This is a genomic window from Tardiphaga sp. (assembly GCF_044340795.1).
Classification (GTDB): domain Bacteria; phylum Pseudomonadota; class Alphaproteobacteria; order Rhizobiales; family Xanthobacteraceae; genus Tardiphaga.
The window spans coordinates 1-55,295 of the sequence record NZ_JBIISY010000010.1 but is presented as its reverse complement, the minus strand read 5'-3'; the positions used below and the strand labels follow the sequence as shown (position 1 = coordinate 55,295).

55 protein-coding genes, 1 tRNA gene and 1 pseudogene (1 of these 57 running past the window's edge) are annotated in these 55,295 nt (G+C 62.7%); 36 read left to right on the top strand and 21 right to left on the bottom strand.

Annotation, left to right across the window (positions count from 1 at the left end; all coding sequences use genetic code 11):
- From greA to ACIQ17_RS03200, 4 genes are all read right to left on the bottom strand, one after another.
- Window positions 1–154: the start of a transcription elongation factor GreA gene (greA, locus tag ACIQ17_RS03215; protein ID WP_398465319.1), read on the bottom strand. 323 nt of this gene lie to the left of the window's left edge; 154 of the gene's 477 nt are visible here — the first part of the coding sequence; the start codon lies at window positions 152–154; the stop codon falls past the left edge of the window.
- Between the two features lie 214 nt (window positions 155–368).
- On the bottom strand, window positions 369–3,833 hold the full coding sequence (gene carB, locus ACIQ17_RS03210; protein WP_398465317.1) for a carbamoyl-phosphate synthase large subunit: 3,465 nt from the start codon (window positions 3,831–3,833) through the stop codon (window positions 369–371).
- 241 nt (window positions 3,834–4,074) lie between these two features.
- Window positions 4,075–4,151: transfer RNA gene (locus tag ACIQ17_RS03205), tRNA-Ala, on the bottom strand.
- Between the two features lie 83 nt (window positions 4,152–4,234).
- Entirely contained in the window at window positions 4,235–4,948 is a 714-nt protein-coding gene (locus tag ACIQ17_RS03200; RefSeq protein WP_398465315.1) for a class I SAM-dependent methyltransferase, read from the bottom strand.
- Window positions 4,949–5,203: 255 nt separating this feature from the next.
- On the opposite strand from ACIQ17_RS03200, the gene ACIQ17_RS03195 reads away from it, so the two are divergent.
- Window positions 5,204–5,725, top strand: coding sequence for a Dps family protein (locus ACIQ17_RS03195; RefSeq protein WP_398465313.1), 522 nt, complete (start codon window positions 5,204–5,206; stop codon window positions 5,723–5,725).
- A gap of 60 nt (window positions 5,726–5,785) precedes the next feature.
- Here the strand turns inward: ACIQ17_RS03195 and ACIQ17_RS03190 are convergent, their stop codons facing one another.
- The 3 genes from ACIQ17_RS03190 to carA form a co-directional block, all read right to left on the bottom strand.
- On the bottom strand, window positions 5,786–6,301 hold the full coding sequence (locus ACIQ17_RS03190; RefSeq protein WP_398465311.1) for a hypothetical protein: 516 nt from the start codon (window positions 6,299–6,301) through the stop codon (window positions 5,786–5,788).
- A 62-nt stretch (window positions 6,302–6,363) separates the two neighbouring features.
- Window positions 6,364–6,846 carry a PaaI family thioesterase gene (locus tag ACIQ17_RS03185; protein ID WP_398465309.1) on the bottom strand — a complete coding sequence of 161 codons (483 nt, stop codon included), beginning with the start codon at window positions 6,844–6,846 and terminating at the stop codon, window positions 6,364–6,366.
- A 123-nt stretch (window positions 6,847–6,969) separates the two neighbouring features.
- Window positions 6,970–8,160 (bottom strand): glutamine-hydrolyzing carbamoyl-phosphate synthase small subunit, encoded by a 1,191-nt coding sequence (gene carA, locus ACIQ17_RS03180; protein ID WP_398465307.1) that lies wholly within the window; start codon window positions 8,158–8,160, stop codon window positions 6,970–6,972.
- 214 nt (window positions 8,161–8,374) lie between these two features.
- On the opposite strand from carA, the gene ACIQ17_RS03175 reads away from it, so the two are divergent.
- From ACIQ17_RS03175 to ACIQ17_RS03160, 4 genes are all read left to right on the top strand, one after another.
- Window positions 8,375–10,012 (top strand): glycosyltransferase family 39 protein, encoded by a 1,638-nt coding sequence (locus tag ACIQ17_RS03175; RefSeq protein ID WP_398465305.1) that lies wholly within the window; start codon window positions 8,375–8,377, stop codon window positions 10,010–10,012.
- A gap of 107 nt (window positions 10,013–10,119) precedes the next feature.
- Entirely contained in the window at window positions 10,120–10,575 is a 456-nt protein-coding gene (locus ACIQ17_RS03170; RefSeq protein ID WP_398465303.1) for a GatB/YqeY domain-containing protein, read from the top strand.
- A 940-nt stretch (window positions 10,576–11,515) separates the two neighbouring features.
- On the top strand, window positions 11,516–12,607 hold the full coding sequence (locus ACIQ17_RS03165) for a hypothetical protein (protein ID WP_398465301.1): 1,092 nt from the start codon (window positions 11,516–11,518) through the stop codon (window positions 12,605–12,607).
- Window positions 12,608–12,701: 94 nt separating this feature from the next.
- Entirely contained in the window at window positions 12,702–13,913 is a 1,212-nt protein-coding gene (locus ACIQ17_RS03160; protein WP_398465299.1) for a TAXI family TRAP transporter solute-binding subunit, read from the top strand.
- A 69-nt stretch (window positions 13,914–13,982) separates the two neighbouring features.
- On the opposite strand, the gene ACIQ17_RS03155 is transcribed toward ACIQ17_RS03160, so the two are convergent.
- Window positions 13,983–15,611, bottom strand: a complete 1,629-nt coding sequence (locus ACIQ17_RS03155; RefSeq protein WP_398465297.1) for a fatty-acid--CoA ligase — start codon at window positions 15,609–15,611, stop codon at window positions 13,983–13,985.
- Between the two features lie 191 nt (window positions 15,612–15,802).
- Between ACIQ17_RS03155 and ACIQ17_RS03150 the strand changes: the two genes are divergently transcribed.
- Window positions 15,803–16,801, top strand: a complete 999-nt coding sequence (locus ACIQ17_RS03150; protein WP_398465295.1) for an extensin family protein — start codon at window positions 15,803–15,805, stop codon at window positions 16,799–16,801.
- A gap of 88 nt (window positions 16,802–16,889) precedes the next feature.
- On the opposite strand, the gene ACIQ17_RS03145 is transcribed toward ACIQ17_RS03150, so the two are convergent.
- The 3 genes from ACIQ17_RS03145 to ACIQ17_RS03135 form a co-directional block, all read right to left on the bottom strand.
- Window positions 16,890–17,135, bottom strand: a complete 246-nt coding sequence (locus ACIQ17_RS03145; RefSeq protein ID WP_398465293.1) for a hypothetical protein — start codon at window positions 17,133–17,135, stop codon at window positions 16,890–16,892.
- 487 nt (window positions 17,136–17,622) lie between these two features.
- Window positions 17,623–18,306 (bottom strand): L,D-transpeptidase, encoded by a 684-nt coding sequence (locus ACIQ17_RS03140; RefSeq protein WP_398465291.1) that lies wholly within the window; start codon window positions 18,304–18,306, stop codon window positions 17,623–17,625.
- A 188-nt stretch (window positions 18,307–18,494) separates the two neighbouring features.
- Window positions 18,495–18,647: a hypothetical protein gene (locus tag ACIQ17_RS03135; protein WP_398465289.1), complete on the bottom strand. Its 153-nt coding sequence runs from the start codon at window positions 18,645–18,647 to the stop codon at window positions 18,495–18,497.
- An 80-nt stretch (window positions 18,648–18,727) separates the two neighbouring features.
- Here ACIQ17_RS03135 and ACIQ17_RS03130 point away from each other — a divergent pair, with 80 nt between their 5' ends.
- From ACIQ17_RS03130 to ACIQ17_RS03095, 8 genes are all read left to right on the top strand, one after another.
- The gene (locus ACIQ17_RS03130) at window positions 18,728–19,708 is read left to right on the top strand and encodes a magnesium transporter CorA family protein (RefSeq protein ID WP_398465287.1); all 981 of its coding nucleotides are present in this window, start codon (window positions 18,728–18,730) and stop codon (window positions 19,706–19,708) included.
- 685 nt (window positions 19,709–20,393) lie between these two features.
- A complete protein-coding gene (ruvC, locus tag ACIQ17_RS03125; RefSeq protein ID WP_398465285.1) occupies window positions 20,394–20,918 on the top strand; it encodes a crossover junction endodeoxyribonuclease RuvC in 525 nt (174 codons plus the stop codon).
- Entirely contained in the window at window positions 20,915–21,532 is a 618-nt protein-coding gene (ruvA, locus tag ACIQ17_RS03120) for a Holliday junction branch migration protein RuvA (protein WP_398465282.1), read from the top strand. The genes ruvC and ruvA overlap by 4 nt, the downstream gene beginning before the upstream one ends.
- Window positions 21,533–21,572: 40 nt before the next feature.
- Window positions 21,573–22,616, top strand: a complete 1,044-nt coding sequence (ruvB, locus tag ACIQ17_RS03115) for a Holliday junction branch migration DNA helicase RuvB (RefSeq protein WP_398465280.1) — start codon at window positions 21,573–21,575, stop codon at window positions 22,614–22,616.
- Between the two features lie 38 nt (window positions 22,617–22,654).
- Window positions 22,655–22,870, top strand: a complete 216-nt coding sequence (locus ACIQ17_RS03110; RefSeq protein ID WP_398465278.1) for a hypothetical protein — start codon at window positions 22,655–22,657, stop codon at window positions 22,868–22,870.
- 6 nt (window positions 22,871–22,876) lie between these two features.
- Window positions 22,877–23,167: a type II toxin-antitoxin system RelE/ParE family toxin gene (locus ACIQ17_RS03105; protein WP_398465276.1), complete on the top strand. Its 291-nt coding sequence runs from the start codon at window positions 22,877–22,879 to the stop codon at window positions 23,165–23,167.
- The gene (gene ybgC, locus ACIQ17_RS03100) at window positions 23,164–23,610 is read left to right on the top strand and encodes a tol-pal system-associated acyl-CoA thioesterase (RefSeq protein ID WP_398465274.1); all 447 of its coding nucleotides are present in this window, start codon (window positions 23,164–23,166) and stop codon (window positions 23,608–23,610) included. Before ACIQ17_RS03105 ends, ybgC begins: the two co-directional genes overlap by 4 nt.
- An 83-nt stretch (window positions 23,611–23,693) precedes the next feature.
- Window positions 23,694–24,161 carry a DUF1348 family protein gene (locus ACIQ17_RS03095; RefSeq protein WP_398465272.1) on the top strand — a complete coding sequence of 156 codons (468 nt, stop codon included), beginning with the start codon at window positions 23,694–23,696 and terminating at the stop codon, window positions 24,159–24,161.
- A 45-nt stretch (window positions 24,162–24,206) separates the two neighbouring features.
- Here the strand turns inward: ACIQ17_RS03095 and phnF are convergent, their stop codons facing one another.
- A complete protein-coding gene (gene phnF, locus ACIQ17_RS03090; RefSeq protein ID WP_398465270.1) occupies window positions 24,207–24,941 on the bottom strand; it encodes a phosphonate metabolism transcriptional regulator PhnF in 735 nt (244 codons plus the stop codon).
- Between the two features lie 125 nt (window positions 24,942–25,066).
- On the opposite strand from phnF, the gene phnG reads away from it, so the two are divergent.
- The 10 genes from phnG to ACIQ17_RS03040 all read left to right on the top strand — a co-directional run bounded on the left by phnG (window position 25,067) and on the right by ACIQ17_RS03040 (window position 32,551).
- Window positions 25,067–25,528 carry a phosphonate C-P lyase system protein PhnG gene (phnG, locus tag ACIQ17_RS03085; RefSeq protein WP_398465268.1) on the top strand — a complete coding sequence of 154 codons (462 nt, stop codon included), beginning with the start codon at window positions 25,067–25,069 and terminating at the stop codon, window positions 25,526–25,528.
- A gap of 2 nt (window positions 25,529–25,530) precedes the next feature.
- Entirely contained in the window at window positions 25,531–26,139 is a 609-nt protein-coding gene (gene phnH / locus ACIQ17_RS03080) for a phosphonate C-P lyase system protein PhnH (protein WP_398465266.1), read from the top strand.
- 2 nt (window positions 26,140–26,141) lie between these two features.
- The gene (locus ACIQ17_RS03075; protein WP_398465264.1) at window positions 26,142–27,251 is read left to right on the top strand and encodes a carbon-phosphorus lyase complex subunit PhnI; all 1,110 of its coding nucleotides are present in this window, start codon (window positions 26,142–26,144) and stop codon (window positions 27,249–27,251) included.
- Complete coding sequence (locus tag ACIQ17_RS03070; RefSeq protein ID WP_398465262.1) at window positions 27,248–28,132, top strand: alpha-D-ribose 1-methylphosphonate 5-phosphate C-P-lyase PhnJ; 885 nt, start codon at window positions 27,248–27,250, stop codon at window positions 28,130–28,132. Before ACIQ17_RS03075 ends, ACIQ17_RS03070 begins: the two co-directional genes overlap by 4 nt.
- Window positions 28,125–28,925 carry a phosphonate C-P lyase system protein PhnK gene (phnK, locus tag ACIQ17_RS03065; RefSeq protein ID WP_398465260.1) on the top strand — a complete coding sequence of 267 codons (801 nt, stop codon included), beginning with the start codon at window positions 28,125–28,127 and terminating at the stop codon, window positions 28,923–28,925. The genes ACIQ17_RS03070 and phnK overlap by 8 nt, the downstream gene beginning before the upstream one ends.
- 7 nt (window positions 28,926–28,932) lie before the next feature.
- Window positions 28,933–29,631, top strand: coding sequence for a phosphonate C-P lyase system protein PhnL (phnL, locus tag ACIQ17_RS03060; RefSeq protein WP_398465258.1), 699 nt, complete (start codon window positions 28,933–28,935; stop codon window positions 29,629–29,631).
- 10 nt (window positions 29,632–29,641) lie between these two features.
- Window positions 29,642–30,796: an alpha-D-ribose 1-methylphosphonate 5-triphosphate diphosphatase gene (locus ACIQ17_RS03055; protein ID WP_398465256.1), complete on the top strand. Its 1,155-nt coding sequence runs from the start codon at window positions 29,642–29,644 to the stop codon at window positions 30,794–30,796.
- Window positions 30,793–31,368, top strand: a complete 576-nt coding sequence (gene phnN, locus ACIQ17_RS03050) for a phosphonate metabolism protein/1,5-bisphosphokinase (PRPP-forming) PhnN (protein WP_398465254.1) — start codon at window positions 30,793–30,795, stop codon at window positions 31,366–31,368. The genes ACIQ17_RS03055 and phnN overlap by 4 nt, the downstream gene beginning before the upstream one ends.
- Window positions 31,369–31,385: 17 nt before the next feature.
- Complete coding sequence (locus tag ACIQ17_RS03045) at window positions 31,386–32,006, top strand: pyridoxamine 5'-phosphate oxidase family protein (RefSeq protein ID WP_398465252.1); 621 nt, start codon at window positions 31,386–31,388, stop codon at window positions 32,004–32,006.
- A gap of 245 nt (window positions 32,007–32,251) precedes the next feature.
- Window positions 32,252–32,551, top strand: a complete 300-nt coding sequence (locus ACIQ17_RS03040) for an HU family DNA-binding protein (protein ID WP_211909997.1) — start codon at window positions 32,252–32,254, stop codon at window positions 32,549–32,551.
- Between the two features lie 97 nt (window positions 32,552–32,648).
- Here the strand turns inward: ACIQ17_RS03040 and ACIQ17_RS03035 are convergent, their stop codons facing one another.
- A complete protein-coding gene (locus tag ACIQ17_RS03035; protein ID WP_398465249.1) occupies window positions 32,649–32,822 on the bottom strand; it encodes a DUF1328 domain-containing protein in 174 nt (57 codons plus the stop codon).
- Between the two features lie 353 nt (window positions 32,823–33,175).
- On the opposite strand from ACIQ17_RS03035, the gene ACIQ17_RS03030 reads away from it, so the two are divergent.
- From ACIQ17_RS03030 to ACIQ17_RS03010, 5 genes are all read left to right on the top strand, one after another.
- Window positions 33,176–35,497, top strand: coding sequence for a polysaccharide biosynthesis tyrosine autokinase (locus tag ACIQ17_RS03030; protein WP_398465247.1), 2,322 nt, complete (start codon window positions 33,176–33,178; stop codon window positions 35,495–35,497).
- A complete protein-coding gene (locus tag ACIQ17_RS03025; protein WP_398465245.1) occupies window positions 35,497–36,648 on the top strand; it encodes a glycosyltransferase in 1,152 nt (383 codons plus the stop codon). Before ACIQ17_RS03030 ends, ACIQ17_RS03025 begins: the two co-directional genes overlap by 1 nt.
- Window positions 36,649–36,679: 31 nt before the next feature.
- A complete protein-coding gene (locus ACIQ17_RS03020; RefSeq protein ID WP_398465243.1) occupies window positions 36,680–38,179 on the top strand; it encodes a lipid II flippase MurJ in 1,500 nt (499 codons plus the stop codon).
- Between the two features lie 133 nt (window positions 38,180–38,312).
- Window positions 38,313–39,242, top strand: coding sequence for a polysaccharide deacetylase family protein (locus ACIQ17_RS03015; protein ID WP_398465241.1), 930 nt, complete (start codon window positions 38,313–38,315; stop codon window positions 39,240–39,242).
- Window positions 39,235–40,386: a glycosyltransferase family 4 protein gene (locus tag ACIQ17_RS03010; RefSeq protein ID WP_398465239.1), complete on the top strand. Its 1,152-nt coding sequence runs from the start codon at window positions 39,235–39,237 to the stop codon at window positions 40,384–40,386. The genes ACIQ17_RS03015 and ACIQ17_RS03010 overlap by 8 nt, the downstream gene beginning before the upstream one ends.
- A 6-nt stretch (window positions 40,387–40,392) precedes the next feature.
- Here the strand turns inward: ACIQ17_RS03010 and ACIQ17_RS03005 are convergent, their stop codons facing one another.
- The 7 genes from ACIQ17_RS03005 to hemP all read right to left on the bottom strand — a co-directional run bounded on the left by ACIQ17_RS03005 (window position 40,393) and on the right by hemP (window position 46,905).
- Window positions 40,393–41,571, bottom strand: a complete 1,179-nt coding sequence (locus ACIQ17_RS03005) for a glycosyltransferase family 4 protein (RefSeq protein ID WP_398465237.1) — start codon at window positions 41,569–41,571, stop codon at window positions 40,393–40,395.
- Between the two features lie 262 nt (window positions 41,572–41,833).
- Complete coding sequence (locus tag ACIQ17_RS03000; RefSeq protein WP_398465235.1) at window positions 41,834–43,201, bottom strand: FAD/NAD(P)-binding protein; 1,368 nt, start codon at window positions 43,199–43,201, stop codon at window positions 41,834–41,836.
- A gap of 138 nt (window positions 43,202–43,339) precedes the next feature.
- On the bottom strand, window positions 43,340–43,705 hold the full coding sequence (locus ACIQ17_RS02995; RefSeq protein WP_398465233.1) for a response regulator: 366 nt from the start codon (window positions 43,703–43,705) through the stop codon (window positions 43,340–43,342).
- 135 nt (window positions 43,706–43,840) lie between these two features.
- The gene (locus ACIQ17_RS02990; RefSeq protein ID WP_398465231.1) at window positions 43,841–44,638 is read right to left on the bottom strand and encodes a heme ABC transporter ATP-binding protein; all 798 of its coding nucleotides are present in this window, start codon (window positions 44,636–44,638) and stop codon (window positions 43,841–43,843) included.
- Window positions 44,635–45,732 (bottom strand): FecCD family ABC transporter permease, encoded by a 1,098-nt coding sequence (locus tag ACIQ17_RS02985; RefSeq protein WP_398465229.1) that lies wholly within the window; start codon window positions 45,730–45,732, stop codon window positions 44,635–44,637. Before ACIQ17_RS02985 ends, ACIQ17_RS02990 begins: the two co-directional genes overlap by 4 nt.
- A gap of 1 nt (window position 45,733) precedes the next feature.
- Window positions 45,734–46,714 carry a hemin ABC transporter substrate-binding protein gene (locus ACIQ17_RS02980; RefSeq protein WP_398465227.1) on the bottom strand — a complete coding sequence of 327 codons (981 nt, stop codon included), beginning with the start codon at window positions 46,712–46,714 and terminating at the stop codon, window positions 45,734–45,736.
- Entirely contained in the window at window positions 46,711–46,905 is a 195-nt protein-coding gene (gene hemP, locus ACIQ17_RS02975; protein ID WP_398465225.1) for a hemin uptake protein HemP, read from the bottom strand. The genes ACIQ17_RS02980 and hemP overlap by 4 nt, the downstream gene beginning before the upstream one ends.
- Window positions 46,906–47,154: 249 nt before the next feature.
- Between hemP and ACIQ17_RS02970 the strand changes: the two genes are divergently transcribed.
- The 3 genes and pseudogenes from ACIQ17_RS02970 (at window position 47,155) to hutX (ending at window position 50,501) form a co-directional block, all read left to right on the top strand.
- Window positions 47,155–49,524: a TonB-dependent hemoglobin/transferrin/lactoferrin family receptor gene (locus ACIQ17_RS02970; RefSeq protein WP_398465223.1), complete on the top strand. Its 2,370-nt coding sequence runs from the start codon at window positions 47,155–47,157 to the stop codon at window positions 49,522–49,524.
- Window positions 49,525–49,621: 97 nt separating this feature from the next.
- Window positions 49,622–49,958: pseudogene (locus tag ACIQ17_RS02965) on the top strand (antibiotic biosynthesis monooxygenase family protein).
- 36 nt (window positions 49,959–49,994) lie between these two features.
- A complete protein-coding gene (gene hutX, locus ACIQ17_RS02960) occupies window positions 49,995–50,501 on the top strand; it encodes a heme utilization cystosolic carrier protein HutX (protein ID WP_398465221.1) in 507 nt (168 codons plus the stop codon).
- A 1-nt stretch (window position 50,502) separates the two neighbouring features.
- Here the strand turns inward: hutX and ACIQ17_RS02955 are convergent, their stop codons facing one another.
- Window positions 50,503–51,405 (bottom strand): LysR family transcriptional regulator, encoded by a 903-nt coding sequence (locus ACIQ17_RS02955; RefSeq protein ID WP_398465219.1) that lies wholly within the window; start codon window positions 51,403–51,405, stop codon window positions 50,503–50,505.
- 159 nt (window positions 51,406–51,564) lie between these two features.
- Between ACIQ17_RS02955 and ACIQ17_RS02950 the strand changes: the two genes are divergently transcribed.
- The 4 genes from ACIQ17_RS02950 to ACIQ17_RS02935 form a co-directional block, all read left to right on the top strand.
- Window positions 51,565–52,785, top strand: coding sequence for an amino acid ABC transporter substrate-binding protein (locus ACIQ17_RS02950; protein WP_398465216.1), 1,221 nt, complete (start codon window positions 51,565–51,567; stop codon window positions 52,783–52,785).
- A gap of 29 nt (window positions 52,786–52,814) precedes the next feature.
- Window positions 52,815–53,681, top strand: a complete 867-nt coding sequence (locus ACIQ17_RS02945) for a branched-chain amino acid ABC transporter permease (RefSeq protein WP_398465214.1) — start codon at window positions 52,815–52,817, stop codon at window positions 53,679–53,681.
- A complete protein-coding gene (locus ACIQ17_RS02940) occupies window positions 53,678–54,628 on the top strand; it encodes a branched-chain amino acid ABC transporter permease (RefSeq protein WP_398465212.1) in 951 nt (316 codons plus the stop codon). The genes ACIQ17_RS02945 and ACIQ17_RS02940 overlap by 4 nt, the downstream gene beginning before the upstream one ends.
- A partial coding sequence (locus ACIQ17_RS02935) for an ABC transporter ATP-binding protein (protein WP_398465210.1) occupies window positions 54,621–55,295 on the top strand: 675 nt, incomplete at its 3' end. The genes ACIQ17_RS02940 and ACIQ17_RS02935, both read left to right, overlap by 8 nt.

Below are 55,295 nucleotides of genomic sequence, written 5' to 3'. Positions count from 1 at the left end.
CCGCATGATATTCGGCGTTTTCGGACAGGTCGCCATGCGAACGCGCTTCGGCAATCGCCTCGATGATGCGCGGACGCTGCACCGTCTGGCGATCCTTCAACTCGACTTCGAGGGCGGCGAAACCGCCGGCGGTCATCGGGACCTTCTCAACCATTCTCTTCGTCCTTTAACGTCATGTCGCACGCTGACGCGTGCGACGAAACTTGTCAGTCCGTGAAATCGGCCTGCAGGGGATATGCGGGGCTGTGCGTTGCAGCCGGCGCAGATGCAGGATTCAGGCGCCGAAACAGAACCTGTTCATGACCGGCTGGTTCCGGTCATGACCTGCTCTTGACTAACCTCAATCCGGATTGCCGCGCCGGTCAAAGTCAGACTTCGGAAAAGTAACTCTGCAATGTGCGGACCTCAAGGTCGCCGTCCAGATTGGCACGGACACCCTGCGCAGCCGCCACGGCCCCCGAAAGTGTGGTGTAATATGGTACTTTATGCAAGAGGGCAGCCCGCCGCAGCGAGCGGCTGTCGGCCAGCGCCTGCGGTCCGTCGGTGGTGTTCAGTACCAGCTGGATCTCGCCATTGGTGATGGCGTCCACGATATGCGGGCGGCCTTCCAGCACCTTGTTGATCTTCTCGGCCTGAACGCCGTTGTCGACCAGGAAGCGCTGGGTGCCACCAGTGGCGACCACCTTGAAGCCGCTGGAGGCCAGCAGCTTCACCGCATCGAGGATGCGCGTCTTGTCGCTCTCGCGCACCGAGACGAACACCGTGCCCTTGCGCGGCACGCGGGTGCCGCCGCCGAGCTGGCTCTTGGCGAAGGCGATCTCGAACGACGAGTCGATGCCCATCACTTCGCCGGTGGAGCGCATCTCCGGACCGAGCACCGTATCGACGCCGGGGAAGCGCGCGAACGGGAAGACCGATTCCTTCACGCCGACATGCTGCAGCTTGCGCTTCTTCAGATTGAAGTCGGCGAGCTTCTCGCCAGCCATGATGCGGGCGGCGATCTTGGCGACCGGCATGCCCATCACCTTGGCCACGAAGGGCACCGTGCGCGAGGCGCGCGGATTGACTTCGAGCACATAGACTTCGCCATCCTTGATGGCGAACTGCACATTCATCAGACCGACGACATCGAGGCCGAGCGCCATTTCGCGTGTCTGACGTTCGAGTTCGGTGATCATCGCATCGTCGAGCGAATGCGGTGGCAGCGAGCAGGCGGAGTCGCCCGAGTGAATGCCGGCCTCTTCGATGTGCTCCATGATGCCGACGACAAAGGTGTCCTTGCCGTCCGAGAGGCAGTCCACGTCGACTTCGATGGCGTCCGACAGATAGCGATCGAACAGCAGCGGATTGGTGCCGAGCACCGTGTTGATCTGGCCGGTCTTGTCGTTCGGATAGCGTGCCTTGACGTCGGCAGGCACCAGCTCCGGCAGCGTGCCGAGCAGGTAGTCGCCGAGCTGGCTTTCCTCGCGAATGATCTGCATCGCGCGGCCGCCGAGCACATAGGACGGACGCACCACCAGCGGCAGGCCGAGATCGGCGGTGACGAGGCGAGCCTGCTCCACCGAATAGGCGATGCCGTTCTTCGGCTGCTTGAGCTTGAGCTTGTCGAGGATGCGCTTGAAGCGGTCGCGGTCCTCGGCGAGGTCGATGGCATCCGGCGAGGTGCCGAGGATCGGCACGTCGGCGGCTTCCAGCGCGCGCGCGAGCTTCAGCGGGGTCTGGCCGCCGAACTGCACGATCACGCCATGCAGCGTGCCGTTCTGACGCTCGGTGTCGATGATCTCGAGCACGTCTTCGGCGGTGAGCGGTTCGAAATAGAGGCGATCCGCGGTGTCGTAGTCGGTCGACACGGTTTCCGGATTGCAGTTGACCATGATGGTCTCATAGCCGGCATCCGCCAGCGCGAAGCAGGCGTGGCAGCAGCAATAGTCGAACTCGATGCCCTGGCCGATACGGTTCGGACCGCCGCCGAGAATGATGACCTTGTTCTTGTCCGACGGTTGGCTCTCGTCGGCGAAGGAGCCGGCGAAACACGACTCATAGGTCGAATACATGTAGGCGGTCGGCGAGGCGAATTCGGCGGCGCAGGTGTCGATGCGCTTGAACACCGGACGGACATTCAGCTCACGGCGCAGCGCCTTCACTTCGGCATCGGTTTTGCCGGCGAGCACCGCAAGGCGCGCATCCGAGAAGCCCATGGCCTTGAGCGAGCGCATGCCGAAAGCATGGGTCGGCAGGCCATTGGCCTTCACCTTGGCTTCCATCTCGACGATGCCGCGCATCTGCGCGAGGAACCACGGATCGATCTTGCAGGAGTTGAAGATCTCCTCGTCGGTCCAGCCGAGGCGCATGGCCTGGCCGACCTGCAGGATGCGGTCCGGCGTCGGAGTGCCGAGCGCGGCGCGGATGGCGTTCTTGTCGTCGCCGCGGCCGAGATCCTCGATCTCGATCTCGTCGAGGCCGGTGAGGCCGGTCTCGAGACCACGCAACGCCTTCTGCAGCGATTCCTGGAAGGTACGGCCGATGGCCATCACCTCGCCCACCGACTTCATTGAAGTGGTCAGCGTGCGCGAGGCGCCCGGGAATTTCTCGAAGGCGAAACGCGGGATCTTGGTGACGACATAGTCGATGGTCGGTTCGAACGACGCCGGGGTCGCGCCACCGGTGATGTCGTTGGCGATTTCATCCAGCGTGTAGCCGACGGCGAGCTTGGCCGCGACCTTGGCGATCGGGAAGCCGGTGGCCTTGGAGGCCAGCGCCGACGAGCGCGACACGCGCGGATTCATTTCGATCACGACCATGCGGCCGTCGGCAGGATTCACGCCGAACTGCACGTTGGAGCCGCCGGTCTCGACGCCGATCTCGCGCAGCACCGCCAGCGAGGCGTCGCGCATGATCTGGTATTCCTTGTCGGTCAGCGTCAGCGCTGGCGCGACGGTGATTGAGTCGCCGGTATGCACGCCCATCGGATCGAGATTCTCGATCGAGCAGATGATGATGCAGTTGTCCTTCTTGTCGCGGACGACTTCCATCTCGTACTCTTTCCAGCCGAGCACTGACTCTTCGATCAGCACTTCGTTGGTCGGAGACGCATCGAGGCCACGCTCGATGATGTCGAGGAATTCTTCGCGGTTATAAGCAATGCCGCCGCCGGTGCCGCCCATGGTGAAGGACGGACGGATGATGGCGGGCAGGCCGATCTCGGACAGCGCCATCAGCGCCTGGCCGAGGGCGTGTTCCTGGTAGCGCTTGCGGCGGTCGCCTTCGTGCAGCACCCACTGGCGCTCATGCTCGGCCAGCGCTTCGCCGGTCAGCTGGGCCTTCTCGGCATTGTGCTTGTCGCGATACTGCTTCTTCAGGTCCGACGCATTGGCGAGCCGCGACTTCGGCGTCTCAAGACCAATTTTCGTCATCGCCTCGCGAAACAGCTGGCGGTCTTCCGCCTTGTCGATCGCCTCGGCGGTGGCGCCGATCATCTCGACGTCGAATTTCTCCAGCGTACCCTGCTGGCGCAGCGACAGCGCGCAGTTCAGCGCGGTCTGGCCGCCCATGGTCGGCAGCAGCGCAAAACCCTTGCTGCGATCGCCACGTTCCTTCTCGATGATCTTGGCCACGATCTCGGGCGTGATCGGCTCGATATAGGTCGCGTCCGCCAACTCCGGATCCGTCATGATGGTGGCCGGATTGGAATTGACCAGAACGATCCGGTAGCCCTCTTCCTTGAGCGTCTTGACAGCTTGCGTGCCCGAATAATCGAACTCGCAGGCCTGGCCGATCACGATGGGACCGGCGCCGATGATCAGGATGGTGGATATGTCGGTGCGTTTTGGCATTGCGTCTCGCGGTGGTGACAAATCGGCACAAAAAAAGGGCGCGCAGTCGCGCGTCCCTCGGGCCCGGGCGCCTGACAAGCTCCGCTCCCTAAAGAACTTTGGCTCATCTTCGCGCGCGGCTGTCTTTAGACCAGTATAGCGGGGCAGGGAAGGCCCTTAAAGCCGTCATCAACCGCCGGTTTCTGCCGAAATGACGAGGCGGATGGCTCGCCGAGCCGAAGCTCGCAAAGCGAGCGAAGGATGGAGGCCCAGCCTGGACTTGAACCAGGATATGAGGCGATGCACTCGCCCCCGCGTAGACATTTCCGCCACCGGGCCGTTCTCACTGTGGTCGATCACAGACGGTTGATCTACCACCAGTTTCGCAAAGGTTCTCTTAACCCTAACGTTTCAAATGCCGATCAATCCATCGGCTGCACGGCATCCATGGGCTGCGCGACAAATGTCATACGGGCCTGGTTGTGGCCGATATTGATTTTGGCGCGGGATGATCGGTATCCCGCTGCCGCCAGTTTGGCAAGCATGTCGGCTTCGGCATAGTGCTGCAGACCCAGCGTGGTCCGGAGTTGCCGGTAATCCGACAATGCGGTTTTCACCAGACTGACAAGCGCGTCCCACAGGAAGCCGTGCTTGGCGCCCAGCCGTAGCAGCGCCATGACATCGGTCATCATGCCAAGGTCCGGCGGCAGGATGTCGCCGACCACCAGTCTGCCGTCGGGCTTGAGCAGGCGCTTCACCACGGTGAAGGCGTCTTCAAGCTGGGGCAGGGTCATGTATTGGGCGACCGAATTCATGATCGCCAGATCGACCGAGCCCGCCGGCAGGTCGCGGAGCTCGTCGAGCGAATGCACGGCGATCTTCGGATTGGCGGCAAAACGGGCAGCGACCCGCTCACGCACTTTCGGTGCCGGCTCGGCCAGAATGAGTTTCGCGCAGGCCTCGGTGACCTTGCCGGCCGACAGCGCCTCGCCGCAGGCATAGTCGAGCACTGTGGCGTCCCTGGACGGAATGTAGCCGATGATATCGCGCGCGATCAGTTCGAAGTGAACGTCCCGATGCAATTTGCTGGCATAGATCGTGTGGGTGGAATCGTAATAATCGATCCAATCTTCCATGCGGCAGCCCGGCCCTTCCTTGTTCCCGCTTCGGGAACCCTTACATTTCGTCTGCGTTTGAATCGTCTAGAGCGTTTTCAGCCGAGTTGGAAACGGTCTTTCGTCCAAAGTCTTTTGAACGAGGCCTCTTGAACGCTGCGGAGTAGGTGACGGGAAGGATGTCCAGCACAGTGGGCCCTTCGTCGCAGACATTCGCACGAGATCAGCACCCAACCCGCCGAGCCGCCCACCCCAGCGTAAAGGAAGGTATTTCTCGTGAGCACCAAGTCGAAAATCGCCGCCGATCTGAACACCCCGACGGACCTGGCCGCAGATGGCGTGGAAAAGGTCACCAAGGCCCTCAACGGCCTCGTCGCCGATGCCTTCGCGCTCTATCTGAAGACCAAGAATTTCCATTGGCACATTTCGGGCCGCCACTTCCGTGACTATCACCTGCTGCTCGACGAGCATGCGGACCAGATTTTCGCGACCACCGATCCGCTCGCCGAACGCGTGCGCAAGATCGGCGGTCGCACCGTGCATTCGATCGGCGAGATCGCGAAGCTGCAGTCGGTCAAGGACAACAACGAAGACTACGTGCCGCCGGTCGAGATGCTGCACGAGCTGATGGAAGACAACAAGAAGATGGCCGCGGCGCTGCGCAAGGCGCACAAGGTGTGTGACGACGCCGATGACGTCGCCAGCGCCAGCCTGTTGGAAAACTACATCGACGAGACCGAGCGCCGCACCTGGTTCCTGTTCGAAGCCAGCCGCGCGGAAGGCGCCAACGAGAAGTAACGTCAGCGCCATTGACGTGCCGAAAACGCCCGCCTCGCAGCGGGCGTTTTCATGTGCCGCTCAAGTGGCCTTCCATAACCTCATGAGCGGTCCGTCCTTGCCGAACACGGGATCGCCCGGCGGTAGCTCGACCCGTGGAATTGTCTGCAGCGCCTTGCGATGGTTTTCCGGCATCGCCCGTGTGATCTCGACGCCTGGTCCTGGCGGATAGGCGCCGACCACTCGGAAATCCGGGCTAGCGCTGATGCGCTGATGGCCGGTCCCGGCGGGCAGCACGGCGACGTCACCCGCTGCAATTTCGATCTCGCGCCCATGGTTCCCGCCGAAGCGTATGACGGCGTGACCGAGTGAGACGCCGAGTACCTCATGCACCGTGGCGTGGTAATGCAGATAATCGAACACGCCGTTGCGCCACATGTCGCCCCAGCCATTGTCGCCAAAGACCCGCTCGATGGTGGCCTCGGGGCTGTCGCCGCTGACGTCGATCGCGGATTTGTAGATCAGCAGCGGCAAAGGATTGTTCGGCGTGAGCCCGTCATCGGTGAAAACGATGCTTTGTGGAGCGGTGACGGACATCGGGGACCCCCGTGTGAGACAGAGCGCAAACCCCGATGGTGCCAACCCGTTCCTTCACGCGATCATTTCGGCAGTTCGAACACGAGACACGTCGTCGTCGCATGCGCGAGCAGCCGTCCCTTGTCGTCGGTGATCCGCGCTTCCGCCGTACCGGCGCGCCGTCCGACATTGAGAACCTTGCCTTCGGTCCGTACCGTGCCGGAGGTCTCGCTCATGCCGCGGATAAAACTGATCTTGAATTCCAGCGTGGTGTAGCCCGAGCCCGGCGGCAGCGTCGAATGCACCGCAAGGCCCATGGCGGAATCCAGCAGGATCGCGGCGTAGCCGCCATGTACGGAGCCGATCGGATTGTAGTGCCGGATGCCGGGAATGCTGTGCAGCACCACATGGCCATGCTCTGCCGTGCAGTCGAACGGGCCGACATTCTCCATGATCGGCGGCTGCGGCAGCTCGCCCGCAAACATCTTTCGCACGAAGTCGAGCCCGGACATGGAGGCGAGGACGGCAGGGGAGGCGATGCCGAAAGGGGAGGCTTGGTCGGTCATGGCGTTTCCTGTTTTTGATGACGGGCATCATACAAAACGAGGCGGTGAACACCAGCCCATAGCCACCAAAGACAATGGCCGGGACGAGCCCGGCCATGACCACATTCTGATTTTTCCGGCGCCTTACGACGCCTTCTTCGCCCGCATCAAATCCGCGAACCGCTTGAACAGGTAATGCGAGTCCTGCGGGCCGGGAGATGCTTCCGGATGATACTGCACCGAGAAGACCGGCTTGCCCTCGATTTCGATGCCGCAATTGGAGCCGTCGAACAGCGAGATGTGGGTCTGCTTGGCGCCCTTCGGCAGCGTCGCCTCGTCCACGGCGAAGCCATGGTTCATCGAGGTGATCTCCACCTTGCCGGTGGTCTCGTCCTTGACCGGATGATTGGCGCCGTGATGGCCCTGATGCATCTTCTTGGTCTTGGCGCCGACCGCGAGGCCGAGCATCTGGTGACCGAGGCAGATGCCGAAGGTCGGCAGGCCGCTATCGATCACCTGCCTGATGACCGGCACGGCATATTTGCCGGTCTCGGCCGGGTCGCCCGGACCGTTGGACAGGAACACGCCATCCGGCTTCAGCGCCAGAATGTCTTCAGCCGAGGTGGTGGCGGGCACAACGGTGATCTTGCAGCCTTCGCCGGCCAGCAGGCGCAGGATGTTGCGCTTGATGCCGTAATCGATGGCGACCACGTTGAATTCGGGCTTGTCTTGGCGGCCAAAACCTTCGTTCCAGACCCAGGGCTTCTCGTCCCAGTCGAAGCGCTGGCCGGAGGTGACCATGGGCACGAGGTCCATGCCTTCGAGGCCGGGCCATTCGCGCGCTTCTTCCTTCAGCCCGTGCAGGTCGAACTGGCCGTTCTTCGCGTGCGCAATGACGGCGTTCGGCATGCCCTTGGTGCGGATCAGCGCGGTGAGGGCGCGGGTATCGATGCCGGAAATGCCGATGATGCCGCGCGCCTTCAGCCAGGCGTCGAGATGACGCGACGACCGGAAATTCGACGGATCGGTGATGGCCGAGCGCAGGATCACGCCGCGCGCGCCGGGCGTCGCCGCCATGTTCACCGTCTCGATGTCCTCGTCATTGGCGCCGACATTGCCAATGTGGGGGAAGGTGAAGGTGATGAGCTGGCCGGCATAGGAGGGATCGGTGAGGATCTCTTCATAGCCGGTCATGGCGGTGTTGAAGCAGACTTCACCGACGGCCTGGCCTTCCGCGCCAAGGCCGAAGCCTTCCAGCACGGTGCCATCGGCGAGCACGAGGAGCGCGGTCGGTTTGTGGTCCGGCCAGGCTGGGGATGTTTCTGTGGGGGTCATGAGAGGACTACATAGTCCCGGCGCTTCGCGGCGTCAAAGCCGGAACGGGCGGATTCACAAGGTCGGAACCCGGTAACGGGTGCAGGACCTTCCATGCCAGAGACATCCGATCAAGGTATTTATGGTTGAATCGGTCGGATTGCGCCGAAGATTGCTTGCTGATTAAGCGATTCGCCGTTAGCAACCCCCAAACTGGGTATTTCCGGATATTTCCGTGCGGCTCGATTATTTCGCCTCCATGGCTGCACGTTCGGCCACGGCGCCAGCGCGCTGGCGCCGTCCTTTCCTGGCATGGCTCGACGGGATCGAGAAGGGCTGGGCGATCCCGCTTCTCATCACCGCTTTCGCTGCCGCCTGGTGGCTTTTCCTCGTCATTGCCTATCAAAGCGGCGATCTCCATGCCGATGCTCTGGAGACCTGGACGCTCGGGCGCGACTTCGCCTGGGGCAATGCCAAGCACCCGCCACTGATGGGCTGGGTGGCGTGGCTGTGGACGCAGGTGTTTCCGCTCACCGACTGGTCGTTCCAGCTGCTGTCCATGACCAATGCGGCGCTGGCACTGTTCGCCGTCGATCTCATTGCCCGGCGCTTCGTGCGCGGCGATTCCCGCGCCGTCATCCTGATGCTCCTGATGTTGACGCCGGTCTATCAATTCTACGCCCAGCGCTTCAACGCCAATACCGTGCTGCTGGCGATCTGGCCGCTCGCCACCTATTGCCATCTGCGCTCCTTCGAGACGCGCAGGATCGGCTGGTCGATCGCCGCCGGCGCCCTCGCGGCGCTGGCGATGCTCGGGAAATATTACTCGGTATTCCTGATCGCCAGTTTCGCGCTGGCGACTTTCGCGCATCCGCGGCGCGCGGTCTATTTCAAGTCGTGGGCGCCGTGGGTCTCGACGCTGACCGGTCTCGTCGTGCTCGGCCCGCATCTGCACTGGCTCATCATGAACGACGGCGAGACGCTCGCTTATCCGCTCAAGCAGCAGGGCGGCTTCGGGCTTCGCCATTCGTTCGGCGAGGCGAGCATGTTCCTGCTGGGCGTTGCGGCGACGCTGGCGTTCCCGGCGATCGTCTGGACGCTGTCGGCAGGGCGGCGGCTGGCGCGGTTCGTCGAAGATTTCCGCGCCATGCCATCTGGGCTCCTGCTGCTGTTCTGGGTCTTCGTCGGCACGCTCGTATTGCCGCCGGTCACGGCGCTGGCGCTCGGTACCAACATGCCCTCGCTCTGGGCCGCGCAGGGCCTGTTCCTGCCGGTGGTGCTGATCGTCTGCGGCGCCAGCTACACGCTGGAGCGTTTCTTCACCGTCAATCTCGCCACCTGGGTGGCGGGGATCGCAATCATTGCCATCGTTGTCGCCGCGCCGATCCATGCGATCCAGCGCAACAGCGTCAGCCCCAATGAGCGCACCTACTACAAGCTCGCCGCGCTCGAACTCACCAAGCGCTGGCACCAGGCGACCGGGCGCCCGATGGTGCAGGTCAGCGGCGACGACGGCCTCGCTTTCGCAACCGCCTTCTACAGCCCGGACCATCCCCGTTACAGCCGGCCGTTCCGCTTCCAGTACACCTGGGGCATGCCGCGGCCGGCGACATTGGGGCGCGGCTGGGTGGGCACCTGTTTTGCGGCGGATCCCGTCTGCATGGACTGGATGGCGAACGTCTCCGAGATCGATGGCCGGAACATCCGGGTCAATTTCGAAGTGCAGCCGATGCTGTGGGGCAAGCCGGGCATTCCGACCACGATTGCTGCACTGATGGTGCTGCCGCGCGGGCCTGACGTCGGCGAACCCGATGAATTGCGCAGTGACGGGGCCGATGAATTCTCCTCGATGCACCGCCAGCCGGCCCCGTGACCGCCGGCCTGCGGCTTTGCGGGCATGTTGTGCCATCACGGCAAAGCGCTTAGATCGAACCAGCCAAATTCCGGCGTCGCCGAGAGGCCGCCGACAAGGAGACGCAAATGCTGCGCGAAAGCATCAATACCGCCGTCAAGGAGGCCATGAAGGCCAAGGACGAGCGCAAGCTGTCCACGCTGCGCATGGTCAATGCGGCCATCAAGAATGCTGACATCGATGCCCGCGGCCAAAGCAAGCCGCCGCTCAGCGATGGCGATCTGCTCAGCCTGCTGCAGAAGATGATCAAGCAGCGCCAGGAGTCGGTCGAATTGTACGAGAAGGGCGGCCGCGCCGAACTCGCCGCTGGGGAGCGCGAGGAGATCGCCGTCATATCAGCCTATCTGCCGCAGCAGATGTCCGAGGATGAGGCAAAGGCGGCGATATCAGCCGAGATCAGCGAACTCGGCGCCGCCGGCATGAAGGACATGGGCAAGGTGATCGCGAGCCTGAAGGCGAAATATGCCGGTCAGATGGATTTCGGCAAAGCCAGCGGTTTGGTGAAGGCTGCACTGAGCAACTGACCTTTCGAACTCCGTTTCGGCATCATGCAAGGCGACTGGTCGATCCAGTCGCCTTTTTTCATTCTGGAACCGTCTTTCACCCGCCCCGCAGCAGCCGCGTGCCGCTGATCCCCGGGAGGAGCTGAATTGAGCTAAATCAGTCGGGTGCGACAAAATGCCTATCGTTTTGGTTAAGATCAAAACGGCCGCGGCCCTCGCGAATTTTCAGCGCGGGTCCGGTCCCGTGGCCACTCGTACGATGACCTCGCGATCTGTCGCCGTGGTTGCGATCGGTCGGGCGGGGTACTGCTGCGATCCCTATAATAATAGGGGTTTGCACGTTCAACGCTAGAAGTCGTCTGCTGTATCGCGGAGGTCTTGCCGAGCGGGAATATCCGTTTTCGCGTCAGCCAGCTGAACAGACATGTTGTTGTAAACACAACAGAAAAGTTGAATTCAAAGCGGGACTCAACCGTGGCAATTCTAAATTCAGACAAAAACTTGATGAAGTTTGGCCACAAAGTCTTCGGAGGTCACCGGTACTATAGTCGTTCATTACGACGGTGCCGGCACCGGACCTGATGAGCCGCTAAAAAGCGGCAGGACCGGAAGACTTTTGGCGGGCGCCTGCTCACGCAGGGAGCAGGCTGTCAATCATTGAGGTCTTGGAAGGTTCCCTTCCTTTGCTTGGTATCCGTTCAAACAGGAGCGGCCAAGCGGAGCTTAGATTCCGTAGACAGAAAATTTTGCCGACCAGGACTATCGCCGCCGGCGGTGCGCGTCCGCGCCGACGGCCCCAGATTGCAGTTGGGGAACTATTGTCATGAGTAATTTAAGGGACTTCGATCTCGATCCAAACGATCCGCTTTATTATGCCCCGCGTCATTTAAGGCGCCCGACCGATACCAATCCGGATCAAGTCCGCGAAAGCAATTTTGAACCGCGCTACGAGGAGCCGGCCATGTTCCGGCACGATCCTGCGCCGGAACAGGTCGCGCCGTCGCCGTCTTCGCCGTCAGTGTTGCGGCACCGGTCGAAGGTCTTCGAGGATGCGGTCTCGCGTGCATTGCGGGATTCGCTCGAACCTCAGGAAATTTACACGCCAACGATGGACAGCGGACGCAGCGGTTTTGGCGTCTTCCTCAGATTCGCGGTGGCGCTGGGCATTGTGGGGGCCATCGCGCTCATCTTCGTCGTGATCGTCCCATTGGTGCGCGGGCCGGCGCCGAATGCCGAGACCGTTGCGGATAGCGATTCGATATGGATGCAGGTGAAATCCGCGATCCTGCCGTCGCCGCCGCGCAAGGCCGTCGCATCGACCCTGCAATTCGCCGATCAGGTCGGCGAGACCAACGACACGCTTCCGGTCGGTATCTCGGTCAATGCGCCACCGCCGGGCGGCGTGGTCGTTCTGAGCGGATTGCCCGCCGGCAGCCGTCTGAGCACCGGCAAAAAGCTCAGCGCCAATGATTGGCGCATTCCGGCTCAAGACCTTGCCGTGACAAAAGTGACGCCGCCGGACGAGTTCGCCGGACAAGTCACGGTCAATGCCGAATTGCGCAATGCCGAGGGCGCAGCGCTGGTCGGCGGCAGTTTCCGCATGACCTGGAGCAGGCCTGCAGGGCAGGTCGCTGCCCTCTCTCCGCCGCGCACTGCTCCTGCCGCGATCCCACCGCAGGCAGCAATCCCACAACTCGGCGCAGCCACCATTGCGCCGCCGCCCGTATCGGCTCCGGTACCGCAGCCGGTGGTCTCAGCGCCGCCTGACCGTACGATGGATCCAAACGAAATTGCGTCATTGATCAGGCGCGCGCAGGAATTTACGGCGGCAGGCGATATCGCACCGGCGCGGCTCATGCTGCGGCGGGCTGCGGAGGCGCACAGCGTACAGGCCGCAATGATGCTTGCCGAGAGCTATGACCCGATCCTGCTGAAGCAGACGGCAAGCGGGCCCCTGCCGGACATTTCCATGGCCCGTAAATGGTACGGCAAGGCTGCCGAGTGGGGGGCACCCGATGCACCACGCCGGCTCAATGCGCTGCAAGCCTACTGAGGCTTCGTCTGCCAGACCTTCAACTTCACTGCGGCTCCATTGGTAGCCGCATCGCATCACTGCGGATATCGCAATTGCTTGCAGGACCTCCACGATGAAACAACTGTTCAAACTTGTAGCTTCGGCCGCCTCCATCGCGGCGACCGCAGCAGTCTCCCTATCGATGATGACGTCGGCCTCGGCGCAACGCGCCGAAGTGAGCCCGGAGGCCGTTAGTCAGGGCCTGAAGGCGGTGTTCAACTACAATACCGACAACAAGGGCCTCAAGGACCGGATCAACGCGCACACCATCACCGTGGTGCTGGGACCACTCGGAGGCACCTATCTGAATTTCGGTGCAGATCTCGCCACTGCGCTCGATGACGGCGACAATCTTCGCATCCTGCCCGTTGTCAGCAAGGGGTCGGTAAAGAGCATCGCCGACATTCTGTTCCTGCGCGGGGTCGATCTCGGTATCGTCCGTGCCGATACGCTCGATTATCTCGAGCGCAAGGGCTACGCGCAGAACATCCGTCGCCAGTTCACCTACATCACCAAGCTGTACAACGAGGAAGTCCATGTGGTCGCCGGCAAGTCGGTGAAGCGGCTGCAGGATCTTGAGGGCAAGCGTGTCGCCATCGATCTGCCCGACGGCGGCACCTTCATCACCGCAAACACCATCTTCGAGCGCCTGGGCATCCGCCCGATCGTCTCCCATATGGAGCAGCGTATTGCCCAGGAGAAACTGAAGCGCGGAGAGCTCGACGCCTTCGTCGCAGTGCAGGGCACGCCATCACGTGCGGTGGCACAGATGACGGGCGATTTCCACCTGGTGCCGATCGAATATAGCGGCCCGCTTCAGGCAGACTACTTCCCTTCCGAACTGAAGGCCGAGGACTATCCGACCTTGATCGCGCCTGGCCAGCGCATCGATACGATTTCGGTCGCTGCGATCCTTGCCGGCTACAACTGGCCGGAAAAGACCGATCGCTACAAGAAGATGGAGCACTTCGTTCAGGTCTTCTTCGAGAAGTTCAAGACGCTGCAGCAGCCGCCCTATCATCCGAAGTGGAAGGAAGTTTCGCTCGGTGCGCCACTGAAGGGATGGGAGCGTTTCAAGCCGGCGCAGGCCTGGCTCGACCAGCATTCGTCGACCGCGTCGCCGGAGTTGCGCACCAAATTCGATCAGTTCCTCTCAGCCCGAGGTGCTGCGCTCGGTCCGCGTGCGGCACAGGTTACGCCGGAGCAGAGCGAGGCGCTGTTTCAGCAATTCCTGAAATGGCATACGAGCCAGAATGCGCCGGCGCGGGGCACGGCACCACAATAGTCGTCCGTCGGATAGCAGAAAGGCCCGGCGGACCGCCGGGCCTTGTCGTCGCGATCTAAAGGAGGCGGACTACGCCGCCGCCGTCGGCAGCGTGTATTCCTTGAACTGATCGCGCAGCGCGGTCTTCAGGATCTTGCCGGTGGCCGTGTGCGGGATGGCATCGACGAACACCACGTCATCGGGCATCCACCACTTCGCGATCTTGCCATCCATGTATTTCAGCAGGTCCTCGCGGCTCACTTGCTGGTCCGGCTTGAGCTGCACGATCAGCAACGGGCGCTCGTCCCATTTCGGATGGAAGACACCGATCACCGCCGCTTCTGCCACCTGCGGGTGGCCGACAGCAAGATTCTCCAGATCGATCGACGAGATCCATTCGCCGCCGGACTTGATCACGTCCTTGGAGCGATCGGTGATCCGCATGTAGCCGTATTCGTCGATGGTCGCGACATCGCCGGTGTCGAAATATCCCTCGCTGTCGAGAATGTTCTTGTCGACGCGGAAATAGCCCTTCGCGACCGCCGGTCCGCGCACGAGCAGGCGGCCGAACGTCTTGCCGTCATGCGGGATCAGCTTGTCGTTGTCGTCGACCAGCTTCATCTCGACCATGAAGGGCGAGAAGCCCTGGGTCTGCAGGATGTCGAACTTCTCCGCACCCTCGAGATCCTTGTACTGGCCCTGCAACGTGCAGACGGTGCCGAGCGGCGACATCTCCGTCATGCCCCAGGCATGACGCGGCTCCACGCCCATATTGGCAAAGGTCTCGATCATCGCCCGCGGCATCGCCGAGCCGCCGCAGACGACGACGCGCAGATCCGGCAGCGTCAGCTTTTCCTTCTGCATATATTGCAGCAGCATCAGCCACACCGTCGGCACGCCGGCGGTGTAGGTCACCTTCTCGGTGCTCAGCAGCTCATAGACCGACGCGCCGTCGAGCTTGGCGCCGGGCATCACCAGCTTGGTGCCCATGGATGGCGCGGAGAAGGCGATGCCCCAGCTATTGGCATGGAACAGCGGCACCACCGGCAGCATCGTGTCCTTCGACGTGGTCCCGAGCGAGTCGCCGTTGTTGGCCATCAAGGCGTGCAGCACGTTGGAGCGGTGCGAATACAGCACGCCCTTCGGGTCGCCCGTGGTGCCCGATGTGTAGCACATAGCCGCGGCGGTGTTCTCGTCGAACTCCTTCCACTGGAAGTTTCCGTCGACCTCGTTGATCCAGTCCTCATAGGCCACGGCGTTCTTCAGCGTGGTCTGCGGCATGTGCGCCTTGTCGGTGAAGACGATGTAGCGCTCGACGCTCGGGAGCTGATCGGCGATCTTTTCCAGGATCGGGATGAAGGTGAGGTCGGTCATCACGATGCGGTCCTGCGCATGGTTGATGATCCAGGCAATCTGGTCCGGGAACAGGCGTGGGTTCACCGTATGGCAGATGGCGCCGATGCCCATGATGCCATACCAGGCTTCGAGATGACGCCAGGTGTTCCAGGCAATGGTGGCGACGCGGTCGCCGAGCACGATGCCTTCCTTGTCCAGCCGCTGCGCCACTTTCAGCGAGCGCTTGCGGATTTCGCCATAGGTGGTGCGATGGATCGGGCCTTCCACGGAGCGGGTGACAACCTCGCGCTCGCCGTGGTTTTTCGCTGCGTGATCGATGATCCGATGACACAACAGGGGCCAGTCTTGCATCAAGCCGCGCATTCGATTGCTCCTCCGCATTTCTGTTCTGCTTGCGACTCCGCTAAGGAACCGCAGCGCCCACGATGGGTTGGCCCATCGTTGGGGAATTAGGTCTTGCCATGAAGTGTAGCGCGGGGAAAGCGGCCGGAAAATCGACTTTTGGTCTATCCCGCTGCGGCCAAACGACAATTGGAGCCGGTCTGGCTCTGCTCATGATTTCGGCACTGCCGGCGGAAGCCTATCTCACCACCACACGCGTGCCATTGCCCAAGGCGCGTCCCGCCGAAGCCCCGCAAGTGCCGGAGGCCGAGCCGGCCGAGAAGCCCGGCCAGCCCGCCGAGAAGCCGGCCGCAGAGGCCAGGCCGCCGGAGCCGCCGCCGCCTTCGGCCTGCCGTGTGGCACTCACGGAAGACATCGCCGTCGCGCCGAGCATCCCGGACATCAAGGGGCCGGGCGCGTGTGGTGGTCCCGACATGGTGCGGCTCGAGGCGGTGGTGCTGGCGGACAAGAACCGTGTGCCGCTGAAGCCTGCGGCCACTATGCGCTGCACGATGGCCACGGCGGTGGCGGACTGGGTTCGCACCGACATGGCAGGGCTCGCGGGCAGCCTGAAAACGAAACTGGTCGAGCTCGACAACTTCGATTCCTTCAGTTGCCGCGGGCGTAACCGTCAGCAGGGCGCCAAGCTCTCCGAGCATGGCCGCGCCAATGCGCTCGATATCCGCGGCCTCAAACTGGCCAATGGCCAGTCGATCGCGCTGACCGAGCCGGGCACGCCGCGCGAGTTGCGCGAGAAGGTTCTACTGTCGCTGTGTTCGCGTTTCCCCACGGTGCTGGGGCCCGGCTCGGATGGCTATCACGAGGACCACATCCATTTCGATCTCGCCGAGCGCCGCGGCAATTATCGCATCTGCCAATGGGATGTCTGGGATGCCTGGCCGCAGGTCGCGCCCTTGATGCCGGCCCCGCGTCCGGCCGAAGCGCCGCCGCGCGAAGTGGCCGCAAAGGAGGGCGCCCCCGCGGAGGCAAAGCCCGCGGAGGCAAAGCCCGCCGAGCCGCCGACGGAGGCGCAGGCCGAGCCGGAGAAGGAGCAGGCCGAGGAGGCGAAGCCCGACGAGAAGGCCAAGCCCGAGCAGAAAAAGGCCAAGGCCAGGAAGCCCCGCAAGCAGCGCGCGCAGGCACCGCCATTTCCGCTCAATCTATTGCGTTAGGGACAGGTGACGGCACTCCGCTTGTTCCCTCCCACTGCGCGGCTGGGCCGCTTGGGGGAGGGAGCACTACGGTCCCTCGTCCGCACCGTCATCGCCAGGGACTGTTGGGGTCGTCTTCCAGGTCGTACAGCTCGCGCAGGTGGACACTGAGCTCCATCAGCTTGTCGCGGAACGGCGTATGTGCAGCGTCGGAATAGCCGACGGTGATGCGCCAGCTGTCGTTCAGCGGATAGATGATCAGCCGCACATTCGGGGGCCATGGCCCCATGCTTTTGAGGGTCGTTTCCCGAAAGATCTTTTCGAGTTCAGAGGCACTCTTCTTCGGCTTCCACATCACGTCGAACGTATCCAAGTTTGCCGGGCAGGCGTCGTGACGGCGCCTGCACTAGGTGTGCACTTATTGGAATGGTTCTAATCCGATGTAAACTGCTCGTTTGGACGCGGGTGGGTGCTGCGTGGGCTTTAAGCAGCGACGCTCGTCTTATCCCTCCCCCAAGCCGCGCAGCGGCGCAGCGGGGAGGGTGGCACGACTGCGAGCGTCCAGCGAGCATCGTGACGGGTGGGGTCTATCCCCCGGAAGGACGCCACGTGGGGAGACACCCCACCCCGGCCTACGACGGACGAATTCGTCCGTCGGACCCTAGCGAGCGCCTGCCTTTGGCGCTCGCGTTAATGCGGCGGCGGGCCGCGCCGGACACATCCGACGAAGAACCCCACTGCGCCGCTGCGCGGCTTGGGGGAGGGAGCAATACGGCCTGAGTTCAGCCCAATAAAAAAGCGCCGGTTGCCCGACGCTTTTTCAATTCCTGTTTGTCTGAAGCTTAGTTCGGCGTGCCGCCGCCGCCCTGCAGGGCCAGCTTCGAATTGTACGGCGAGTCGCCGGCCTTCGGCTCGAGCACGACGACCAGCGCGCCCGGCTTGACGCGGCTGTAGAGGTCGATGACGTCCTCATTGGTCATGCGGATGCAGCCCGAGGAGATCGAGGCGCCGATATATTCCGGCTGGTTGGTGCCGTGGATACGGAACAGCGTGTCCTTGTTGCCCTGATAGAGATAGAGCGCGCGGGCGCCGAGCGGATTGTCCACGCCGCCGGGCACCTGGGCCGGCAGGCCCTCGATACGGGCATGGATGTCCTTGGTCGGGGTCCACTTCGGCCATTCGGCCATGTTGCCGACGCGGGCGACGCCAGAGAAGGCGAGGGCTTCTTCACCCACGGTGACGCCGTAACGGATGGCCTTGCCGCCGTCCTGCACGAAATAGAGATAGTGGTTGTCGGAATCGACGACGATCGAGCCCGGCAGCTCCTTGCGGTGGAAGTCGACGATGGCGCGTCGGAACGGCTCGGCTGGCTTCACATTGGCGTATTTCGCCTTGGCGAGCTGCGCGCGATCATTGGGCTTCAGGCTGGATTCCGGAGCCGGCTGATACATGGCGGTGGTCGTGTTGCAGGCCGACAGCATCAGGCCGGCCGCGACGATCAAACCCAGTCGAATCTTGAGAGACATAACTTTGTTCCAGTTGCTGGGCCCGGACGCGCGTTACGTCCGCAGAATAGGCCCCTAAACGCCACGATTCCGTTAAGCGCAGTATCGCTGAATTTTCCCGTGATTCCAGCGGCCAGATACGCGCTGCAGCATGCGGGTTGTAACCTGTGTCATATTTGCCGCAGAAATTTACGTGATTTGATCAGGGTTTATGCAGTCTCACGATTTCTCCCGAAGCTGTGATCGGCGGACCACATGTTCGGCTGGTTGAGCGACGTTTGCACGGCGATGGCTTTTCGCGCGCGCTCGGGGTTGGCGCGGTGCAAGAAGGCTGTCATGAGGGCTGCATCCGTCTCGGGCATGGTCGCCCTCCCGCCGATTCGGTCCGGGCCGCTGTTGCAGCGGTTCCTCTTTTTGCATCTTCAACCATTGCGGAGTTGCCATGCTGGCTGTCTTCACCCCCGTCGATCACGCGCTCCGGAAGTCCGAACCGACCGATCTGTCGAGTTTGCCGGACAATGCGGTGTGGATCGACATGGTGAAGCCGTCGCCGGGCGAGGACAAGGCGGTGGAGAAGCTGGCCGGGGTGGAAATCCCGACCCGGGAAGACATGCAGGAGATCGAGATTTCCAGCCGTCTCTATATCGAGAACGGCGCCCGCTACATGACGGCGAGCTTGATGTGCGGTTCCGACACCGAGAATCCACGCGTCACCGCCGTCACCTTCATCCTCACCCGCCAGCGTCTGGTCACCGTGCGCTACGACGCGCCGCGCCCGTTTGCGTCCGTGGAACTCAAGCTCGGTCGTAACGCACCGGCCAATGCCAATGGCGAGACCGTGCTGCTCGAACTGCTCGACGCCGTGATCGATCGCTGCGCCGACATTCTGGAACGTGTCGGCGCCGATATCGACCAGGTCAGCCATGACATTTTCGAGCCCGACGAGTCGCAGCGTACCGGCCATGCCAAGCGCTATTCGGAAATCCTGATCGCCATCGGCCGCAAGGGCGATCTGACCTCGAAAGTGCGTGAAAGCCTGGTCTCCATCGGCCGTCTCGTCACTTTCGTCACGGCAGAGGCGGACGGCGTGAAGTGGTCGAAGGACATGCGCGCCCAGCTCAAGACGATGCAGCGCGACGTGATGTCCCTCACGGACCACGCCTCCTATCTGTCGAGCAAGATCACCTTCACGCTGGATGCCATGCTCGGCGTGGTCAATCTCGAACAGAACAACATCATCAAGCTGTTCTCGGTGATGGCGGTGGTGCTGATGCCGCCGACCCTGATCGCCTCGGTCTATGGCATGAACTTCAAGCTGATGCCGGAGCTGCAATGGGACTTCGGTTATCCCATGGCGATCCTGATGATGGTCTGTGCAGCGGTGGTCCCGTATCTCTTCTTCAAATGGAAGAAGTGGCTGTAGCCCTCACTCTTCCTGTTGTTGCCCGGCTTGGCCGGGCAATCCAGTAGGCGCCGACTTCACGGTCCGAGCCGCTTCTCCCGCGTATATTGGATCACCCGCTTTTGCGGGTGATGACAGATGAGCATGTTTGTTCTATATTTGTTCTTGACAAAATTCCCATCGTCGCCATACTCCCTCCCGTCTTGTTCGGTGAGGGGCGTTCTCATGAGACGTCTTTGAACGGAGCAAGATGCGGCGCCTGCGGGCCGGGGGAGGACGTATCCCCCAGCACTCGGGTGGTCGGAGGTCACCGTCCGGGCCCACTATGGGGCTCTGCCGCTAATGCGCGGCTGGACGTGGTGCGGGCGAAGGCGGAGAAATCCGTCGGATGAATCCCTTGCGAGGGATTGCCCAGTACCCGGAAGAACGGTCCTTCGATCGGAAAGAACGTCGCGGTGGCGCGCCGTAAGGCGTTGCGCGGCTCAGGCGTGCTGGCGATCCAGCCTCTCGGAGCAGCGTCAAGTCCACTCAAGTGCGCCTTGCGGCGTGCCACCTCCCCTCATGTCTGGAGGGGAGACCTGCTCACACCTCGGACGCCCCCAGGGCGCCGCGAGAATGCGTATACCTGCGTAACCACAAGGGGACAGATGCCACAGGGTCCTGCGTTTTTGTTTCGTTCGCCTGATACCGCGGCTATCAAGGCGGGATGACCGTGTCCTCGATTCGCGCGCCTGTTCGCATCATCGGCATCGATCCCGGCCTGCGTCGCACCGGCTGGGGTGTGATCGAATCCGAAGGCAACAGGCTGGTCTATATCGCCTGCGGTTCGGTGGAGCCCCCCGAGACGTTGCCGCTGGCGAGTCGCCTGCTCGGCATCCACGAAGGCCTGACCAAGGTCCTGCATGAATTCCAGCCGACCGAGGCTGCGGTGGAGCAGACCTTCGTCAACAAGGATGGCGCAGCCACGCTGAAGCTCGGCCAGGCACGCGGCATCGCGATGATGTCGCCTGCGATGTTCGGGATCGATGTCGCCGAATACATGCCGAACCTCGTGAAGAAAACGGTGGTCGGCGCCGGCCATGCCGACAAGAACCAGATCCAGGTGATGCTGAAGATCCTGCTGCCCAAGGCCGAGTTCAAACGCGCGGACGCTGCCGACGCATTGGCGATTGCCATCACGCATGCGCATCACCGCGCCAGTGCCATGCTGCGCAAGGCGGTGATGGCATGATCGGCAAGCTCAAGGGCGTCATCGATTCCTATGGCGAGGATTATGTGATCCTCGACGTGCAGGGCGTCGGCTATCAGGTGCACTGCTCCGCGCGCACGCTGCAGGCGCTGCCGCAGGCGGGCGAAGCCGCGGTGCTGTCCATCGAGACGTATGTTCGCGAAGATCAGATCAAACTGTTCGGCTTCCGCTCTGACATGGAGCGCGAGTGGTTTCGCCTGTTGCAGACCGTGCAGGGTGTCGGCGCGCGCGTCGCGCTTGCTGTGCTCTCGACCTTGCCGCCGGCCGAACTCGCCAATGCGATTGCCTTGCGCGACAAGGCCGCGGTTGCACGCACGCCGGGCGTCGGCCCGAAAGTCGCCGAGCGCATCGTCTCTGAATTGAAGGACAAGGCGCCGGCCTTTGCGTCGGTCGATCCCGTCGTGGCCCAGCTCGCCGGCGCGGTTGCCGACGACAACGCCCCGCGCGCCGTGAGCGATGCCATCTCCGCGCTCGTCAATCTCGGCTATGGCCAGCCGCAAGCTGCAGCTGCTGTCGCGACGGCCTCGCGCAATGCAGGCGAGGGCGCGGAAACAGCGATGCTCATTCGCCTGGGCCTGAAGGAACTGTCGAAGTGAGCGCGCTGCCCTTGTCGTCGCATCGTGCTAGGCTGCCTGCATGAATACGTCTCCCGATCGCCTGATCACTTCCGAGCGCCGCTCCGACGATGTCGGCGACACCGTCCTTCGTCCGCAGGCATTGTCCGATTTCGTCGGTCAGGCGCAGGCGCGCGCGAACTTGCAGATCTTCATCGACGCCGCCCGCAAGCGCGGCGAGGCGCTGGATCACACGCTGTTTGTCGGGCCGCCCGGTCTCGGCAAGACCACGCTGGCGCAGATCGTCGCCCGTGAACTCGGCGTCGGTTTTCGCGCAACGTCAGGGCCGGTGATCTCGAAGGCTGGCGATCTTGCCGCGCTGCTCACCAATCTCGAAGAACGCGACGTGCTGTTCATCGATGAGATCCATCGCCTCAATCCGAATGTGGAAGAGGTGCTGTATCCCGCGATGGAAGACTTCCAGCTCGATCTCATCATCGGCGAAGGCCCGGCCGCGCGCTCGGTGAAGATCGAACTGTCGAAATTTACCTTGGTCGGCGCCACCACGCGCGCGGGCCTGCTGACCAATCCGCTGCGCGACCGTTTCGGCATTCCGCTGCGGCTGAATTTCTACACCATCGACGAGCTGGAAAAGATTGTCACCCGCGGCGCCCGCGTGCTCGATATCGGCATGACGCCGGAAGGCGCCAACGAGATCGCGCGCCGCGCCCGCGGCACGCCACGTATCGCCGGGCGCCTGCTTCGTCGTGTCCGCGATTTCGCCTCCGCAGCCGATGCCGCCGCCATCGACCGCAAGATCGCCGATCATGCGTTGAGTGCGCTCGAAGTCGACAGCGCCGGTCTTGATGCGATGGACCGCCGCTATCTCACCACCATCGCCATGAACTATGGTGGCGGCCCGGTCGGCGTCGAGACCATGGCGGCCGCGCTGTCAGAACCGCGCGATGCCATCGAGGACATCATCGAGCCCTATCTGATCCAGTGCGGCTACCTCCAGCGCACCCCGCGCGGGCGTCTGCTGACCTCGCATGCGTTCAAGCATCTTGGGCTGGCAGAGCCGAAGCGGGATATGGGGCAAAGTGGGCTGTTTGATGGGGAGGAATAGGAGTCGCGAGCACGCGGTGTTTATGCTATTGCATCGCTATGGCTACACCGAAGGAAAAAGTCGCCGAAGCTCTCGACCTCCTCCCCCCCGACATGCAGGAGAGGGCAGCTGACTATTTGCTGTCGCAAGCACTTAAATTCAAGCAACTTCAAGCTGACATTCAGCTAGGGCTGGATGACGTTGCTGCGGGCAGGGTGGTTCCTTGGGATTATGATGATTTCCTGAAACGCGCGCGCGAGGCGGCTTCCCGGTAGGTCGTCATGAAGGTCGTCGTCTCCCGTCAGGCCGACCGCGACCTCTTGGAAATCTACGTATATCTTTATGGGCAAAGTCCACAATCGGCGGACAGGATTGCGGAGGACATCCGTGATTGTTTTGCGGATCTCGCGATCTTTCCTCATCGCGGCGCACCACGACCCAATATCAGGCCCGGTGTCAGATGTGCTCTCGTGCATCCTTATCAGATCTTTTATGTCATAGAGCGGCATCACGTCGAAGTCCTGCGCGTGCTGCAAGATAGCCGCGATATCAAACGAGAATTCTCTTCATGACCTCCCATCTCGACGGCGCTATCGCCGATGGCATTCACCGCATGCAGGTGCGGGTCTATTACGAAGACACCGATTTCTCTGGCATTGTCTATCACGCCAATTATCTGCGCTTCATGGAGCGCGGGCGGACCAATTATCTGCGGTTGCTCGGCGCCGATCAGCATGCCCTGTTCGCGGAAGCCGAGAATGAGGCGCCGGGCTTCGCTTTCGTGGTGCGCGCGATGCAACTCGATTTCCTAAAACCATCGAAGATGGACGATCTGCTCGAGGTGCTGACACGTCCGCTCGATGTGAAGGGCGCCTCCATCACGCTGCATCAGGAGGTCCGCCGTGGCGATGACCTGCTGCTCGAAGCCAAGGTGAAGGTTGCCTTCGTCTCCGGCGGTCGCGCGCGGCCAATTCCGAAGGCACTGCGCATCGCCATGAAGGCCGATCAGGTTTAGCGATCGGCCGATAGGCAAGTTTCCATCGACTCTTCAGAATTCAGGACTACACTTCGGCAAAAAATCAGACACCGAGGTGCTTCATGTCCCGGCCGCCCTTTCCGCCCTTCACCCGCGAGACCGCCGCCCAGAAGGCCCGCATGGCCGAGGACGGCTGGAATTCGCGCGATCCCGTGAAGGTCTCGCTGGCCTATACGGAGGACAGCACCTGGCGTAATCGCGGGGAGTTCTTCCAGGGGCGTCCGGCGATCGTCGAATTCCTCACCCGCAAATGGGCCAAGGAACACGAATATCGCCTGATCAAGGATCTCTGGGCATTCACCGACAACCGCATCGCCGTGCGTTTTCAATATGAGTGGCACGACGACGCCGGCACCTGGCATCGCTCCTATGGCAATGAGCAGTGGGAATTTGACGAAGCCGGCCTGATGCGCCGGCGCGAGGCCAGCATCAATGATGTCGTGATCGCCGAGAGAGACCGCCGCTTCCTGTGGCCGGCCCCGGGCCCGCGCCCGGCCGATATACCCGGCCTCGGCACCGATCCGTTCTGATCTCGTCCGTCAGGACAGCGTCCGTCAGGACATCGTTCATCAGGACTAAAGCGGGCTGTTGTCGACCACGAATTCGACACGCTCGGCCACGAAGCGCGAATGCGTACAGTGCAGCGGCGTGCCGTCAGCATCCACGTCGAGGGAGTCCACGATCAGGATCGGTCGTCCCAGTGCCACGCCAAGTCGCGTCGCATCGGTGGCGTCGATGATGCCCGCCGTGACGCGCGTGGAGGCGCGGCGGTAGTCCTTGATGCCGTAATGCGCCAGCGCCTTGGTCATCGAGCGCATGCGCTCATAGACCTTGCCGAAATCGGGAAAGCGCTCCGCCGACAGCCAGTTGGTGCCGACGCAGATCGGCGTCTTGTCCGCAAGCCGCAAGGCCTCGATGCGGATCAGCGGAGCGCCGCTCTTGAGGCCGAGCTGCTTGGCGAGTTCGCGGGTCGCCGTGTCGTCCCAGGCGCCGATCAGTTGCGCTTGCGGCTCGCGGCCGCCGGCGCCGGCGATTTCTGAAAAGCGCGTGCGCGAGCGCAGCGGATAAGCGAGCTTCGGCGATTCCACATAGGTGCCACTGCCGCGCTCGGCGCGCACCATGCCGCGTTCGGCCAATGTCGCCAATGCGCGGCGAACCGTGTGGCGATTGACGCGATAGGTATCCGCCAGCTCGGTTTCCCCGGGCAGTTTTTCGCCGGCCGGAAAACGGCCGTCGGCGATACCGCGCTCGATCCCGTCGGCCACATGCCGCCACAATGCCACGCCGGTCGGCTTGTCCTGAATGGTCACAAATCACTTCCTGAATGTCCGTCGCACCAGCGATACCCAAAAATCATGTCACTGTCACGAAACGGTCATTGCCTCCGCCTATAAAGTTGTCTAGTAAATCATACAACTTGTCGAGCGGCGGTGAGATGATGCAAGCCCCTTCAAACGACCTGCAGGCGCGGCGCCAGGAGGCGATGAGCGTGCTCGGGCATTGCCCGACGGCGGAGATTGCCCGGCATTTCGATGGCATCGCGGTGCCGGATCACGAACAGTTGCGGTCTCCGGAAAATGGCCTGGTGATGCTGCGCGGCCGCGTCGGCGGCGATGGCGCGCCGTTCAATCTCGGCGAGGCGACGGTGTCGCGCGCCGCGATCAGGCTCAGCTCGGGCGAGGTCGGCTTCGGCTACACGCTCGGCCGCGATGGAAAGAAGGCGCAGCTGATCGCGCTGTGCGATGCGCTGATCCAGACGCCGCAATTTGCCGAGACGATCGAGGCGAATGTCCTGACGCCGCTGCGTGCGAATGTCGCGGCGGAGCGCAAGCGCAAGGCTGCGGAAACGGCCGCCACCAAAGTCGATTTCTACACGCTCGTGCGCGGGGAGGGTTGATCATGACGACGATTGCAGAAATGCCGGCCGGCTTCGCCGACAAGGTGCTTGCCGCGCAGACCACATTCCGCGCCGTGATGGATGCGATGGCACGTCCCGGCAGCGTCCAGCTCATTCGCGCCGTGTCCGGCGTGCCGGCGCCGATGATGCGCGGCTCCGCAGCCATCGCACTGACGCTGTTCGATCAGGATACGCCGGTCTGGCTCGATGAGAAGCTGGCGGCGTCGGACGATGTCGCCAAGTGGATCAAGTTCCACACCAGTGCGCCCGTCATCGCCGATGCGGCCGCAAGCAGCTTCGCGGTGATTGCCGATCCGATCAGGCTTCCCGCATTCAGTCAGTTTGCGCTCGGCTCCGGCGAATATCCGGACCGCTCGACGACGATCATTCTGCAGGTTGCGAGCCTGAGTGTCGGTCCGGCCTATGAGCTGAGCGGTCCCGGCATCGATGGCACGACGATCCTGCGCGCAGCCATCGGCGTGCCCGATCTGATCGAGCGTCTCGCCGAGAATGCAAAACTGTTTCCGCGCGGGATCGATCTCGTTCTTGTCTCCGGTGAATCGATCGTCGCCTTGCCGCGCACCACGCGCCTTGTCGCGCGGGAGGGCTGAGCATGTATGTTGCCGTCAAGGGTGGCGAACGCGCCATCGAGAATGCCCATCGGTTGCTGGCGCATGAGCGCCGCGGCGATCGCAATGTGCCGGAAGTCTCGCTGGACCAGATTTCGAACCAGCTCGGCCTTGCCGTCGATCGCGTGATGACTGAAGGCTCGCTCTATGATCGCGAGTTGGCTGCGCTGGCCATCAAGCAGGCGCGTGGCGATATGATCGAGGCGATCTTCCTGCTGCGCGCCTTCCGCGCCACGCTGCCGCGCTTCGGCTCAAGCGAGCCGGTCGATACGGCGAAAATGCAGGTGCGTCGTCGCGTGTCCTCGACCTTCAAGGACATGCCGGGCGGTCAGGTGCTTGGCCCGACCTTCGACTACACCCATCGCCTGCTCGATCCGTCGCTGATGAGCGAGGGATCGCCGGAGCAGCCGAATGTGGTGGCTGAAGCCGAGCCCGGCATCATGCCGCGCGTCACCGATATTCTCGGTCGCGATGGCTTGATCGAGCAGTCGCCGGCTGGAGATCCGGAAAAGCCCGTGGGCGACCTCACGCGTGACTCGCTGAGCTTCCCAGCCGATCGTGATCTGCGCCTGCAGAATCTCGCGCGTGGTGACGAAGGCTATCTGCTCGCGCTCGGTTACTCGACCCAGCGCGGCTATGGCCGCAATCATCCTTTCGCCGGAGAAATCCGCCTCGGTGAAGTCGAAGTCGAATTCGTCGCCGAGGATGTCGGCTTCGCGGTGCCGCTGGGCGCGATCACGCTGACCGAATGCCAGATGGTCAACCAGTTCAAGGGCAGTGACACCGAAGCGCCGTGCTTCACGCGTGGCTATGGCCTGGCTTTCGGGCAATCCGAGCGCAAGGTGATGTCGATGGCGCTGGTGGATCGTGCGCTCCGCGCGCGAGAACTTGGCGAGGATGTCAAGGCGCCGGCGCAGGACGAGGAATTCGTGCTGTCGCATTCCGACAATGTGCAGTCGACCGGCTTCGTCGAGCATCTCAAGCTGCCGCATTACGTCGACTTCCAGTCCGAACTCGGCCTGCTTCGCAAGCTGCGCAAGGAATTCGCCGAGGCCAATGAAGCGCCGATGCCCATGCAGGAGGCCGCGGAATGAACGCGCCGACTTACAATTTCGCCTATCTCGACGAACAGACCAAACGCATGATCCGTCGCGCGATCCTGAAGGCGATCGCGATCCCCGGCTATCAGGTGCCGTTTGCTTCACGCGAAATGCCGATGCCCTATGGCTGGGGCACGGGCGGCGTGCAGGTGACGGCCGCGATCCTGGGCGTGGACGACAAGCTCAAGGTCATCGACCAAGGCTCCGACGACACCACCAATGCGATCTCGATCCGGAAGTTCTTCGAGAAGACCGCAGGTGTCGCGGTCACAACGAACACGGCGGATGCGACGGTGATCCAGACGCGCCATCGCATTCCCGAAGCAAAGCTGGGCAGCCATCAGGTGCTGGTTTACCAGGTGCCGATCCCCGAACCGCTGCGCTTCCTCGAACCGCGCGAGACCGAAACCCGCCGCATGCATGCGCTGGCTGAATATGGCCTGATCCATGTGAAGCTGTATGAGGACATCGCACGCTTCGGCCATATCGCGACTGCCTATGCTTATCCAGTCAAGGTCAATGCACGCTATGTGATGGACCCGTCGCCGACGCCGAAATTCGACAATCCGAAGATGGACAATTGCGACGCGCTGCAGCTGTTCGGCGCCGGCCGCGAGAAGCGGATCTATGCGATCCCGCCTTACACCAAAGTGCAGTCGCTGGATTTCGAGGATCATCCGTTCGAGCCCTACAAGCACAAAGCTTGCTGCGCGCTCTGCAATGCCGAGGATTCCTATCTCGACGAGATCGTCACCGACGACAAGGGCAGCCGCATGTTCGTCTGCTCGGACACTGATTATTGCGAGACAAGGCAGGCGCAAGGCCATCATGGCAGTGAAAGCGCCGCGCCTTATGCGGAGAGCCGTCATGCTTGATCGCACCACCACACTGCAGGATGACGCGCCGATCCTGATTGCCGAAGGGCTCGGCAAGACCTATGGCCGGCTGCAGGCCTGCCGCGACGTCTCCTTCAAGCTCTATCCCGGCGAAGTGCTGGCCATTGTCGGTGAGAGCGGTTCGGGCAAGTCGACGCTGCTGCAGCTTCTCTCTGCTCAGCTCGCGCCGAATACCGGCCACGTGTCGTACCGGATGCGCGACGGCATCACGCGTGATCTCGCCGCGATGGGCGAGGCCGAGCGCCGGCTGCTGTTCCGCACCGATTGGGGCTTTGTGCACCAGGATCCCGCCATGGGCCTGCGCATGGCGGTCTCCGCCGGCGCCAATGTCGGCGAGCGCCTGATGGCTGTCGGCCACAACCACTATGGCAAGATCCGCGACACCGCGACGACCTGGCTCGAACGCGTCGAAATCTCCGCCAGCCGCATCGACGATGCGCCGCGGACCTATTCCGGCGGCATGCGCCAGCGCCTGCAGATCGCCCGCAATCTCGTCACCGAGCCACGCCTCGTCTTCATGGATGAGCCGACCGGCGGCCTTGATGTCTCGGTGCAGGCGCGCCTGCTCGACATGATGCGCTCGCTGGTGGGCGAGCTCGGACTGTCGGCCATCGTCGTGACCCATGATCTCGCGGTGGCGCGGCTGCTGTCGCACCGCGTGATGGTGATGCAGGGCGGTCGGGTGATCGAGACCGGCCTGACTGATCAGGTGCTCGACGATCCCCGCGAGCCCTATACGCAACTGCTCGTTTCTTCGATCCTGCCGGCGTGAGGACACCATGACTGCGATGATCGAACTGCGAAATGCCGAAAAGACCTTTGTCATGCATCTGCAGGGTGGCATTCGGCTGCCGGTGATGCATGGCGTCACCTTCGACGTGAATGCCGGTGAATGCGTCGTTCTGTCCGGCCCGTCGGGCGCGGGCAAGTCGTCGATCCTGAAAATGATCTTCGGCAATTATCGTTGCGATGGCGGCACCATCATTGTGCGCCATCTCGGCACCGCGGTGGATGTCGCCAGTGCCGAGCCGCGGCAGATCCTCAGCGTTCGCCGCGACACCATCGGCTATGTCAGCCAGTTTCTTCGCGCGGTCCCGCGTGTGGCTGCCATCGATGTTGTGTCCGAGCCGCTGCTCAATGCCGGCGTTAGCCGCGAGGAAGCGCATGAACGCGCCGGCGCGCTGTTGAAGCGGTTGAATATCGGCGAGCGCCTGTGGCAGTTGCCGCCGTCGACCTTCTCGGGTGGCGAGCAGCAGCGCGTCAATATCGCGCGCGGCTTCATCTCCGATCTACCGATCCTGCTGCTGGACGAGCCGACCGCGTCGCTGGATGCGGCCAATCGCGCCGTGGTGGTCGATCTCGTCGCCGAGAAAAAACGTGCCGGTGTGGCCATGGTGGCCATTGTCCATGACGACGAAGTGCGGCATCTGATCGCCGACCGGCTGATCGACGTGACGTCCTTCGCCGCTGCTGCCTGAGAGGGAGACCATGAGCGCTTCATCGAGTGAAACCGTCATCGGTAACGCCAAAATCGTTCTTGCCGATCGCGTCATCGACAAAGGCTGGGTGGCTTTTGCGAATGGCCGCGTTGCCGAATTCGGCGAGGGCGATGCGCCTGGTGGCGCTGAAGACGCGCGCGGCGACTTGCTGATGCCGGGTTTGGTGGAACTGCACACCGATCATCTCGAAGCGCATTTCATGCCGCGGCCAAAGGTGTTCTGGGATCCGATTTCTGCCGTGGTGTCCTATGATGGCCAGCTTGCCACGTCGGGCATCACCACTGTGCTGGACTCCGTGCGGGTCGGTTGCGAGGACTCCAGTCAGGGCATCGACAGCTACGCCGAGCTCCTTGTCGATTCCATCGCCAATGCCGGCAAGGCCGATCTGTTGCGCGTCGAGCACTTCCTGCATCTGCGCTGCGAAATCCCGATGCCGTCGGTGGTCGAGGAAGCCAAGGCGCTGCTCGGCAAGACCGACGTGCGGCTGATGTCGCTGATGGATCACACGCCAGGCCAGCGCCAGTTCCGCGACGAGGAGAAGCTGCGCACCTATTATCGCGGCAAGGGCGGCAAGAACGACGCCGAACTCGACATCCTGTTCGCCAATCGCCTCGCCTGCCAGCAGCAATATGCGGCCGGCAACATGCGCGCCATCGTCGCGCTCGCCCATGCCAACAACATCCCGCTGGCGAGCCATGACGACACCACGCATGAGAACGTGACTGAAGCCGTGGGTGACAAGGTCTCGGTGGCCGAATTCCCGACCACGCTGGAAGCAGCACAGGGTCTGCACAAGGCCGGCATCGGCATCCTGATGGGTGCGCCGAATGTGGTCCGCAATGGTTCGCATTCCGGCAATATCGCCGCCATCGATCTCGCACGTGAAGGCATGCTCGACATCCTGTCGTCCGACTATGTGCCATCGAGCCTGCTGATGGGCGCGCTGCAACTGGCCACCAAGGTGCCGGCGATCGATCTCGCCAGCGCTGTCCGCACGGTCACCAAGCGGCCGGCAGAGGCCGTCGGTCTGATGGATCGCGGCGAGATCGCCGTCGGCAAGCGGGCGGATGTGATCCGCGTCCATGTCGCCCATGACGTGCCGGTCGTGCGCAGCGTATGGCGGGAAGGGCAGCGTGTGGCATGACCGACCTCGCAGCGATCTCCGAGCTAGAGGCCAGGATCGGACCGGGCCGGCTGGTGCTGGTCGTCGGCCCGTCGGGCGCCGGCAAGGATACGCTGCTCGGTCTGGCGCAGGCCGCATTGGCGGATGATGGCGACGTCGTCTTCGTCCGCCGCGTGGTGACGCGTGAGGCGTCGGCCCATGAGAACAATGAGCAGGTGACGCCGGAAGCATTTTACGCCGCTCGGGACGATGGCGCCTTTGCCATCGATTGGGAAGCGCATGGGCTTTGCTATGCGCTGCCGCGGTCGATCGACGACGATATCCGCGCCGGTCGCAGCGTGGTCGCCAATATTTCGCGGACGGTCATCCCGGCGTTACGTGCGGCCTATGCGGATGTGGTGGTCGTGTCGATCACCGCGCCACCGGAAGTGCTCGCAGCCAGGCTCGCAGCGCGTGGCCGTGCCAGCGACGGGCCGATCGGCGACCGACTCAAGCGCAGCGTCCAGACGGCAGGCGCGGATGTGACGATCAGCAATGTGGGGGAGGCCGATCTTCACGCGGCCGAACTGATCCGGGCGATCAAGAGACAATAGGAAGCAGGAGAACGGCCGTGGCAGTGATCGAGACCATCGAGCAACTCGAATCCATCTATGGCCGCCTCGAAGACGTCGGCGAGGCATCGACAGCCAAGGTCGCGGACCGCGTCACGGCGCAGTATCGCCGTCTGATCGAGGTCTCGCCTTTCGTGGCGCTGGCGACCTCCGGCCCGGAAGGGCTCGACTGCTCGCCGCGCGGCGACCTGCCGGGCTTCGTCCGCATCCATGACGAGAAGACCCTGATGATGCCGGATCGTCGCGGGAACAACCGCATCGACAGCCTCCGCAACATCGTCAGGGATCCCCGGATCGGGATGCTGTTCCTGATCCCGGGATCGGGCACGACCCTGCGCATCAACGGCATCGCTCATCTGTCCGACGATCCGGCATTGCTGGCCTCCTTTGCCGTCACCGAGAAGGCGCCGCGCACCGTCATCGTCATGGAGGTCGGCGAGATCTACTTCCAGTGCGCCCGCGCCATCGTCCGCTCGGACCTGTGGAATCCCGACAAGCGGATCGATCCCAGGACCCTTCCGACGCCCGGCGAGATCCTGGCGGAGATGAGCGAGCAGCGGGTCGGTGGGGTGGAATACGACCGCGCCTGGCCGGAGCGGGCGCGCCAGACCATGTGGTAGACCGGTCCTGAAGATGGGGCCACTGCGATCGGTCGCGGCCGAATCCCCTGGCCCCTTTATTTATAGGAAATGGGCTTGCGCGGTCCCCGAATCCCTGCCGTACAAGTCGAATCGGGGTTTGTGCGCCAAAAAACACCGTTTTTTACGGGATAAACGGCCGCGTGGCCTATTGCGGACCTGTTTTTTCCGGCGATTCCGCTAGTGTCAGTTTCACCGAATCACTCCTGCAAACGCAAAGGTGCAACATGGCAGACCAAATGACGAAGTCGCAGCTCATCGAGAAGATCGCTGAGACCACCGAACTCACCAAGAAGGACGTCAAGGGCGTTCTCGAGAACCTCGCCACCCTCGGCTACAAAGAGCTGAAGAAGAACGGCGTGTTCCTCGTTCCGGGCTTCGCCAAGTTCGTCGTCATCAAGAAGCCGGCGACCAAGGCTCGCAAGGGCACCAACCCGTTTACCGGCGAAGCCATGACCTTCAAGGCCAAGCCGGCCCGTAAGATCGTGCGCGCCCGCCCGGTCAAGGCTGCGAAGGACGCGGTCTAAGAATTTCCGGGACGACCGTTCGGTCGTCCCGCTTGTGTTTGCTTTCGGCGCGGCATTGCTCAGGCAATGTCGCGCCGTTCGCGTTTATGGGGCAGCGCTACGCTCGAAAGATCGTGATCCCGAGCACCAGCAGAAGGATGCAGATCACGAGGAAGATATAGAACAGGATCTTGGCGACATCTGCCGTCGCAGCGGAGATGCCGGTGAAGCCGAACACGCCGGCGACGATCGATACGAGAAAGAAAATCAGCGCCCATTTCAGCAGGGTCATGGCATTGCTCCGATTGAATTCGAAGCGGGAACGCGATGCAGCGACGCTTGGTTCCATCGCGGCGCAGGCGATGCGCACGGACATGTTTACCGAGGCAATGAGCAACGCCGTGCGCGTTCGCGTATAAGTGTACCAATTGGTGCCATAAACGCGGAACGGTTGTATTTTAAACGAGCCCTTAACCAAGACATCCCTAATGAAGAATGAGTGCCCGATGCAGTCGTTTCTGCATCAGGGACGCCACAATAGGGTGTTGTATGCGTATGGTGGTCGTTGAGTACTGGACCCGTGAAATGGGCGTTGTGACAGTGTTGCGCGCCGTATCGACGCCAAGCCCCATCGTGTGACACGCCATGTTCATCCGACGACCAGCAAACTCTTCGCCCGCTGCTGACACCGTGCAGACGGAAAATCCGCTGCACAAGGTCTGGCGCCATCGTCAGATTTTCGGCGCCGTGTTCTGCGGCACCCTGATCATCACCGTGATCGCGCTGTTCGTCGTGCCGGTGCGTTATTCCGCGTCGGGCTCGGTCATCGTCGCCGAGCAGGAGCCCAGCAACGCCAATGCGTCCGCGGCATGGGCCGCGAAGATCGGCGATCCCGCCGACGTGGAAAGCCAGCTGCTCATCGTCAAGTCGCCGCGCATCATGCGCCTCGCGCTCGATGCGTCCGGCATTCGCGATGCAGCGATCCAGGATTGCTTTGCGCGCAGCACCACCACCTCGACCTGCGAGAAGGCGAAAGAAGATACGGGAGCGCTGGTCGACTACATCGCTGGCAACTACTCGATCGGCGGCACCGGCCGTTCGCGCGTCATCAGCATCGGCTACACGTCGCCGATCGCCGAAGTCTCGCAGAAGATGGCGAATGCGCTGACCAATGCGTTCCTCGATGACCAGCGCGTCACCGGTGCCAACAGCAAGGAGCTTGCGGCGTCCTATCTCTGGAAGGAAGCCAAGCAGCTCGACGCCGAATTGCGCGATGCCGATGCCAAGATCCAGGCGTTCCGCCGCAACAAGGGGCTGGCGCGCGGTCAGCAGGCGCCGATCTGGTCGGAACGCCTCACCAGCATCAGCCAGCAACTGGCGAATGCGGAAAATGCGCGCGCGGAAGCCGCGGCGCGGCTGCAGGAGATCAAGAGCAATCAGGCGCGCGCCATCGATTCACCGGCCGTGCAGTCGAACCGTTCGATCTCCGATCTCAAGCAGCAGCTGACCGTCGTGACAGCGCAGCTGGCCAATCAGTCCAATTCGCTGGGCCCGCGTCATCCGTCGATCCGCGCCCTCGAGCAGGAACAGGCGGCGATCCGCGAACGCATAAATGCGGAAGTCGCAAGCACCGTCGCAAGCGCGCAGAAGAATTTCGAATCCAGCGATGCGCTGGTGAAGTCGCTGACCAAGCAGATGGATGACGCCAAGGCGGAAGTCGGATCGGCAACGTCCGAAGAGGCGACGATCGAGAGTCTTGCGCGCAACACCGAAATCAAGCGCACGCAATATGCCGATCTCTATCGACGCGCCAGCGAGCTGGAAACCGAGCGTCGCGTGTTGATCGGAAGCACCCGTCTCGTCAGCCTCGCTGAACTCCCGATGAAGCCGTTCTTCCCGAAGAAGATCCCGTTCATCGCGGCCGGTGCGACGCTGGCCCTGCTGCTGGCAAGTTTCGCCGCCTTCTTCGGCGACAGCATGAGGCTCGATGGTTTTGCGCGCGGGCGTCAGGCGGTGCGACGCGAACCGCCGACGGAACCGGTCGCGGTGCCGCCGGCTGCTGCGGTTGACACACCCGTTGCGCCGATCGCGCCACCGGTTGCTCCTGCTGCGCCGCCTGTCGTGACGGATGCGCCACCCGCGCAGCCGCGACCCGGTCCGGCTCTTGCCGGCTCGTCATCGGAGCTATCGGTGGTCACCGGTGCACCGATCCTCGCGCGGTTGCCGGCCATCAAGCGCGATGCCGCGGAGACGACCATCGGTGCAATCCTGTCCGCGCAGTCCGGCGCTGCTCTGGCGCGCAGCCTGCCGCAGGCGCGCGACGACCTTCACTATCAGGATGCACTGCGCGATCTGGCTGCGCGTCTCCTCGCGCCGGGCGGCGGCAAGGTCCGCAAGACGATCCTTGTCGCGTCGCCATCAACCGCCGAAGGAAAGACGTTCCTCACGCTGTCGCTGGCCCAGCATCTCGCTGCGGCGGGTCGCAACGTGCTGGTGATCGAATCCGATCTTGGCGCGCCCAAGCTGGAAAACGCGCTCGGTCTCCGTGCCGGTCTTGGCCTGCAGGGCGTCCTGCGCGGCGAGATCACGCCGCGCGAAGCTGTCGTCAGTTCAGGCCTGGCCAATCTCGATACCATTCCGGCTGGGCCTGTGCCGGCATCGGCCGAGCTCCTGATGCGCCAGCCGCTTGCCGATGTCCTGCAATGGGCGCGCACCTATGATGTCGTCCTTGTCGATGCGCCGTCGCCTGGCATCCAGACCGATATCGGCGCACTCGCCAAGCAGGTCGATGGCGTGCTGCTCTGCATGCGCTCGGGTCGTTCCTCCATCGGGCAGGCTGTCGCGACGTCGAGTGCCATTCGTGTCGCGGGCGGTGAATTGATCGGCATCGCCATCACCATGGTCCCTGATGCCGGCGCGACAAGCGCGGCCACCACTCCGAATGATGTCTATGCCGGAGTGACGTGATGTCGTCACCGCGCGTCCTGTTCGTGTGCCATACCGGCTCGATCTCTGGCGCGGAACTGGTGCTGATCGATCTGGTGCGGCCATGGGCGGGACAGTCGGCGCTGCTGTTCGAGGATGGGCCGTTGCATGCCGCGCTGTCGGCCTGCGGGTTGAATGTCGCAATTTCGCGCTGGGGCAATGGGCTGAACGATGTCCGGCGCGATAGTTCGTTTGCCAAGGTCGTTCCCGTCGTCAGTGCCATGTATGGCATCGTTGCCGAAGTCGCGCGGTTCGCGCGTCGGCATGATGTGGTCTATGCCAATTCGCAGAAGGCCTTTGTCCTCTCTGCCATCGCCGCCAAGCTGGTTCGGCGCCCGCTGATCTGGCACCTGCACGACATCATCTCGCCCGCGCATTTCGGCAGCATGCAGCGCCGCGTGCAGGTGTTGCTGGCCAATCACTGCACCGCCAGGGTCGTGGTGCCGTCAAAGGCGGCGGCCGATGCGTTCATCGCCGAAGGCGGCCGCAAGGACCTTGTCGCCATCGTGCCCAACGGTCTCGACATCGCGCCGGAAGCGCAATCGCCTGCCGAAATTCGTCGCGAGCTGAACCTGCCGCAAGGAGCGTTGGTCGGTGTGTTCAGCCGGCTTGCCGAATGGAAGGGACAGCACGTCGTGCTGGAGGCCCTCGCCAACACGCCGGGTGTCAGCTGCATCATCGCCGGCTCGGCACTGTTCGGCGAGGAGGCCTATGAGCAGCGCTTGCGGCAGATGGTGCGCGATCTCGCGCTCGGTGAGCGCGTGCATTTCCTCGGCCAGCGCAGTGATGTGCCGCGCCTGATGCGGGCCGTCGATGCCGTGATCCATCCCTCCATCGATCCTGAACCATTCGGCCGCACGCTGGTGGAGGCGATGCTGGCGGACGTGCCGGTGATTGCCACCGATGCCGGCGCCGCTTCGGACATCCTCGAAGGCGGCAGGGCCGGCACGCTGGTCCCGCCCGGCGATGCCGTCGCGCTGGCGCAGGCCATTGCCGGCGTCATGTTGCGTTCGCCCGAACATGTGAAACAGATTGAATATGCGGCCGCGCGGGCGCGATCGCATTACGGCGTCGCGCAGATGCTCGATGCGACGTCGCGCCTGATTCGCCAGGCCGCCGGAGAGAAAGCGTGATGATGCGCGGCCTCGGCGGGGCGCCTGCGTCATGACCACACAGCGCCAGTCGAGCGGACGCTTCGTCGCAAAACTGATCAGCGGCGCGCTGGCGAGCAAGCTGCTCGGCTTTGGCCGCGAGATCGCGATGGCGCATGTGCTTGGTGCCACGCTCGTCGCCGACGGTTTTCGCGGCGCGATCACGGCGGTGTTCCTGCCGATCGCCTTCCTGCAGAACGAGACCGTGCCCGCGGTGATGATCCCGATGCATCGCGATGCGTTGAAGGGCGACGATGCACCGCGCAAGCTCGGCGCGCTTGCCGTCGCTTTGACCGGCATCGCCATGGTGTTGATGGTGCTGCTGCAGGGGCTTGGCGAACTGGCCGTGCAGGCCATTGTCGGCGGCTTCTCGGCGGAAGGCCGCAGCCTGACCCTCGATTTCATCCGCATCATGGCGCTCGCCATGCCGGGATCGGTGCTGGTGAACGTGCTGGCATCCGGCGAGATCGCATTGGGACGCACGCGGCTGACGAATATCCGCGCCAGCACGCTCAACATCTCCGTCCTGATCGGCATCGGCCTGATCGTCGCCACCGGAAATTTCCACACACTGGCGTGGTCCTTCGCCTTTGCATTCAACGGTCTCGCGGTGTGGGGCCTGTTCACGCTGGCGCGCGGCGGGGCTATCAGCTTCCGCGGTCTGTCGCTTGCGACCGTCATGGCATCGGCGCGGGAGTTCTTTCACCGCCTGCGTCCGTTGCTGGCACTGCCGATTGCCGAACAGGCCAATATCTGGGTCGAGCGCCTGCTGGCCTCGCGCGTCGGTACGGGCGCCGTGGCTTCGCTGGACTATGCGCGCACGCTGACGGAAAGTGCGCTGCTGCTGATCAGCCAGCCTGTCGGTCTGGCGGTGTTGTCGAATGAGAAGCCGAAGGAACTCGGCGAGCAGATCGAGAGCATCGCAAGGCCGATCCTGGCGCTGTCGGTTCCGGCATCGGCATTCCTGTTGATGTTCGCACCGGACATCGTCCGCCTCGTCTTCTTCCGCGGCGCTTTCAACGAACAGGCCCTGGTCCTGACCAGCCAGGCGCTGCAGGGCATTTCGTGCGGGCTGTGGGCGGCGACGCTGGGCTGGATCCTGATCCGCATCATCAATGGTGCCGGACGGAACTTCGTCGCCGCGGTGATCATCGTCGTCGCCTATCTCGCCAATATCGGCGTCAATCTTCTCACATCCTATCTGCCGCATGTTCCGGAGTCCGGTACATTGCTGCTCGGGCTGGGCGAAGCGACACGTGGTATCGTCCTTCTGGCGGGCGTGATGATGGTGCTGAAGTCGCGCAAGAAGCTTCTGTTCTGGCTGTTCCTCGCCAGCATCCCGGCATTGCTGATGGTGCTGTCGGGCTGGCAGATCCATCAATGGTTCGAGGGAACCTGGCAGCGGCTCTTCGTCGGCGGCGCTGCCTGTCTTGCCTGCATCGCAATGTCCTTCGCGATGCTATTGCCAAATATCTATGTTGCGGCATTCGCGCGCTTGCGAAGCCGATTTTAATTTGATTGATCGCACTGATTTGCCGGGGGCGGCTGAGGAATTGCAGATGAAGCGATTATTGTCCGGCGCCGCGAGGCGGATGGCTAGGTCGGAGGCGCTGGTTCGTCCGATCAGCATGGTTGCGGATATGTTGATGAGCAGTCGTGGCTGCCTCATGACATTCCATCGCGGCGCGCCTGCCCATCGCTGGGAGCAGCTCCCTAACCGCAACTTCTATCTCGATACGACGTTTCTGGATCAGTTTCTCGTCTATCTGAAGAAACAGGACTGGGATGTCGTGACCATCGAGGAAGCCACGCGCCGTTCCAGAAGTGGAGGCAAGCGGTTCGTGAACTTCTCCATCGATGATTGTTATCGCGATACCTATGAGGACATCGTCCCGCTGTTCCGACGCCACAATGTACCAGTGACGCTGTTCGTCACCACGGGCATTCCGGATGGCACGCTGCCACTATGGGCTGCCGGGCTGGAGGATACGCTGCTCAATCGTGATCATGTCATGCTCGAAGAGGGGGCGATCGCGGTGCCCGATTTCGTTGCCAAGCAGGCCGCGTTCTTCCGGATTGCCGACAGCTGGGATGGACCGCAGGCGGCGAAGTGTTACGCCACGTTCTGCCAGCTCAACGATATCGATATGGACGCAATGCACTGGAAGCACGCGATCAGCTGGGAGATGCTCGCGGAACTGCGTGACGATCCGCTGGTAGAGATCGGCGGGCATACGGTGACCCACGCACGCATCTCGTCATTGTCACCGGCAGATGCACTGTTCGAATTGCAGCACTGCCGCGATCGGCTGATCGAGCAGCTCGGTATTCCTGCACGACACTTTGCGTTTCCTTACGGACGTTCCGGCGATTGCGGCGCGCGCGACTTTGCAATCGCGCGCGATGCCGGCTATGCGAGTGCGTCGACCACGCGCAAGGGACTCGTGATGCAGGGGCAGGATCCATATTCGCTGCCACGCTGCACGATCAACGGCTCGGACCGGAGTGTCGCGACCATGGAATTGCATCTCTCGGGTATGACCGGCTTTGCCGCGCGGATGACCGGACGTGTCTAGCGCATCGCGCCTCAGGATTCTCTCCATTGCACATCCGGCCGTCAGCCGCGATGCGGGGCGGCTGCGCTATTATCCGCTCGGGCTTCGCGATGATGTCGATGTGCATCTCGTCGTGCCCGCCGTCTGGTATCAGTTCGGGCGCACCATCGTTGCCGATCCTTCGGATGATCCCGGCATCACCGTGCATGTGATGCCGATCCGGCTGCCCAAGGCGGGTCCGATGAGCTGGTACCTGCATTTCTATCCGGGCCTGGGCAAGCTCATCCGCGAACTCGATCCGGATGTGATCCATCTCTGGGAAGAGCCGTGGAGCGTCGTCGCCATGCAGGCGCGTCTGCTCAAGGGCCGCGCAGCCATGGTGATGGAAGTCGATCAGAATATCCTGAAGCGTCTGCCGCCGCCGTTCGAATTTATTCGCAAGCAGGTGCTCGTGAACACCGATCACGTGCTGTCGCGCAGCCCGGACGCGACGGCGGTCGTGCGCGCGCGGAGCTATGACGGGCCGGTGTCGCCGATCGGATATGGTGTCGATCTCACCAATTTCCGTCCCGATGTCCCGGCGTTGCTGCCGCCGGTGCAGCGTCCGGAATTCCGGATCGGTTATGTCGGCCGCCTGGTGGTGGAGAAGGGGCTGGACGACGCGCTGGACGCCATGGCGCGCGCGACCACACCAGTCACGCTCGCGCTGATGGGCGAGGGGCCGCATGAGGAGCCGTTGCGACGACGCGTGGCCGAACTCGGTCTCACCGACCGCGTCAGCTTCCGCGGTTGGGGCAAGCCGGCGGAAGTCGCAGGCTTTCTGCGCAGCCTCGATGCGATGATCCTGCTGACGCGCACGACCAGCGTGGTGAAGGAGCAATTCGGACGTGTGATCACGGAAGCGCAAGCCTGCGGCGTGCCGGTGATCGGATCGACCGGCGGCGCCATTCCCGATGTGATCGGCGAAGGGGGCTGGGTCGTGCCCGAAAGCGATCCGGCAGCGCTGGCCGTGCTGATCGATCGCATCGCCGTCGATCCGGCCGAGCTGGAGAAGCGGGCGCAGGCCGCGCAGGCGAATGTGATCAGCCGTTTCACCTATGAGGCCGTCGCCAGGGATATCGCAAATGCCTGTTTCGCGGCCGCCGCGCGACGGCGCGGGCGCTGACGTGGCTCAGGCGCCAGCGGGCACAGCCTCGTTCGACCGTGCATGTTTCGACGCCTGAACCTGTTCGAGCAGCTCGACATAGCGCGAGCCGACATAGTCCCAGCCATAATTGAGCGCAGTGTGATGGGCACCGTCACGCAGTTTCGCGTGCAGGTCGGGATCGGCAAAAGTCGCCGCGATCTTGTTGGCGATATCCGTGCCATCCATCGCGATCCGATAGCCGTTCACGCCATCGACGAGATAGTCCTCGATGCCGCCGACCGGTGTCGCGAACACCGGCGTCGAGCAGGCCATGGCTTCCATGCAGACCAGCGAGAAGGTCTCATAGGCCGTCGGCAGCACGAAGGCATCGGCTGCTGAATAGAGTGCGGGCATGTCAGTTCGCGAGCCAGCGAAGACGAGGCGGTCCGCGGATGTGGTCGCCATCTTGCGGTAGGGCGCGGGATTGTCCGAGCCGACCACCAGCATCCAGACATCGGGGCCAAGGCGATCGAGCGCACCGATCGCATGCGCAAGCCCCTTGCGGCGGAATTCGTGTCCGGCAAATACCAGCAGCTTGGCGTCGAGCGGGATGTTGAACTCGCGGCGGATCGCGATGCCGGCCTCGATGTCGCGCTTGAAGCGCGTGAGGTCGATGCCATTCGGGATCACGCGGATGCGCGAGGCCGGCACCTTGTAAATGTTCTGCAGTTCGGTTGCCACGCGCGGCGAGACGGCGACATACATGCGATAGCGCAGGCCACCGATCATCCAGCGGTCGCGCAGGCTCACCCACAGATGCATCGGGTTCAGCATCCATTTCCAGTCGCCGGCGCTGCGCTTCTCGGCCAGGCTCTGGGCGTTGACGGCGTGGACGACGAGCACGTCGCCACTCAGGCTGTCGCCATGGCTGATGACGACGGCCTTGTCGTGATGATGAGCGGCGCGTGTCGCCAGCATCGTGAAGATCGGCACCACGAGGAAGCGACCGGCATAACGCAGCACGCCGCGCGTCTTGATCCGCGACAGCCAGGCGCCGACGCGCTCGACATGCGTGCCGGCCGTGGATCGCTCGCCGACGGCGCTGGCCAGGACCGTGTTGGCGATCTTGGCGCGGCTGAAGGCGCAGGCCAGTTCGCTGGCGACGCTTTCGACACCGCCGACCGAGCTCAGCTCCTGGACGATCTGCACGATTTCAATGGGCATGGCGCTACGCTCGTAAAGGGTTCAATCAACCAGTCGCGAATTCACCGTTGGACGACAATCTCGATCCGTCGTGTTCTTCGCAGGCTTTCCGCTGCGACACAATGTCTCAATTTCAGAATGGTATGTGAGGACGCCGCGATGAATGATGCTGTCGCATCGCGCAGACGATGATCTGCCGCGGCGTGAGATGTGTATCGAATTGAGCGGATTGATCTCAATTGCACACAGGCGAGACGGGGCGTTCTGCCCGCGCCGAGGCGCGCTAGCAGTCCGCGGCGACGTTCAATTGGTCGGCAATCGCGAGGATCTGCCGGCGGATATTGGTCGCTGCTGTCACTTCCCAGAACGCGCCGCGCGTGGCGTGGCCGATGGCATAGAGCCCGTGCTGAACCGATCCAGAGGTGTCGCGCAGCTGGCAGTTGTCATCGACATCGAGGCCAAGGCCTTGATTGCCTCGCCGTGCCATGCCGGATGCCAGCATCGATCCGACCAGCGGATTGGCGATGCGGTCGTATCGCTCTTCCGGACCGGTGCAGTTCAATATCCAGTCCGTGGACATCTGCATGGTGTCGCCGCCGCGTTGACGGATGGCGATGTCATATCCCGCTGATGTCCGGTCGGTCGTCGAGATCCGGCCAGCGAGCACGTGGAGCAGACCGGCGCTCTGCAGCTGCTCCAGCAATTGCGCGACATCGGGAGCAAGCCTGTGTCGATGCACCAGCCAGATGGCACGCAGGTGGCGCGAGAAGCGCTCACGCTCGATCTGCGGCGCCTCGGTCCACAGTCCTGCAATCTGCAGCCGGAACGTATCGATCGATGTCTGCCACGGAACGCCGGCCTCCATCTTGCGGCGCGTGTCATCGCGCAAGGCAGCAAAGATGCCGCGTGCCGTTGCCTGCGGCCAATGTTCCACGGGCGCTGGATCGATCTCCGCGGGCGCATCGACGAGTGGCAGCAGTCCGCGCCGCGAGATCATGGTGATCGGCTGCTGGAGACCGCGGCGGTGGAGATCGATCACAACGTCGACCGCAGTGGCTCCGGTGCCGATCACCAGGACGCGCTCATTCATGGCGATCGGATCGAGCGCGCCGGGCGCCCAGACATCGGTGATCGATCGCGGTGATGGCTCGATGCCCGGAAACGGCGAAGGCGACGGATTGCCGAGGCACAGGAAGACGAGATCAAAACTCTGGCGATGGCCCGATGCAAGTGTCAGCTCATAGCCAGGCGCCCACTTGGCGACGTCGATGACGGCATCCGTTTGTGTGGTGACGCGCCCGCTCGTGACAGTGTCCGACAGTTGTGCGGCGATATAGTCGCCATAGACCCGGCGCGGGACGAACGAGGCCGAATAATCCGGCCAATTTGCTTGTCCGGTCTCAGCGAGCCAATCGGCAAAGCCCTCTGTGTCCTCGGCACCAATGCCGCCCATCTTGTAGGCGGGCACATTGAGACGATGCCAGGCGGCCTTGGCGGAATAGGCCAGGCCGCGGCCGAATGCGCCATCCCGATCGAAAATCGTGGTCGCGGCAATTCGTGGAATTTTCGAGAGCGCAAGGGCACTCAATGCGCCGGCGATGCCGCCGCCAATGATGGCGACGCGCCATTGCCCGGCAGGAAGTTGAGTCATGGAGCTGGGCAATTGCGGAAGAATGATCGTCTCTTAAACGCGTGAAACCAATCAATTTATTCCATGCTGTCCGAGCCCAGACAAGCCCCTCCGCACGATCGGGTCAGGATCGCGCGAAGTGAGGTGAATAGCGCAAATCTAGTGGAGGGACTGTTCTGCAACCCGCAGAATGTCGATGGGGCTCCAGGGCTTGGCCATGAACAGAGTGCCGTCAGGCAAGCGGCGCACGCGTGGTGCTCCGGATGTGACGATGACTTTCAGGTCGGGATAGCGCTGCTTGGCGAGGTAAGCGAGTTCAACGCCATCCATCATGCCGGCAAGCTCGACATCGGTGAACACCATCGAGACATTGTCGCCGGATTCTTCCAGCACGAGCACGGCAGCTTCGGCGCTCTCGCATTCGATGACGTCCAGCTCGCTCTCTTCGAGCAACAGGCTGACAAGGGTGCGTTGGGCCTCGTCATTCTCGACCACCAAGGCAGTAGACCTGTGTGCATATCCCATGAGGGGAACCTCCATGATTGTTGCAACAGGATAGCAATGCGCCAATTCATCCCGAGTTCATCAATAAGGCAGGTTCCCGCGCGCAAATGTGCTGCAGACGGGCCTGTCCTTGCCATGATCGCTTGTGTGGGTAGTTCAGGCCGTTGTTGCGCGCATCGATTGTGGCAACAGATAAGGCATTCCATCGTCCGATTGTGCGATCGCAACATCGATATGGAACACGCGTCGCAGGACATCGCTGGTGATGGTCTCGCCCGGCGTACCTTCTGCGGCGATCAGGCCGTCACACATCACGACGATGCGGTCGGCGAATCGAATGGCGAGATTGAGATCGTGCAGCACCGCAATGACAGCTGTGCCATTGCGTGCGCGCTGCCTCGATGTCTCGACCAGAGCAATCTGGTGACGCAGATCGAGACTTGACGTCGGCTCGTCGAGCAGCAGCACGCCCGGCCCGCATGCTTCTTCTCCGCAGGCGAGTTGCACGAGAACGCGGGCGAAATGCGCGCGCTGCTGTTCGCCGCCAGACATGGTCGGCAATTCGCGATGCCGGAACGCGTCCAGCCCGACCTCGGCGATGGCATCATCGACCAGTTTCTGCACCGATGCGAGCGGGCGGTTGCCGCGTCCCATGCGCACCACTTCTTCCACGGTGAAGGGAAAGCTCACCGTGATGTGCTGCGAGAGCATCGCCCGCTGCATGGCGAGATCCGCAGGCGACCACGCAGCGATCGTGCGTCCCTTGAGCGCGACGGTGCCGCTGTTCGGGCTGACATCACCGGACAATGCACGCAACAAGGTGGATTTGCCGGCGCCGTTGGGGCCGACAATGGCCAGCATCTCGCCACCGCGCAGCGTCAGATTCACATGGCGCAGCAATGTCGATTGCCCCGCCGAGACGGAAATGTCCGTTGCTGCAAGAAGCGCCGTCACAGGCCCACCAATCCGCGTTGGCGCAGCAGGATCAGCAGGAAGACGGGTGCGCCGACCGCAGCGGTCAGGATGCCGATCGGCATCTCCGCGGGTGCCACGATGGTGCGGGCCAACGCATCGGCGCCCACCAGCAGACTGCCGCCGAGCACGATCGATGCCGGCAGCAACAGCCGATGGCCGGGACCGATCATCAACCGCAGCAGATGCGGCACGACGATGCCGACAAAGCCGATCACGCCGCAGATGGAAACGGCAACGCCGGTCATGGCGGAGATGATGACAATGCAGATGCGCTTCAGGCGCTCCACATCGATGCCCGAATGGAATGCTTCGGATTCGCCGAGGATCAGCACATCGAGGCCGCGATGGATGAAGATCATGGCGGCGAGGGCGATGGTGAAGACCGGAACAATGGTCGTCGCCTTGCTCCAGGTGGCGCCGCTGAGCGAGCCGAGCAGCCAGAAGGTGATGTCGCGCAATTGGCGGTCGTCGGCGATGAAGACGAGCAGGCCGATGCCTGCATTGGCAATCGCTGCAATCGCAAGACCGGCGAGCAGAAAGATGGTGATGGACGTGCGGCCGCTGCGGGTGGCGATGCGATAGAGGATGATCGTGGTCAGCAGCGAGCCGACAAAGGCGGCGAGCGGCAGCAGGACCGGCTGCATGAACTGGACGTGGATGGCGAAACGGCTGTCGCTGATGACGATGGCGCTCGCGGCCGCCAGAGCGCCGCCGCTGGAGACGCCGACCAGTGCAGGATCTGCCAGCGGGTTACGAAACAGTCCCTGCATGATGGCGCCGGCCGCGCCGAGGATGCCGCCGATCATCGCCGCCACCGCGATGCGCGGCAGGCGGATGGACCACAGGATCAGTTGATCGCGCGCATGCAAGGCGTCGCCGGGTGAGGGTGGGACAAAACCGAGTGCTGCCGGCAGCCGCGCAATCGGAATGCCGGCCGCGCCGATGGTGGTCGCCATGATCGTGGTCAGCAACAGGAAGACGAGAAGTCCGCCGACCACCAGCAGGGCAGGCGGGCGTCGGACGCGATGCTGCGTCCTGATGAACACAGTCGGCTTGGCGTCAGATGCGCTCATGTCACTGGCGGCAATTGACGGTCGATGAACCTGCCTGAACCGCTGCAGTTTCCCTGGAAAGCGCAGGATGGATCTTCACTGCGAGATCATGTGCGGCCGATGCGGTGCGCGGGCCGAAGCCGAGCAGATACAGCCCGTCCATGGCCACGAAGCTCTTGTCCCTGGCCGCGGGTGTCAGCGCAAAGGCAGGGCTGGCAAAAATCGCAGCCGACTGCACCGACTCCTTGCCACGCTCCATGGTGAGGATGACATCCGGCCTGGCTGCGGCGATCGCCTCGTCGCTCATGATCTTGTAGCCGTCGAAACCGTCCACCGCATTTGTGCCGCCGGCCAGCTTGATGATCTCACTGGCGGCGGTCTTTTGGCCGGACACCATGGCGCGCCCGTCGACGAACGACATCACGAACATCACCCGCACCGGCGCCTTCGCTTTGGCACGCAGCTCGCGCAATCCGGCGAGATCGGTCTCGACGGATTTGACGAGGCATTCGCCGCGCGATCCGAGGCCGGTGACTTTTGCCACCATCCGGATCTTGTCGACAATGCCGGTCTCTGAGAACGACTCCGGGACCATGATCAGCGGGATCTTCGCGGAGTCGATGACTTCGATGGTTTCCTTCGGGCCAGCGCCCGCGATGGCCAGCACGAGCTGCGGATTGAGGCCGAGCACGCCTTCGGCGGACAGCTGCCGCATGTAACCGACATTGGGTTTGTCGGTCATCGCCCTGGCCGGAAACAGGCTGGTGGTGTCGACCGCGACGATCCGGTCGTCGGCGCCCAGTGCATAGAGGATTTCGGTGACAGCGCCGCCGATCGAGACGATGCGGGTCGGGTGGCCGATGGCGACATCGCGGCCGCGGGCGTCGTGGATGACGACATCCTCGGCGGCAGCTGCAGCCGATAGCGCGAGACAGCCGCTCAATGCCAGGCATTGCAGCATGCGCGTGAAGGTGCCTCGGCTGGCTGCCGCCGCGCGGGTCATTTGGTGAGGATCAGCTTGTTCTGGAAGGTCAGGCGAAGCCGGTAGGTGTCCTCGCCATGGGTGATCAGCAATTCGCGCTGATCGGCGAACAGCTCCTTGCTGTCCATGCGGTCGCCATCCACGAAAATGCTGCGCTGCGCCTGAGCCTTGATGCCCGCGGCATTACGGCCGTCGTGAGAGCCCGTGTCCATCGTATCAATCTGCCCGGTCGATGAGAATTCCTGTGGCAGTTATAGGTTTTGGCAACCGGCATCGCCAAGCGTTGCAGTCTATAATCAATGTAAACAGGCGGAGGGTCAGTTGACCCTTTTGTCACAGGCCCGTATTCGAAAATGGCGGTTTGGTGGCGGGGGTCGCCGAGTCGTGTCCGAGCCAGCACGCCCTGCCCATCGCGCAGCGCCAGCCAGCCATGATCATCATTTGACTTGGGGAATTAGGTCATGGCTCTCGGAAGCGGGACTGCGCGCGCCTTGTTGTTGGGTGTGTCCGTTGCGGCGTTGGGGATATTCATTGCGCAGGACGCAATGGCTCAGTCTGTCGAGACGGTGCAGCCGGCCAAGCCGAAGCCGAAGAAGAAGCGCGCCGCGGCGCCTGCAGTTCAGCTTCCGCCGGAGGTCGCCAATGCCAGTGCTCAGGCAGGCCGATCGACCCAGTCGCTCGATGAAATCACGGTGACGGCGTCGAAAACACAGGAGCGCGCCATCGATGCGCTGGCTCCGGTCAGCGTGGTGAATCAGGAGCAGATTCAACTGCAGCAGCCGAACCGGCTGAGCCAGCTTTTCTATAACGTTCCTGGCGTCTGGATGCAGGATCGCGGCGATGATCCATCGACGGCGATCAATATTCGCGGCCTGCAGGATTTCGGTCGTGTTGCCGTGGTCGTTGATGGCGCGCGCCAGAATTACCAGCGCACGGGCCACAATGCGAACGGCTCGTTCTTCCTCGATCCCGAACTGATCGGTGGCATCGACATCACCCGCGGGCCGACGGCCAATATCTACGGCTCCGGCGCCATCGGTGGTGTCGCCTCGTTCCGGACCAAGGATATCAACGATGTCTTGCGGCCGGGCGAGCGCTGGGGCGTCGATGTGGGCGGCTCCTACGGCTCCAACAACAATCGCGGCCTCGCGTCCGTGTTCGGCGGCGTGCGCGTCGATCCGACCGTCGATGTGTTTGGCGGCGCGGTCTACAGGACCCAGGGCAACTACAAGGACGGTGACGGCACCGAGATCGGCAATACCGGCAACGATATCGCCGCCGGCCTGATGAAGCTGACGGTTCGCCCGGCGGACGGCCATGAGATCAAGTTCGGAGGTCTTTTCCAGGACTATCAATACAGCGTCGGCCAGATGAATCGCGGTCCGACCACCACGGCAGCGCCGGCTGCAGCCATTGCCGGCTCGTCGGTCTACGGCTCCAATGCCAAGACCTACACCGGCACCATGACGTGGAAGTATTCCAGGCCGGACGACATGTTGTTCGACTGGAGCGCCACATTGTATGGCAATCGCACCGACAACGATCAGATCAAGACTTATAACAACCGCATCACGGCAGGCTCCGGCACGTGTACGCTGGCCAATCCCGGTAACAACATTTCCGGCTGTGTCGGCGATCGCCGCGGTTACCTGCTCGACACGATCGGCGTCGACGTCAACAACACGTCGCGTTTCGATGTTGGCGGATGGCGCAATGCCGTCACCTACGGTTTCGACGTCTTCAACGACAAGGTCACGACCTGGGATTCCCGCGGTAATTCCAACATCACCACGCCAAGCGGTGAGCGCACCGTTGGTGGCGGTTTCATCCAGCTGAAAAACAATTATTCGAGCTGGCTCGAAGTGATCAGCGCGCTGCGCTACGATCACTATGAGCTCAACTCGGCGGGGACAGGAGTTGGCGGGACCACGTCGTCGAGCGGTGATCGCCTGTCGCCGAAAATCACCGTCGGCGTCACACCCGTCGCCGGTTTCACGCCCTATGTCAGCTACGCGGAGGGCTATCGTGCGCCGTCGATCACGGAGACGCTGATCGCGGGCGGTCATGCCACTGGCGGCGGTCCGACCCTGTTCAACTGCGCCGATGGGACTTCAGGTCTGTTCTGCTTCCTGCCGAACCCGAACCTGCGTGCTGAAGTCGGCAAGAACAAGGAAGTCGGCGTTAATCTGAAGTACAATGGCATCTTCACGGCCGGCGACAGCTTCCGTGCGAAGTTCAATTTCTTCCGCAACGACGTCGATAACTATATCGACCTGGTTGCTTCGACTCCGGTGCCTTCGCCGCTGACCTTCATGGGCTTCCCGATACCGGGGCGGTTTAGCCAGTTCTATCAGTACCAGAACATTGCAGCCGCCAAGATCGAGGGTTTCGAAGCCGAGACATCCTATGATGCGGGCGACTGGTTCCTTGGCGTCGGCGCCACGCTTCAGCGCGGAAAGAATGCCGATACCAATGTTGGTCTGGCCACGATCCAGCCGCGCAAGGTCACGACCACCGGTGGTCTCCGCTTGCTTGACCGCAAGCTGATCATCTCGGCCCAGTGGGCCTCTGTCGGCGCCATCACCGATATCCCGGCTGGCTATGTGCCATCGACCTCGTACGATCTGGTCAATCTCTACGTGGCCTATCAGCCCACGCCAGACGTGACCCTGAATTTTGGTGTCGACAACATTCTGAACAAGTACTATCGGCCCTACGCCATTCCGGGCGCGGGTGCGGATGGCACGACTCAGAACGATGTGCTCTGGACCAGCCCCGGCCCTGGCATCGTCTACAAAGGTGGCTTGAAGATTCACTTCGGCGGCGCATAACCGCCATCTGGATCAGCTAATCTCCAAGCAGATCGCGCTCATGCCTGGCGCGATTTCGCTTATGATGCACCCGACAGACATTTAAAAGGAAATCTCCATGTTCATCGCCATGAACCGCTTTCAGGTCAAAACCGGCTCCGAACAGGCTTTCGAGCAGATCTGGGCCAGCCGCGAATCCTATCTCAGCGAATTGCCGGGCTTCGTCGAATTCCACCTGCTGAAGGGCCCGGTGGCCGAGGATCACACGCTGTATTCCTCTCACACGGTCTGGACCAGCAAGGCCAATTTTCGAGGGCTGGACCAAGTCCGAGCAGTTCCGCAAGGCGCATGCGCGCGCTGACAACAAGTCGGAAGGCGCCAGCCTCTATCTCGGTCATCCGAAGTTCGAGGGGTTCGAGGTGATCCAGACCGAGAAGAACAGTAACGCAGCCTGACCACGGTGCGCATCGCGATCGATCACGGAGCAGACCATGTCGAATGCTGATCTCGCCGCCCTCAAGGCTCACATGGCCGAGAACCCCGGCGCCGTGATCGAGACCGTCGCGCATGAGCGCGGCGTGACGCCGCGTGCGGTGATCGAGGCATTGCCGGCCGAGATGGTGAAAATCGGCGGCGGTGCCGATGCCTTTGTCTCGGCGATGCAGGATATCGCCGAATGGGGCGAGGTGACGCTGATCGTCCACACCGACGATGGCATCTTCGAAACCACGGCGCCGCTGTCGCCGGGCAAGCTCGGTCACGGCTACTACAATCTGACCGAGCCGAAGGGCCTGCACGGCCATCTGCGCCATGAACGGTGCGGCGGAATCGCATTCGTCGAGCGGCCGTTCATGGGCAAGTCCTCGGCCTTCGTCGCCTTCCTGAATGTGGATGGCGGCGTGATGTTCAAGGTGTTTGTCGGTCGCGACGAGGCGCGGGCGCTGAAGTCGGATCAGCTGGCGCGTTTTCGCGCATTGGCGGCGAAGATCGCGGCTTGAGCTAGTCGTCCAGCTCCTTCATCCGCGCCATCAGCATCTCCGCCGCGAGGCGGGTCGAGGGGGAAGCCATGCGCGCGGCGAGCTGGACGAGGGTAACCTGCGTGGCTTCGAGCCGCTTGTCGCGCAGTGGCACGGCGACCAGATGGCCGCCATTGATTTGCGCCATCGCAGAGACCATCGGCATGAAGGTCGCGAGATCCGTCCGGGCGGTGATGGTTTGGGCGAAAGCGAGGGAATTGGTCTCGCTGCATATTTCCAATTGAATGCCGGCCTGGGCGCAGGATTTGTCGAGCTCCTGGCGGATACCGAAGGATGTGTCCGGCAGGATGACACGCAGCCCCGCGAGATCCTTCATGCGCATCGCAGGCTGCGCCGCGAGCGGATGCCGGGGCGAGACGATCAGGCAGACCGGTTGGCGCATGCGGCCGAGTTCGTTGAGATCACGGCGGTTGGCGCGGCCGAAGATCAGGCCGAGATCGACCTCGTTCTGTCCGACCAGTTCCACAACGTCGCGGGAGCCGACGGCGGTGACGGACAGGGCAATGCCGGGATATCGTTGCGAGAGATCGGTGAAAACGCCTGGCAGGAAGTCCGACAGCATCCCCTCGACTGTGGCGATCTTGACCTGACCGCGGCGCAGCGAGGCGAATTCCTCGACCTGGCTGCGCAGCCCGTCGGGCTGGCTGCGATTGTCGATTGCATAGCGATAGAGCACATGGCCGGCGTCGGTCAGGTTCATGCCGCGCGCGCCGCGCTCGAACAGTTTGACCGCAAGCTCTTCCTCCAGCCCCTGCACCTGCCGGCTGATGGCGGAAGGTGCGATCCGCAGTGCTGCGGCCGCCTGCTTGATCGAGCCGCATTCGGTGACGACGCGAAAATAACGGATGGCAGTGGATTCGATCATCAACCTGTCTCTCGCGAGCGATGCCCGCTGCGGCGGCAGGGGCTGGCTAGCGTTCTGATTTTCAGATCGGATGCGTCGAATTTCAATGCTTTTATTCGATATCTAAATTTGTCAGTCTTTCCATCGGGTCAAAGTCACCGTCCCTGATGGAGAACTTGAATGTTTCGCCTCCGGTCTGCCTTCCCGACACGCATTTCAGCCTCTCTCGCGCTGGCGGTGGCCGGCTTCGCCGCGGCGACATCCATCGCCTCGGCCCAGGATGTCATCCGCTTCGGCGCGCCGCTGCCGATCACCGGCCCGCTGGCGCCGGAAGCGGTGAAGCAGCAGCAGGGCTACGATCTCTGGGCCGAGCAGGCCAACAAGGCCGGCGGCATCAATGTCGGCGGCAAGAAATACAAGGTCGAGATCGTCTATTCCGACTATCAGTCGAATACGCCGCGCTCGGTGCAGACCACCGAACAGATGATCACCCAGGAGAAGGTGAACTTCATGTTCGGCCCGTTCGGTTCGGGCGCCGCCAAGGCCGCGAGCACGATCGCCGAGAAATACAAGATGCCGATGCTGGCCGCGACGGCATCGTCGGTGCAGGTCTACGACCAGAATTACAAATATCTGTTCGGCACCTTCACCCCGAACGACACGCTGACCACGCCGCTGACCAAACTCGTCAAGGCCAAGGCGACCGATGTGAAGAAGGTGGCGATCCTCGCCCGCAACGATCTGTTCCCGCTCGCGATTGCGCAGGAAATGGAGAAGTCGGCCAAGGAGAACGGGCTCGAAGTCGTCTATTTCGAGAAATATGCGATCAACACGCTGGATCACTCGGCGACGCTGTCGCAGATCAAGTCGCTGGCGCCGCAATGGATCTTCGTCACCGGCTATACGAATGATCTTCTCCTTGTCCGCAAGCAGATGGCCGACCAGCAGATCAAAGCCGGTGTCGTCACCATGATCGCCGGTCCGGCCTATCAGGAGTTCATCGACTCCGCCGGTCCGAACGCCGAGAACATCTCCAGCGCCTCGTGGTGGCATCCGGCCGAAAAGTATGACGGCAAGGACATCTTCGGCTCCACCGCGAATTTCGTGAAGCTGTTCAAGGACAAGTACAAGGCCGAGCCGGACTGCGCGCATGCATCGGCGGCGGTCTGCGGCGCGCTGTTCCAGATGGCCATCGAAAAGGCCGGTTCGCTCGACCGCGACAAGGTGCGGGACGAACTCGCCAAGATGGACGTCGTGACCTTCTGGGGCCCGGTGAAATTCGGCGCCAATGGCCAGATCAACTCGCTCGAACCGCCAGTCTTCCAGATCCAGGGTGGCAAGCCGATCGTGCTCTTCCCTGACGCGATCAAGCAGGGTGACTTCAAGCTCGGCGTGAACTGAGCAACGGCCGCGACCGGCGAGGAATCGACATGCTGGCGGTCCAGGTTCTCATCAATGCACTCGTGCTCGGGTGTCTCTATGCCTGTATTGCGATCGGTTTCTCGCTGGTCTGGGGTGTGCTCAACGTCATCAACCTGATCCACGGCTCGTTCATCGTGCTCGGCGCCTATCTGGCCTGGGGCGCCTATAATTCGCTCGGCCTGTCGCCCTGGTATTCGCTACTGATCGCGGCGCCAGCCTTCTTCGTGTTCGGCTACATCCTGCAGCGCATTCTGCTCAACCGCGTCATCACCGCACCGGTGCTGGTGACGCTGACGCTGACCTTCGGGCTCGATCTGATCCTGAACAATGCGATGATCTATTACTTCAAGGCTGACTACCGGAAGCTCATCCTCAGCCCGCCGACCGGATCAATCTCGATCTTCGATGTGGTGGTGCCCATCGACCGCCTGATCGCGACCGGCGCTGCGTTGTTCCTGACCTTCCTGCTCTATTTGCTGCTGCGTCGCTCCAAGGTCGGTCGCGCCATCGTGGCGGTCCGTCTCGATCGCGATGCCGCCGTGCTGATGGGCGTCGATGTCAAATCCATCTATGCGGTTGCTTTCGGCCTCGGCGCGGCGCTCGCCGGCTGTGCCGGCGTGCTGATGGCGCTGATCTTCCCGATCTCGCCGCTGACATCGTCAGCGTACCTCGGCAAGGCCTTCGTGGTCTGCGTGCTGGGTGGCCTCGGCAGCGTCTCCGGGGCGCTGGCCGGTGGCCTTCTGCTGGCTTTGGTCGAAGGCATCGGCTCGGTCTATCTCGGCCCCGCCCATGCGGTGACGCTGTCCTTCGTTCTCTTGATCGTGTTCCTCATCGTCAGGCCGCAGGGCCTGCTTGGCCGGAAGGGCTTTGAATGACCCGGTCCCATTACGCCCTGTTCGGATTCCTCGCCTGCGTCGCAGCGCTGCCGCTGTTCGGCGAGGCCTATGCGTTGCGCCTCGGCACCATCGCCTGCATGTATGCGGTGTTCGCACTGTCCTGGAACATTGTCGGCGGTTTTGCCGGCTATCCGTCCTTTTCGACCGCTGCCTTCTTCGGTCTCGGCGCTTATACGACCGGCATTCTGATGAACAAGGGCGTGCCCCTGCTGGTGTCGGTGGGTGTGTCGCTGGTGTTCTGCCTGTTGCTGGCGGCATTGTTCGGCGCGGTGCTGCTGCGTCTGCGCGGGCACTATTTCGCCATCGCCTCGCTGTCGCTGGTGGAGGTGTTCCGCGAGCTCGTCAACAATGCGACCGATCTCACCGGCGGCGGCATGGGCCTCAATATCCCGCTGGTGCCGGGATCGAGCGTGATGTCGGACGCGACATTCTTCTTCTACGCGATGTGGGGCCTGCTGCTCATCACAGCGATTACTGTGACGATTGTGGCGACATCGAAGCTCGGCTTCGGCCTCAACTGCATCCGCCAGAACGAGACCGCGGCGAGCATGGTCGGCCTCAATGCGACGCTCTACAAGGCAATCGCCTTCGGCCTCTCTGCCTGCTTCGTCGGCGCGGCCGGCGGACTCTATGCCGCCTGGGTGCATTACATCGATCCGTCTGACGTATTCGACATCCTCTATTCGGTGAAGCCGATCGTGATGGCGCTGATGGGTGGTCTCGGCTCGCCGCTTGGCGTGGTGTTCGGCGCCTTCCTCTATCTCGGTCTCGAGGAGGTGGTCTGGCGCAACTACATCCAGATCCATTCCGGTGTACTCGGCGTGTTGATCATCCTGCTGCTGCTGTTCCTGCCGCATGGTCTGGTTTCGCTGCGTATCGAGAAAATCCGGCAGGCGCTGTTCGGACGAAAGGCCAGCCATGTCTGAGCCGGCGCACGAAATCCTGCATCTCAGCAATGTCTCGCGCCATTTCAGCGGGCTGAAAGCGCTCAGCGATGTCTCGCTGTCGGTGAACAGGGGTGAGGTGGTCGGCCTGATCGGCCCCAATGGCGCCGGCAAGACGACGCTGGTGAACACCATCTGCGGCGTGACGCCGGCGTCGTCGGGTGTCGTCACCTTCGATGGCAAGGACATCACGCGCATCAAGACCTATCAGTCGGCGCGCATGGGCCTGTCGCGCACGTTCCAGATCGTGCAGCCCTTCGCCGAATATTCGGCACTCGACAATGTCGCGGCGGCCGCCTTGTTCTCGCAGCCGGGCGAAAGCCTTAAGTCCGCGCGTGAGGCGGCGCGGGTGCATCTGTCGTTTGTTGGTCTCGACGCCCAGGCCGACCAGTCCGCGGCGACGCTGACGCTCGCGATGCGCAAGCGCCTCGAACTTGCCAAGGCGCTGGCGATGAAGCCGAAGCTGCTGTTTCTTGACGAGGTCAATGCCGGCCTCAACAGCGCCGAGGTCGAGCGCGCGACGAAGCTGATCCATCAGCTTGCGGCGGACGGCATCACCATCGTGATGATCGAGCATCTGATGAAAGTGGTGCTGAATGTCTGCACGCGGATCGCGGTGCTGCATAATGGCCGGCTGATCGCTGATGGT

Excerpts from the sequence above, each read along its gene's own strand:
- carB (WP_398465317.1), bottom strand. The coding sequence starts at position 3,833 with ATGCCAAAACGCACCGACATATCCACCATCCTGATCATCGGCGCCGGT.
- ACIQ17_RS03200 (WP_398465315.1), bottom strand. The coding sequence starts at position 4,948 with ATGGAAGATTGGATCGATTATTACGATTCCACCCACACGATCTATGCC.
- ACIQ17_RS03190 (WP_398465311.1), bottom strand. The coding sequence starts at position 6,301 with ATGTCCGTCACCGCTCCACAAAGCATCGTTTTCACCGATGACGGGCTC.
- ACIQ17_RS03185 (WP_398465309.1), bottom strand. The coding sequence starts at position 6,846 with ATGACCGACCAAGCCTCCCCTTTCGGCATCGCCTCCCCTGCCGTCCTC.
- carA (WP_398465307.1), bottom strand. The coding sequence starts at position 8,160 with ATGACCCCCACAGAAACATCCCCAGCCTGGCCGGACCACAAACCGACC.
- ACIQ17_RS03170 (WP_398465303.1), top strand. The coding sequence starts at position 10,120 with ATGCTGCGCGAAAGCATCAATACCGCCGTCAAGGAGGCCATGAAGGCC.
- ACIQ17_RS03165 (WP_398465301.1), top strand. The coding sequence starts at position 11,516 with ATGTTCCGGCACGATCCTGCGCCGGAACAGGTCGCGCCGTCGCCGTCT.
- ACIQ17_RS03160 (WP_398465299.1), top strand. The coding sequence starts at position 12,702 with ATGAAACAACTGTTCAAACTTGTAGCTTCGGCCGCCTCCATCGCGGCG.
- ACIQ17_RS03155 (WP_398465297.1), bottom strand. The coding sequence starts at position 15,611 with ATGCGCGGCTTGATGCAAGACTGGCCCCTGTTGTGTCATCGGATCATC.
- ACIQ17_RS03150 (WP_398465295.1), top strand. The coding sequence starts at position 15,803 with ATGATTTCGGCACTGCCGGCGGAAGCCTATCTCACCACCACACGCGTG.
- ACIQ17_RS03145 (WP_398465293.1), bottom strand. The coding sequence starts at position 17,135 with ATGTGGAAGCCGAAGAAGAGTGCCTCTGAACTCGAAAAGATCTTTCGG.
- ACIQ17_RS03140 (WP_398465291.1), bottom strand. The coding sequence starts at position 18,306 with ATGTCTCTCAAGATTCGACTGGGTTTGATCGTCGCGGCCGGCCTGATG.
- ACIQ17_RS03135 (WP_398465289.1), bottom strand. The coding sequence starts at position 18,647 with ATGCCCGAGACGGATGCAGCCCTCATGACAGCCTTCTTGCACCGCGCC.
- ACIQ17_RS03130 (WP_398465287.1), top strand. The coding sequence starts at position 18,728 with ATGCTGGCTGTCTTCACCCCCGTCGATCACGCGCTCCGGAAGTCCGAA.
- ruvC (WP_398465285.1), top strand. The coding sequence starts at position 20,394 with ATGACCGTGTCCTCGATTCGCGCGCCTGTTCGCATCATCGGCATCGAT.
- ruvA (WP_398465282.1), top strand. The coding sequence starts at position 20,915 with ATGATCGGCAAGCTCAAGGGCGTCATCGATTCCTATGGCGAGGATTAT.
- ruvB (WP_398465280.1), top strand. The coding sequence starts at position 21,573 with ATGAATACGTCTCCCGATCGCCTGATCACTTCCGAGCGCCGCTCCGAC.
- ACIQ17_RS03110 (WP_398465278.1), top strand. The coding sequence starts at position 22,655 with ATGGCTACACCGAAGGAAAAAGTCGCCGAAGCTCTCGACCTCCTCCCC.
- ACIQ17_RS03105 (WP_398465276.1), top strand. The coding sequence starts at position 22,877 with ATGAAGGTCGTCGTCTCCCGTCAGGCCGACCGCGACCTCTTGGAAATC.
- ybgC (WP_398465274.1), top strand. The coding sequence starts at position 23,164 with ATGACCTCCCATCTCGACGGCGCTATCGCCGATGGCATTCACCGCATG.
- ACIQ17_RS03095 (WP_398465272.1), top strand. The coding sequence starts at position 23,694 with ATGTCCCGGCCGCCCTTTCCGCCCTTCACCCGCGAGACCGCCGCCCAG.
- phnG (WP_398465268.1), top strand. The coding sequence starts at position 25,067 with ATGATGCAAGCCCCTTCAAACGACCTGCAGGCGCGGCGCCAGGAGGCG.
- phnH (WP_398465266.1), top strand. The coding sequence starts at position 25,531 with ATGACGACGATTGCAGAAATGCCGGCCGGCTTCGCCGACAAGGTGCTT.
- ACIQ17_RS03075 (WP_398465264.1), top strand. The coding sequence starts at position 26,142 with ATGTATGTTGCCGTCAAGGGTGGCGAACGCGCCATCGAGAATGCCCAT.
- ACIQ17_RS03070 (WP_398465262.1), top strand. The coding sequence starts at position 27,248 with ATGAACGCGCCGACTTACAATTTCGCCTATCTCGACGAACAGACCAAA.
- phnK (WP_398465260.1), top strand. The coding sequence starts at position 28,125 with ATGCTTGATCGCACCACCACACTGCAGGATGACGCGCCGATCCTGATT.
- phnL (WP_398465258.1), top strand. The coding sequence starts at position 28,933 with ATGACTGCGATGATCGAACTGCGAAATGCCGAAAAGACCTTTGTCATG.
- ACIQ17_RS03055 (WP_398465256.1), top strand. The coding sequence starts at position 29,642 with ATGAGCGCTTCATCGAGTGAAACCGTCATCGGTAACGCCAAAATCGTT.
- phnN (WP_398465254.1), top strand. The coding sequence starts at position 30,793 with ATGACCGACCTCGCAGCGATCTCCGAGCTAGAGGCCAGGATCGGACCG.
- ACIQ17_RS03040 (WP_211909997.1), top strand. The coding sequence starts at position 32,252 with ATGGCAGACCAAATGACGAAGTCGCAGCTCATCGAGAAGATCGCTGAG.
- ACIQ17_RS03035 (WP_398465249.1), bottom strand. The coding sequence starts at position 32,822 with ATGACCCTGCTGAAATGGGCGCTGATTTTCTTTCTCGTATCGATCGTC.
- ACIQ17_RS03030 (WP_398465247.1), top strand. The coding sequence starts at position 33,176 with ATGTTCATCCGACGACCAGCAAACTCTTCGCCCGCTGCTGACACCGTG.
- ACIQ17_RS03025 (WP_398465245.1), top strand. The coding sequence starts at position 35,497 with ATGTCGTCACCGCGCGTCCTGTTCGTGTGCCATACCGGCTCGATCTCT.
- ACIQ17_RS03020 (WP_398465243.1), top strand. The coding sequence starts at position 36,680 with ATGACCACACAGCGCCAGTCGAGCGGACGCTTCGTCGCAAAACTGATC.
- ACIQ17_RS03015 (WP_398465241.1), top strand. The coding sequence starts at position 38,313 with ATGAGCAGTCGTGGCTGCCTCATGACATTCCATCGCGGCGCGCCTGCC.
- ACIQ17_RS03005 (WP_398465237.1), bottom strand. The coding sequence starts at position 41,571 with ATGCCCATTGAAATCGTGCAGATCGTCCAGGAGCTGAGCTCGGTCGGC.
- ACIQ17_RS03000 (WP_398465235.1), bottom strand. The coding sequence starts at position 43,201 with ATGACTCAACTTCCTGCCGGGCAATGGCGCGTCGCCATCATTGGCGGC.
- ACIQ17_RS02995 (WP_398465233.1), bottom strand. The coding sequence starts at position 43,705 with ATGGGATATGCACACAGGTCTACTGCCTTGGTGGTCGAGAATGACGAG.
- ACIQ17_RS02985 (WP_398465229.1), bottom strand. The coding sequence starts at position 45,732 with ATGAGCGCATCTGACGCCAAGCCGACTGTGTTCATCAGGACGCAGCAT.
- ACIQ17_RS02980 (WP_398465227.1), bottom strand. The coding sequence starts at position 46,714 with ATGACCCGCGCGGCGGCAGCCAGCCGAGGCACCTTCACGCGCATGCTG.
- hemP (WP_398465225.1), bottom strand. The coding sequence starts at position 46,905 with ATGGACACGGGCTCTCACGACGGCCGTAATGCCGCGGGCATCAAGGCT.
- ACIQ17_RS02970 (WP_398465223.1), top strand. The coding sequence starts at position 47,155 with ATGGCTCTCGGAAGCGGGACTGCGCGCGCCTTGTTGTTGGGTGTGTCC.
- hutX (WP_398465221.1), top strand. The coding sequence starts at position 49,995 with ATGTCGAATGCTGATCTCGCCGCCCTCAAGGCTCACATGGCCGAGAAC.
- ACIQ17_RS02955 (WP_398465219.1), bottom strand. The coding sequence starts at position 51,405 with ATGATCGAATCCACTGCCATCCGTTATTTTCGCGTCGTCACCGAATGC.
- ACIQ17_RS02950 (WP_398465216.1), top strand. The coding sequence starts at position 51,565 with ATGTTTCGCCTCCGGTCTGCCTTCCCGACACGCATTTCAGCCTCTCTC.
- ACIQ17_RS02945 (WP_398465214.1), top strand. The coding sequence starts at position 52,815 with ATGCTGGCGGTCCAGGTTCTCATCAATGCACTCGTGCTCGGGTGTCTC.
- ACIQ17_RS02940 (WP_398465212.1), top strand. The coding sequence starts at position 53,678 with ATGACCCGGTCCCATTACGCCCTGTTCGGATTCCTCGCCTGCGTCGCA.